Source organism: Clostridium sp. CM74B_53, from assembly GCF_036318045.1.
Taxonomy (GTDB): Bacteria; Bacillota; Clostridia; order Lachnospirales; family Lachnospiraceae; genus Pilosibacter.
Genome location: NZ_JAWQDE010000009.1, coordinates 1 through 57,671, shown reverse-complemented (window position 1 = coordinate 57,671; position 57,671 = coordinate 1). Strand labels below are relative to the sequence as shown.

Annotated in this window: 49 protein-coding genes, 4 tRNA genes and 1 riboswitch; of the genes, 9 read left to right on the top strand and 44 right to left on the bottom strand. The window is 48.7% G+C overall.

The features are described from left to right. Positions 1 to 124: 124 nt before the first annotated feature. Positions 125 to 228: riboswitch (glycine riboswitch) on the bottom strand. Between the two features lie 86 nt (positions 229 to 314). Then, on the top strand, positions 315 to 638 hold the full coding sequence (locus V2546_RS09310; protein ID WP_329752143.1) for a hypothetical protein: 324 nt from the start codon (positions 315 to 317) through the stop codon (positions 636 to 638). Between the two features lie 60 nt (positions 639 to 698). Here the strand turns inward: V2546_RS09310 and V2546_RS09305 are convergent, their stop codons facing one another. The 7 genes from V2546_RS09305 to V2546_RS09275 form a co-directional block, all read right to left on the bottom strand. After that, positions 699 to 2,090 carry an ATP-binding protein gene (locus V2546_RS09305; protein ID WP_329752142.1) on the bottom strand — a complete coding sequence of 464 codons (1,392 nt, stop codon included), beginning with the start codon at positions 2,088 to 2,090 and terminating at the stop codon, positions 699 to 701. Further along, on the bottom strand, positions 2,087 to 2,752 hold the full coding sequence (locus tag V2546_RS09300) for a response regulator transcription factor (protein ID WP_118298298.1): 666 nt from the start codon (positions 2,750 to 2,752) through the stop codon (positions 2,087 to 2,089). The genes V2546_RS09305 and V2546_RS09300 overlap by 4 nt, the downstream gene beginning before the upstream one ends. 148 nt (positions 2,753 to 2,900) lie before the next feature. Further along, positions 2,901 to 4,679, bottom strand: coding sequence for a Na/Pi cotransporter family protein (locus V2546_RS09295; protein ID WP_329752141.1), 1,779 nt, complete (start codon positions 4,677 to 4,679; stop codon positions 2,901 to 2,903). Positions 4,680 to 5,190: 511 nt separating this feature from the next. Beyond that, positions 5,191 to 6,084, bottom strand: a complete 894-nt coding sequence (locus V2546_RS09290; protein WP_118298300.1) for a S8 family peptidase — start codon at positions 6,082 to 6,084, stop codon at positions 5,191 to 5,193. A gap of 592 nt (positions 6,085 to 6,676) precedes the next feature. Continuing rightward, the gene (locus V2546_RS09285) at positions 6,677 to 7,951 is read right to left on the bottom strand and encodes a diaminopimelate decarboxylase (protein WP_215702170.1); all 1,275 of its coding nucleotides are present in this window, start codon (positions 7,949 to 7,951) and stop codon (positions 6,677 to 6,679) included. A gap of 123 nt (positions 7,952 to 8,074) precedes the next feature. Further along, positions 8,075 to 9,511, bottom strand: a complete 1,437-nt coding sequence (pyk, locus tag V2546_RS09280; RefSeq protein WP_118530262.1) for a pyruvate kinase — start codon at positions 9,509 to 9,511, stop codon at positions 8,075 to 8,077. Position 9,512: 1 nt separating this feature from the next. Further along, positions 9,513 to 10,376, bottom strand: a complete 864-nt coding sequence (locus V2546_RS09275) for a rhomboid family protein (RefSeq protein ID WP_015552362.1) — start codon at positions 10,374 to 10,376, stop codon at positions 9,513 to 9,515. A 397-nt stretch (positions 10,377 to 10,773) separates the two neighbouring features. Here V2546_RS09275 and V2546_RS09270 point away from each other — a divergent pair, with 397 nt between their 5' ends. After that, positions 10,774 to 15,096 (top strand): acyl-CoA dehydratase activase-related protein, encoded by a 4,323-nt coding sequence (locus V2546_RS09270; RefSeq protein ID WP_329752140.1) that lies wholly within the window; start codon positions 10,774 to 10,776, stop codon positions 15,094 to 15,096. A gap of 169 nt (positions 15,097 to 15,265) precedes the next feature. Here the strand turns inward: V2546_RS09270 and V2546_RS09265 are convergent, their stop codons facing one another. After that, positions 15,266 to 15,472, bottom strand: coding sequence for a hypothetical protein (locus tag V2546_RS09265; protein WP_117470847.1), 207 nt, complete (start codon positions 15,470 to 15,472; stop codon positions 15,266 to 15,268). A gap of 189 nt (positions 15,473 to 15,661) precedes the next feature. Continuing rightward, complete coding sequence (locus V2546_RS09260) at positions 15,662 to 17,134, bottom strand: 4Fe-4S dicluster domain-containing protein (protein ID WP_329752139.1); 1,473 nt, start codon at positions 17,132 to 17,134, stop codon at positions 15,662 to 15,664. 610 nt (positions 17,135 to 17,744) lie between these two features. Here V2546_RS09260 and V2546_RS09255 point away from each other — a divergent pair. From V2546_RS09255 to V2546_RS09245, 3 genes are all read left to right on the top strand, one after another. Beyond that, positions 17,745 to 18,824: an ABC transporter substrate-binding protein gene (locus V2546_RS09255; RefSeq protein ID WP_329752138.1), complete on the top strand. Its 1,080-nt coding sequence runs from the start codon at positions 17,745 to 17,747 to the stop codon at positions 18,822 to 18,824. Between the two features lie 397 nt (positions 18,825 to 19,221). Continuing rightward, positions 19,222 to 19,995 (top strand): ABC transporter permease subunit, encoded by a 774-nt coding sequence (locus V2546_RS09250; protein ID WP_329752137.1) that lies wholly within the window; start codon positions 19,222 to 19,224, stop codon positions 19,993 to 19,995. Next, the gene (locus V2546_RS09245) at positions 19,979 to 20,662 is read left to right on the top strand and encodes an ATP-binding cassette domain-containing protein (protein ID WP_329752136.1); all 684 of its coding nucleotides are present in this window, start codon (positions 19,979 to 19,981) and stop codon (positions 20,660 to 20,662) included. Before V2546_RS09250 ends, V2546_RS09245 begins: the two co-directional genes overlap by 17 nt. A gap of 170 nt (positions 20,663 to 20,832) precedes the next feature. On the opposite strand, the gene V2546_RS09240 is transcribed toward V2546_RS09245, so the two are convergent. Then, complete coding sequence (locus V2546_RS09240) at positions 20,833 to 22,197, bottom strand: MATE family efflux transporter (RefSeq protein WP_329752135.1); 1,365 nt, start codon at positions 22,195 to 22,197, stop codon at positions 20,833 to 20,835. A gap of 131 nt (positions 22,198 to 22,328) precedes the next feature. Here V2546_RS09240 and V2546_RS09235 point away from each other — a divergent pair. Continuing rightward, a tRNA-Gly gene (locus V2546_RS09235) sits at positions 22,329 to 22,400 on the top strand. 165 nt (positions 22,401 to 22,565) lie between these two features. On the opposite strand, the gene V2546_RS09230 is transcribed toward V2546_RS09235, so the two are convergent. The 18 genes from V2546_RS09230 to V2546_RS09145 form a co-directional block, all read right to left on the bottom strand. Next, complete coding sequence (locus V2546_RS09230) at positions 22,566 to 24,401, bottom strand: VanW family protein (RefSeq protein WP_329752134.1); 1,836 nt, start codon at positions 24,399 to 24,401, stop codon at positions 22,566 to 22,568. Positions 24,402 to 24,759: 358 nt separating this feature from the next. Beyond that, on the bottom strand, positions 24,760 to 25,323 hold the full coding sequence (locus V2546_RS09225; protein ID WP_118298318.1) for a manganese efflux pump MntP: 564 nt from the start codon (positions 25,321 to 25,323) through the stop codon (positions 24,760 to 24,762). 360 nt (positions 25,324 to 25,683) lie between these two features. Beyond that, positions 25,684 to 25,763 (bottom strand) — tRNA-Leu (locus V2546_RS09220). A gap of 45 nt (positions 25,764 to 25,808) precedes the next feature. Continuing rightward, positions 25,809 to 27,065, bottom strand: coding sequence for a PP-loop family protein (locus V2546_RS09215; RefSeq protein WP_118298406.1), 1,257 nt, complete (start codon positions 27,063 to 27,065; stop codon positions 25,809 to 25,811). A gap of 197 nt (positions 27,066 to 27,262) precedes the next feature. Beyond that, on the bottom strand, positions 27,263 to 29,083 hold the full coding sequence (locus V2546_RS09210; protein WP_329752133.1) for a bifunctional homocysteine S-methyltransferase/methylenetetrahydrofolate reductase: 1,821 nt from the start codon (positions 29,081 to 29,083) through the stop codon (positions 27,263 to 27,265). A 208-nt stretch (positions 29,084 to 29,291) separates the two neighbouring features. Further along, positions 29,292 to 29,362: transfer RNA gene (locus tag V2546_RS09205), tRNA-Gly, on the bottom strand. 200 nt (positions 29,363 to 29,562) lie between these two features. Next, positions 29,563 to 29,644 (bottom strand) — tRNA-Tyr (locus V2546_RS09200). Positions 29,645 to 29,766: 122 nt separating this feature from the next. Then, positions 29,767 to 31,827: an alpha-glycosidase gene (locus V2546_RS09195; protein WP_329752132.1), complete on the bottom strand. Its 2,061-nt coding sequence runs from the start codon at positions 31,825 to 31,827 to the stop codon at positions 29,767 to 29,769. 700 nt (positions 31,828 to 32,527) lie between these two features. Next, positions 32,528 to 34,369 carry an ATP-dependent zinc metalloprotease FtsH gene (gene ftsH, locus V2546_RS09190; RefSeq protein WP_329752131.1) on the bottom strand — a complete coding sequence of 614 codons (1,842 nt, stop codon included), beginning with the start codon at positions 34,367 to 34,369 and terminating at the stop codon, positions 32,528 to 32,530. 14 nt (positions 34,370 to 34,383) lie between these two features. Further along, complete coding sequence (gene hpt, locus V2546_RS09185; protein WP_118298322.1) at positions 34,384 to 34,911, bottom strand: hypoxanthine phosphoribosyltransferase; 528 nt, start codon at positions 34,909 to 34,911, stop codon at positions 34,384 to 34,386. Beyond that, positions 34,904 to 36,520, bottom strand: a complete 1,617-nt coding sequence (tilS, locus tag V2546_RS09180; protein ID WP_329752130.1) for a tRNA lysidine(34) synthetase TilS — start codon at positions 36,518 to 36,520, stop codon at positions 34,904 to 34,906. The genes hpt and tilS overlap by 8 nt, the downstream gene beginning before the upstream one ends. A gap of 198 nt (positions 36,521 to 36,718) precedes the next feature. Continuing rightward, positions 36,719 to 38,143, bottom strand: a complete 1,425-nt coding sequence (locus V2546_RS09175) for a SpoIIE family protein phosphatase (RefSeq protein WP_329752129.1) — start codon at positions 38,141 to 38,143, stop codon at positions 36,719 to 36,721. 243 nt (positions 38,144 to 38,386) lie between these two features. Continuing rightward, the gene (locus V2546_RS09170) at positions 38,387 to 38,716 is read right to left on the bottom strand and encodes a septum formation initiator family protein (RefSeq protein ID WP_118298325.1); all 330 of its coding nucleotides are present in this window, start codon (positions 38,714 to 38,716) and stop codon (positions 38,387 to 38,389) included. Between the two features lie 151 nt (positions 38,717 to 38,867). Further along, complete coding sequence (yabQ, locus tag V2546_RS09165; protein WP_243106524.1) at positions 38,868 to 39,236, bottom strand: spore cortex biosynthesis protein YabQ; 369 nt, start codon at positions 39,234 to 39,236, stop codon at positions 38,868 to 38,870. Positions 39,237 to 39,360: 124 nt separating this feature from the next. Further along, a complete protein-coding gene (gene yabP, locus V2546_RS09160) occupies positions 39,361 to 39,639 on the bottom strand; it encodes a sporulation protein YabP (RefSeq protein ID WP_118298327.1) in 279 nt (92 codons plus the stop codon). Positions 39,640 to 39,824: 185 nt separating this feature from the next. Continuing rightward, on the bottom strand, positions 39,825 to 40,064 hold the full coding sequence (locus tag V2546_RS09155; RefSeq protein WP_118298407.1) for an RNA-binding S4 domain-containing protein: 240 nt from the start codon (positions 40,062 to 40,064) through the stop codon (positions 39,825 to 39,827). Between the two features lie 175 nt (positions 40,065 to 40,239). Continuing rightward, complete coding sequence (locus V2546_RS09150; RefSeq protein ID WP_015552342.1) at positions 40,240 to 40,515, bottom strand: HU family DNA-binding protein; 276 nt, start codon at positions 40,513 to 40,515, stop codon at positions 40,240 to 40,242. A 197-nt stretch (positions 40,516 to 40,712) separates the two neighbouring features. Continuing rightward, positions 40,713 to 41,105, bottom strand: coding sequence for a MazG nucleotide pyrophosphohydrolase domain-containing protein (locus V2546_RS09145; protein WP_118298328.1), 393 nt, complete (start codon positions 41,103 to 41,105; stop codon positions 40,713 to 40,715). Between the two features lie 121 nt (positions 41,106 to 41,226). Between V2546_RS09145 and spoVT the strand changes: the two genes are divergently transcribed. Next, a complete protein-coding gene (gene spoVT, locus V2546_RS09140) occupies positions 41,227 to 41,775 on the top strand; it encodes a stage V sporulation protein T (protein ID WP_118322305.1) in 549 nt (182 codons plus the stop codon). Here the strand turns inward: spoVT and V2546_RS09135 are convergent. The 4 genes from V2546_RS09135 to V2546_RS09120 all read right to left on the bottom strand — a co-directional run bounded on the left by V2546_RS09135 (position 41,772) and on the right by V2546_RS09120 (position 44,740). Continuing rightward, the gene (locus V2546_RS09135; RefSeq protein ID WP_329752128.1) at positions 41,772 to 42,590 is read right to left on the bottom strand and encodes a GntR family transcriptional regulator; all 819 of its coding nucleotides are present in this window, start codon (positions 42,588 to 42,590) and stop codon (positions 41,772 to 41,774) included. The genes spoVT and V2546_RS09135 overlap by 4 nt on opposite strands. Beyond that, a complete protein-coding gene (locus V2546_RS09130) occupies positions 42,591 to 43,460 on the bottom strand; it encodes a DMT family transporter (RefSeq protein WP_215702186.1) in 870 nt (289 codons plus the stop codon). It abuts the gene before it with no gap. Between the two features lie 284 nt (positions 43,461 to 43,744). Then, positions 43,745 to 44,185: an FKBP-type peptidyl-prolyl cis-trans isomerase gene (locus tag V2546_RS09125; protein WP_243016271.1), complete on the bottom strand. Its 441-nt coding sequence runs from the start codon at positions 44,183 to 44,185 to the stop codon at positions 43,745 to 43,747. Positions 44,186 to 44,452: 267 nt separating this feature from the next. Then, complete coding sequence (locus V2546_RS09120) at positions 44,453 to 44,740, bottom strand: helix-turn-helix domain-containing protein (RefSeq protein WP_118530296.1); 288 nt, start codon at positions 44,738 to 44,740, stop codon at positions 44,453 to 44,455. A 169-nt stretch (positions 44,741 to 44,909) separates the two neighbouring features. Here V2546_RS09120 and V2546_RS09115 point away from each other — a divergent pair, with 169 nt between their 5' ends. After that, complete coding sequence (locus V2546_RS09115; protein WP_118298333.1) at positions 44,910 to 45,107, top strand: helix-turn-helix domain-containing protein; 198 nt, start codon at positions 44,910 to 44,912, stop codon at positions 45,105 to 45,107. 61 nt (positions 45,108 to 45,168) lie between these two features. On the opposite strand, the gene V2546_RS09110 is transcribed toward V2546_RS09115, so the two are convergent. The 10 genes from V2546_RS09110 to V2546_RS09065 form a co-directional block, all read right to left on the bottom strand. Then, entirely contained in the window at positions 45,169 to 45,402 is a 234-nt protein-coding gene (locus V2546_RS09110) for a helix-turn-helix domain-containing protein (protein WP_118530298.1), read from the bottom strand. Between the two features lie 263 nt (positions 45,403 to 45,665). Beyond that, positions 45,666 to 46,088 carry a DUF6431 domain-containing protein gene (locus V2546_RS09105; protein WP_215702187.1) on the bottom strand — a complete coding sequence of 141 codons (423 nt, stop codon included), beginning with the start codon at positions 46,086 to 46,088 and terminating at the stop codon, positions 45,666 to 45,668. Positions 46,089 to 46,531: 443 nt separating this feature from the next. Then, positions 46,532 to 48,370 carry a glutamine--fructose-6-phosphate transaminase (isomerizing) gene (gene glmS, locus V2546_RS09100; protein WP_329752127.1) on the bottom strand — a complete coding sequence of 613 codons (1,839 nt, stop codon included), beginning with the start codon at positions 48,368 to 48,370 and terminating at the stop codon, positions 46,532 to 46,534. A 215-nt stretch (positions 48,371 to 48,585) separates the two neighbouring features. After that, entirely contained in the window at positions 48,586 to 49,698 is a 1,113-nt protein-coding gene (gene glf / locus V2546_RS09095) for a UDP-galactopyranose mutase (protein ID WP_329752126.1), read from the bottom strand. A gap of 66 nt (positions 49,699 to 49,764) precedes the next feature. Beyond that, positions 49,765 to 50,361 (bottom strand): DUF6661 family protein, encoded by a 597-nt coding sequence (locus tag V2546_RS09090; RefSeq protein WP_329752125.1) that lies wholly within the window; start codon positions 50,359 to 50,361, stop codon positions 49,765 to 49,767. Further along, entirely contained in the window at positions 50,351 to 50,968 is a 618-nt protein-coding gene (locus tag V2546_RS09085; protein WP_329752124.1) for an AAA family ATPase, read from the bottom strand. The genes V2546_RS09090 and V2546_RS09085 overlap by 11 nt, the downstream gene beginning before the upstream one ends. 102 nt (positions 50,969 to 51,070) lie before the next feature. After that, positions 51,071 to 51,415, bottom strand: coding sequence for an AAA family ATPase (locus tag V2546_RS09080; protein ID WP_329752123.1), 345 nt, complete (start codon positions 51,413 to 51,415; stop codon positions 51,071 to 51,073). A 195-nt stretch (positions 51,416 to 51,610) separates the two neighbouring features. Further along, entirely contained in the window at positions 51,611 to 53,014 is a 1,404-nt protein-coding gene (locus V2546_RS09075) for a hypothetical protein (protein WP_329752122.1), read from the bottom strand. Positions 53,015 to 53,018: 4 nt separating this feature from the next. After that, complete coding sequence (locus V2546_RS09070; protein WP_329752121.1) at positions 53,019 to 53,576, bottom strand: uracil-DNA glycosylase family protein; 558 nt, start codon at positions 53,574 to 53,576, stop codon at positions 53,019 to 53,021. Between the two features lie 6 nt (positions 53,577 to 53,582). Next, positions 53,583 to 54,908, bottom strand: a complete 1,326-nt coding sequence (locus V2546_RS09065; RefSeq protein WP_329752120.1) for a radical SAM protein — start codon at positions 54,906 to 54,908, stop codon at positions 53,583 to 53,585. 219 nt (positions 54,909 to 55,127) lie between these two features. Between V2546_RS09065 and V2546_RS09060 the strand changes: the two genes are divergently transcribed. After that, entirely contained in the window at positions 55,128 to 55,304 is a 177-nt protein-coding gene (locus V2546_RS09060) for a hypothetical protein (RefSeq protein WP_329752119.1), read from the top strand. 83 nt (positions 55,305 to 55,387) lie between these two features. On the opposite strand, the gene V2546_RS09055 is transcribed toward V2546_RS09060, so the two are convergent. Together V2546_RS09055 and V2546_RS09050 are read right to left on the bottom strand one after the other, a co-directional pair. Next, on the bottom strand, positions 55,388 to 56,047 hold the full coding sequence (locus V2546_RS09055) for a hypothetical protein (protein WP_329752118.1): 660 nt from the start codon (positions 56,045 to 56,047) through the stop codon (positions 55,388 to 55,390). Then, positions 56,047 to 57,306, bottom strand: coding sequence for an AAA family ATPase (locus V2546_RS09050; RefSeq protein ID WP_329752117.1), 1,260 nt, complete (start codon positions 57,304 to 57,306; stop codon positions 56,047 to 56,049). Before V2546_RS09050 ends, V2546_RS09055 begins: the two co-directional genes overlap by 1 nt. Positions 57,307 to 57,671 lie beyond the last annotated feature (365 nt).

Here is a 57,671-nt window from a genome sequence, read left to right as displayed (position 1 = left end):
TCATAGCCGCGGCCCCTGCAATCAATTCCCCGGGCTCACGCGCAAAAAATAAGAGCTGATAAGATATCAGCTCTCCAAAGAGTAGAACATTTGCATACAACGGGGATTTTCCCCATTGTGGTTATTTGTATGCCCTGTCCTTTTGCCTGAGAGATCAACCGGTACCATGGACATGAACCGGTCTTACACCTTCGGCGCTCCATTCGGAGACTCTCCAGAGTGTCCATGCGGACGTTTGTCCGTCTGGACTGCACTTATGCATAACATCCTATCACAATTTCTTCTATACATCAACGTATTTTTAAGCTAAACTAATGAATTTTGTAATTTTTGTAAAAAGTGATGCAATGATGGCAGAAATCAAAAGTGATTTCCTGCAATCTGACGAATGTGGATTTCGCTTCGCCTCCTCATCTCCTGTGCAGCCCGGATTCAACATCTCTCAGCTGCACGATCCCGGATCAGCTGCGTTTCCTTCAGCCGGAGAACGGGATTCCAATCACTCTCACCCGGCCTGCACACTGATCACAGACATCGTCCGGGAACAAGTGAAAACACGTTTCTCGAGTTTCCCCTTGTTATCGCGGCAGTCGCCAGGTTCTCGCGCAAGCGCGGACTTTGGCTCGTTGTTCGCGTAAATCATAAAAAGTTGCCGTACGCGGACACTCACTGCACGCGCACGGCAACTGATCAAGTTCTCACTCTTCCGTATTTTCCTTCTGTTCTTCCTGCTGCCTTTCTTTCTCAAGCTCCTGCTGCTTCAAAGTCTCCGAAAAATCCACCCGGATCTCCGTTCCTTTTCCTGCCTCGCTCTCCAGGGAAAGCTTCGCACCGTGCTGTGCCACGATATGTTTGACGATCGCAAGGCCAAGTCCCGTACCGCCGGTCGCTTTCGAGCGGCTCTTATCGACACGGTAGAAACGCTCAAAAATCCGCTCCTGATGCTCCGGCGAGATCCCGATCCCGGTATCCTTTACAGAGAGGAAGGTATGTCCGTTCTCCGTTCCCGTCGTCACCGTCACCGATCCGTCCTTCTTGTTATAACGGATCGCATTGTCGCACAGGTTGTAGATCAGTTCCTCCATGAGCTGCCGGTCCGCAAAGACAGGGGCAGCCCCGCCGCGGACGCTGATCGTCACATTCTGCTTCTTCGCGTTCATCTGGAGCATGTCCACACATTCCTTTGCAAGCGGGAACAGATCCAGATCTTTATACTCCACATCCTTTTTCCCGCCATCGAGCTGGGAAAGCTGGATGATATCGTTGATCAGTGAGAGCAGTCTCGATGCATTCTTGTGGATCTCCGCGGCGAACCGCTCTGCGTTGTCCCCGGCCATCCCATGTTCGATGAGCTCCGCGTATCCGGAGATTGCCGTGAGCGGCGTCTTTAACTCGTGAGAAACATTTGCCGTGAATTCCTGGCGCACCTGGGAACTTTTTAAGATGTCCTCATGCTGCTGCCGGATCTTGTTCATAAACGGGACCAGCTCCTTGTAGGCAGCCTGCGTCCCGGGTTCCGAGAGATTCTCCGCCATCTTCTCGATCGGTGCCACCAGATTCTTCGTAAAGTAATTGGACATCAGGATACAGAAGAAGAACAGGAGCACAAACACGCCGACAACTGTCAGCATCATGTTCTGGGTCAGAGCAAAAATATTGTCGCCTTCCCTTGCGATCCGCAGGATCCGGCCATTGTCCAGACGGATCGCGTAATAGAACATGTTTTTATCCAGTGTGGTCGAGCGGCGGGTATCGCTTCCTTCCCCGTTTTCCAGCGCCATATGGATCTCCGGACGGTCCTCATGGTTCTCCATCGCGGTAGAGTCCGCATTGCTGTCAAAGATCACATTCCCGCTGGCGTTGATCACCGTGATGCGCAGCGTATCAGGATTCAGATCATAGGCATCCGGGTGCAGATCCGAGATACTGTCAAAGATATGCATATTTTTCATGACAAGCGCATCCGCCTTCAGATCCCCGATCACCTGTTTCTGATAGACCCCGTAAAAAACGAATAAAACACACAGCAGTGTCAACAAGATTGAAAACACTGCCGTGGCAAGAAGTTCTATATGGATTTTTCTTTTCATTCGATCATGTACCCCACATTTCTCACTGTACGGATCATGGAACCCGCCTCGCCGAGTTTCTGTCTGAGCGTCCGGATATGCATATCCAGAGTTCTCGACTCTCCTTCAAAATCGATGCCCCAGACACGCTCCAGGATGATCTCACGCGTCACAACGATCCCGGCATTGTGGAGCAGCAGCTTTAAGAGTTCATATTCCTTGAAGGTCAGGCTGCATGGGACATCCTTCACATACACCATGTGCTTCTCATCATCCAGGAAGATATCCCCCAGGGTCAGGAACTTGTCCTCCTCCATCGTTCTTCTGAGTACCGCCTTCACTCTCGCGATAAGCTCCATCACACCGAACGGCTTTGTCAGATAATCATCCGCGCCGACATCGAGTCCCTTCACCTTGTCGATCTCGGTGCTCTTTGCCGTCACCATGATCACCGGAAGTTTCTTCGTCTCCGGGCGGCGGCGGAGCTTCGCTACGATCTCCAGTCCGTCCTCATCCGGCAGCATGATGTCCAGGAGGACAAGATCCGGCTGCTTCTCTTCCAGCTTTTTATAAAAATCATGAGCGCACTCAAAGCCCTCTACCTGATATCCGCTGTTTTTCAGTGCGAACATCTCAATTTCCAGAATATTTTTATCATCTTCCACTGCATAGATCAGAGCCATGTTCTTCTCCTCCTGTCTTAATTTCTGTCATTTTCCGTCATTGGCCTGATTCAGATCATGATTTTTATTTCACGATCCATAGTGCCGGGCAGCTATGCGTTCCCACGGCATACCGCCCTTTTCTCCTACTATCTTACTACACATTTTCCTAGACTGGAAGCGCGTATTTATCACGATACTGTTCCACCATCGCCGCAAACTGCGGATCTCCGTCTCTCTTTAAATTTTCCAGATATCCGTGGGCATCAAAACCATCGCGCTCGATCTCGATCACGCTGATCGCGATATTGGAACAGTGATCGGAAACACGCTCCAGATTCATAGAAATGTCAGAGAGGACAAAGCCCTGCTCGATCGTACATTTTCCCTTCTGGAGTCTCTTGATGTGATTTGCCTTCACCACGGTATTGATATCGTCGATGACTTCCTCTAACGGCTCCACCTTTGACGCCTCATCCGTATTATTCGTCTCGAACGCATCAATGGACATGTCCAGGATCTCCTTGACGGCATCTAAAAAGATTTCCAGCTCTTTGTCTGCCTTGCTTGAAAAATGCATCTCTTTCTCTTGCATCTCCTTCGCGGAATCCTTTAAATTCATGCCATGATCGGAAATACGCTCAAAATCGCCGATGCAGTGAAGGAGCAGGGATACCGTATGGCTGTCGTTTCTGGACAGATTTTTTCCGCCGAGCTTTACCATATAGGTTCCGAGTTCATCCTCATAACGGTCTACAAGGTTCTCCAGCGCCTCCACGCGCTCTGCCTTTTCTTCTGAAAATTCCTTTAAAAGTTCTACTGATGTAAAGAAGCATTCCTTCGCCAGCTTTGCCATCTGGATCGTTGTCTGACGGCACTGCTCTACTGCAAAACCAGGAGTGTCGAGGAAACGCGGGTCGAGAAGACGGAACGCACTCTTTTCCTGCTCTGAGACAGGAACTTCCTTCTTCTGCTCATCCGGGATCGTGAGACATGCCAGTTTTACAAGTCCGTTGCCAAACGGAAGGAGCAGGATTGTCGCCGCAATGTTGAAGCTGCTGTGGATCACTGCGATCCCCATCGCATTTGCCGCTGTATCGAGGAACGAAAAATGAACGACCGCATTGATCGTGTAAAAGACGATCATAAAGATCACGGTGCCGATAATATTAAAGTACAGGTGAACAAGCGCTGCACGTCTCGCATTTTTGGAGGCGCCGATACCGGAAAGCATTGCAGTCACACATGTTCCGATATTCTGTCCCATGATGATCGGAAGAGCCGTGCCGAAGTTGACTGCTCCCGTTGCACATAACGCCTGAAGAATTCCGACCGATGCGGAAGAGCTCTGGATGATCGCAGTGAGGACAGCTCCGGCGATCATTCCAAGGACCGGATTCGAGAACATGGTCAGGATCCCTGTGAATTCCGGTACATTCGCAAGCGGTTTTACAGCACCGCTCATGGTCTCCATTCCGGTCATCAGGATCGCGAAGCCGATCATGATCGTTCCAGCATCTTTCTTCTTCTCCTTTTTGGAGAACATGATAAGGCAGACACCGATGAGTGCAAGGGCCGGTGAGAACGATGTCGGTTTTAAAAGACGTACAAAAAAGTTTCCGCTCTCAATTCCTGTAAGGCTCAGGAGCCAGGAAGTAGCAGTCGTTCCGATGTTGGCGCCCATGATGATGCCGACCGCCTGCGTCAGCTTCATGATGCCCGAGTTTACAAAACCTACGACCATGACGGTAGTCGCGGAAGATGACTGGATCACCGCTGTGACTCCGGCACCTAAAAGGACCGCCTTGATCGGATTTGATGTCAGTTTTTCAAGAATTCTTTCCAGTCTGCCGCCGGAAAGCTTTTCGAGACCATTTCCCATGGTCTCCATTCCGTAAAGGAACAGCGCGAGCCCGCCAAGCATCGTCAATACTCCAAAAAAGTCCATAAAATTCCCCTCTTCAAAATTTTGATCATTCATTAACTTTTTACATTTCTTTCTTACCATGTATCAGAATATCAAGGAAATGTAAAATGCTTGACAGGGATTATGTAAAATCTGTGTAAAATTGTGTGTTTAAAAAATGAGATGTTTTTATACTGGAGTCGATTGATAGAATCTGTAGATTATGGTAGAATTTTCTCATGGTGTCACCATAACGGTAGGCGGTTGGTCCCCGAATTACATAGAACCTGTAAAGGAATCTTATGGAAAGGAGGGGATGCCATGAGCATTATTGATTTCATTGCGGTCGTGAGCTTCGGTCTTGCTTGTTTCGGACTGGGGTATACGCTTGGAAAAGATACTGTAAATGCAAAAAAATAACCGCCCCGACCTAGCAAATCGAACGGTTATTTTTTTACTTAATGTCTAGGATCACCCGTCTATCGGTGACACCTCTTTATAAACAATATAACATACTCGCAACAACATTTCAATATGTTTTCGTTTGCTATCTTTATCTCTCAAGCATTTTCCCCACATCCAACAGTCCCCATCCCTGCTGGTTTCTCGGCAATCCGATATCCACCGAACTTTCCCGCAGTCTCAGTTTCACATCCTTATTTGACATGTCCGGAAAGCGTTCCAATAAAAGAGCGACAGCTCCGGAGACGATCGGTGTGCTCATGGAAGTGCCGCTCTTGATCGTATACTTGTCGGCTCTGCTGGAGCAGCTCACAACGCTGCAGCCCGGTGCAACGAGATCCGGTTTGCAGATGCAGGCCGCCGTGGGGCCGCGGCCGGAATAATCCACCATCCGGTTTCCACCGACCAGTACCTCCCGGTCATCGTCCGAACAGCCGACCGTGATCACCTTCCGGCTGATCCCCGGCGTCGTGATGCTCATGGTCCGCGGCCCATTGTTTCCGGCCGCCACCACGACCACAAGCCCGGCGTCCCATGCCCGGTTCACGCCTTTCACGAGGGCGGAATTCTCACTCATCCCGCGTTTCGAGCAGGCGCCCACCGATATATTTAAGATCCGGATGCCAAGCTGTTCCTTTCTCTCCAGAACCCAGGAGATCCCCGCCAGAACATCCGAAGAATAGCCATTTCCTTTTCGGTCCAGGACTTTCACCATGATAAGATTACACCCCGGTGCGATCCCGCTGTACCGCCCGCCGGACATTCGCCCGCTGCCGCCGATGATCCCGCAGATATGCGTCCCATGCCCGCAGTCATCATACGCAAAATTCCGCCGGTTCACCATATCCGCGAAACCGGTCACCCGGCTGTCAAAATCCCGGTGAAGAAAGATCCCGGTATCCAGAACGGCCACGCCGATCCCCTTCCCGGAAAGCCCCATCCGATATGCGCGCTCACAATGGATCTGATCTTTGATATGATTCACATGCAGGATTCCTCCATGCATTCTCTCTTACTTATAAAATATTCTGTCTGCCTGTTTTGTGCGCCCTGCCGCTTTCCGATCAGTCCGAATCCATCACCGGAACTTTCCGGTCTGTGCATATCTTCTGACAGCATTCCCTGTCTTTTCTTTGTTTTCCACATTCTTCAGAATTACGGTCAAATCTTAAAGAAATCTTAATAATTCATTCAAAGAATATACAATCATTTTCCGGCCCGGTGTGCTATACTTTAACCATAAGAAATGCACGAGATATTTTAAATCCTTTATCCTAAACCTTTTTGAAATTGAAATCCTAAATGATGAATCCCTGTACGAGATGTACAGGGTTTTTTCATATCTTTTTGTTCTGGCAGACCTGACACCCACAAGACAAAGCATGATTCTCTATTGCCCATGCGGTCACCTGAAATCGGTCCCAATTTCGCGTAAACAACAAGAGACGGTACCGTTCACCAGGAACCATACCGCCTCTTTTTTCTTTTAACTGACCGCCTGTCATTTTTCAGATCCTGCCCGCCGGCATGGATCCGGCCGCACACCATCTCATATGATCAGGCTTTTCTTTTTTCCCTTACACGTTTCTGACATTCTTAAGAATATCGCAGAAATCAAATGTAGCAAAGTAATCCTTCGGAGTCTCTGCACGGCGGATCATCTGAACGCTGCCGTCCTCCTTGAGGAGAAGCTCTGCGCTCTTTAACTTTCCGTTGTAGTTGTAACCCATCGCGAATCCATGTGCACCCGCATCGTGGATGAATAAAAGGTCACCCATATCAATCTTCGGGAGCATGCGGTCGATCGCGAATTTATCGTTGTTCTCGCAGAGGGAGCCTGTCACATCGTACTTGTGATCACACGGCTCGTTCTCCTTGCCCAGCACAGTGATGTGGTGGTAAGCGCCGTACATTGCCGGACGCATCAGGTTTACCGCGCAGGCATCCACACCGATATACTCTTTGTAAGTGTGCTTCTCATGGATCGCTCTTGTGACAAGCGCACCGTACGGAGCCAGCATGAAGCGGCCAAGCTCTGTGAAGAGCGCCACATCGCCCATTCCTGCCGGAACGAGAACTTCCTCGTAAACCTTTCTTACGCCCTCGCCGATGACCTTGATGTCGTTCGGCTCCTGATCCGGTCTGTACGGGATACCGATTCCGCCGGAGAGGTTGATGAACTTGATATCAGCGCCGGTCTCCTTCTTTAACTTCACTGCGAGCTCAAAGAGGATCTTCGCGAGAATCGGATAGTACTCGTTCGTCACGGTGTTGCTTGCAAGGAACGCGTGGATACCGAAGTTCTTCGCGCCCTTTGCCTTTAAGATCTTATAAGCCTCCGTGATCTGGGCCTCCGTCATGCCATACTTCGCATCTCCCGGGTTATCCATGATATCGGTCGCTACTTTGAATAATCCACCCGGATTGAAGCGGCAGCAGATCGTCTCCGGAATCGTTCCGATGGTCTTCTCGAGGCACTCGATATGAGTGAAATCGTCCAGATTGATGATCGCGCCGAGGTCGTAAGCCAGTTTGAACTCTTCCGGCGGGGTATCGTTGGAAGAGAACATGATGTCATGACCAGAAAAACCGCATGCATCGGACATCAGAAGCTCTGTCTTTGAGGAACAGTCCGTTCCGCATCCAAGCTCCTGCAATGTTTTTAAGATGAACGGGTTCGGGGTTGCCTTTACTGCAAAATACTCTCTGAAGCCTTTATTCCAGGAAAATGCTTCCTTTAATTTCATCGCATTCTCACGGATTCCCTTTTCATCATAAAGATAGAAAGGAGTCGGATAGGTCTTTGCGATCTCTTCCAGCTGTTCCTTCGTTACAAACGGTTTCTTCTCCATGTACGTTCTCTCCTTATCAGTCAATATATTCCGCACCCTGAGACGCTCGATCCTGTGCTGTATACACCATGCACTACAGACAGCCGCGCCCGGTGCAAAGCCCGGCAGGCCGGACTCTTTCTTTTAGTCGATATTTACTACCCGCATGATATTGGTGGAAGCCGCTGGCTCATGTCTTCTCGCATAATCCACAACTCCCGCAGTCACGACCGCGATATCGCCTGTTTTTACAATACCATTCTCTTTTAAAATGTCAATACTGTTCTCAATTAAAGTGTCAGTGGATTCCGCTCTTTTTGCCTGGAACGGGGTAACGCCCCAGTAGAGCATCATCTTGCGGACTGCGGAGATACTCGGGGACATTCCCACAAGTTTTGTGGACGGATGCCACTTGGAAAGCATTCTCGCCGTGTAGCCGCTGATGCTCGGCGCGATGATGACAGCCGCGTCAAGGGACTGTGCCGTTGCGACGGACGCATAGCTCACCGCATTGGAAATATTGTGGCGGTTATCGTCGGATACTGTTCTCTTCTCATAGAAGTCACCGCTCATGTGGGACTCGGTCTCCTCAACGATATGAGCCATCATCTTTAATGCCTCGACCGGGTACTTACCATTTGCAGTCTCACCGGATAACATAACAACGTCTGTTCCGTCATATACAGCGTTCGCAACGTCGGAAACCTCCGCGCGGGTCGGTCTCGGGTTGCGGATCATGGAATCCAGCATCTGGGTCGCTGTAATAACGACCTTACATGCGGCGCTGCACTTTTTGATCATCATTTTCTGAAGGTGCGGAAGCTTCTCCGGTGCAATCTCAACTCCCAGATCTCCGCGGGCTACCATGATTCCGTCGCTGGCCTCGATGATCTCGTCAAGGTTCTCAAGTCCCTCAGCGTTCTCGATCTTCGCGATGATTCCCATTGAGGAACCGCCCTCGTCTAACATCTGGCGGATCTCACGGATCGCATCTGCGGAACGGATGAAGGAAGCCGCGATATAGTCGAACCCAAGCTCGATACCGAAACGGATATCTTCCTTATCTTTATCTGTTAACGCCGGAAGCTTGATCTTTACGTTCGGAACGTTTACGCCCTTTCTCTCTCCAAGCTCGCCGCCGTTCATGATCCTGCAGTAGATCTCGGTTCCCTCAACACGCTCAACATGAAGCTCGATCAGGCCGTCATCGATCAGGATCACGTTGCCCTCTGTTACGTCCTCATTTAAGCCATTGTAATTGATGTGGACTCTCTTTGCGTCACCGACGATATCCTCTGTTGTAAGGATGATCTCCTCGCCTGCTGTCAGTGTTACCTTCTTTCCGTCCTTTAAAACACCGGTACGGATCTCCGGTCCCTTTGTATCAAGAAGAGCTGCTACCGGTTTTCCAACCTCTTCCGCAACCTCGCGGAGCTGTTTGTAGCGGGCTCTCTGCTCATCGTGTGTTCCGTGGGAGAAGTTGAAACGGGCAACATCCATTCCGTTTAAGAGCAGCTGTTTCATGACCTCTCTGTCATCGCTGTTTGGTCCCATGGTACAGATAATTTTTGTTTTCTTCATGTTATGCCTCCTGATTGCTGTTTGCCTGTCTTGGATCCATCCCGCCTTTTGTTACATGTTTGTGGGTATACAGGTGGTCCTGACAGTATTCATAGTCGCCTTCGCACTTGGAGCAGTAGCGGAATACAAGATTCGGGTCATCCTCCTCCGTACGTCCGCAAACAGCACAGCGGTGGCGTCCGATCTTTTCCGCTGTCTTCTGCGCCTCGCGCATCTGTGAGTGAAAGACCTGTTTTCTCCGAATTTCCTTTGGATTCAGACGGCTCCCCCTGGACATGAAGAGGTATACGATAAAATTAAGTAAAGACATAACGATCGCAATTCTCTGCGACATGCCGCCGAAAAGGAATCCATAGACGAAGTAAAGTCCATCAAAAAGTGCCAGATACTTCGCCTTGATCGGAAGTACAAAAAACAGGTAAAACTGCATTTCCGGGAATGTGGCCGCAAATGCAAAAAACAGGGAAAAGTTCAGATAATCTGTGGTGAGAATATAGACCTGCCCTGTAATGATGTAGATCAGCAGCGCCGCAAGGACATGACCGATCACACCCATAAAAAAGTACACATTAAACCGGAAGGTTCCCCAAACCCGCTCCAGAGTCATTCCCAGATTGTAGTAAAGGTAGATCGCTATCAGGTTGAAGAAAAGACTGCCAGACGGCGGCCAGATCATAAATGTAACGACTCGCCAGATCTGTCCGTGAAGGATCGCCCTCGCATCCAGCATCAGGTACTGGATGTAGAATGCCGGTGCCATCATCTGGACCAGTACGCCCACCGCATACAGGATCACGATATAATACATGAGATTCGGAATCGCGTACCGTCCGAATTTCCGCTCCATCTTGTTCATAAAATTCATTGAAGCTTTCCTTTCCTAATAGAAATATCTATTTCTCCTACGCCCCGTATTATAATTCCCAACCGTTTCTTTTGTCAAACGCTTTATGATATCGTTACTGGAATGTCTATCCATCCCCGCAACGCTTTCTTCTAAAATCTTTACACATTCTTTACAGAATTTTAACCGTTTTTAACCTCAAGATGCCAGTTCCGTCAATTGTATTTCCTTTTTTAATGTGTTATACTATGTGCGGAATTTTGACATAACAGTTCAGCTATGTGCCGATTCCGGCAAAAAATTGTATGGCTGAACGGTTCGGCATGTTGATGCCCGCATTCCGGCTGGCTGCCTGCTTTTTGCGGACGGCTCGTTTTTTTCTGTTGAAAAGGAGGTATGGGGAGAACTCCCCGCTCGTATGAATCAATGCTATCGTCTTGGAATCGATATCGGTTCCACTACAGTAAAAGTTGCCGTGATCGACGACAACAACAAAATTTTATTCGCGGATTATGAGCGGCATTACGCCAATATCCAGGAAACCCTGGCCTCGCTTCTGAAAAAGTGTAAGGGAGAACTCGGTGAACTCTCTTTACGGCCCAATATTACAGGTTCCGGCGGACTCACTCTGTCGGGTTACTTACATATTCCATTTGTCCAGGAAGTCGTAGCGGTTGCGACCGCACTTCAGGACTATGCTCCGCGGACGGATGTCGCCATCGAGCTTGGCGGCGAGGACGCGAAGATCATCTACTTTACAGGCGGAATCGACCAGCGTATGAACGGGATCTGCGCCGGCGGTACCGGTTCCTTTATCGACCAGATGGCTTCCTTATTACAGACGGATGCTGCCGGTCTGAATGAATATGCAAAGAATTATAAGGCGATCTACCCGATCGCTGCCCGCTGCGGCGTGTTCGCAAAGTCTGATATCCAGCCGCTGATCAACGACGGTGCGACCCGTGAGGATCTTGCAGCCTCTATTTTCCAGGCGGTTGTAAACCAGACCATCAGCGGTCTTGCCTGCGGAAAACCGATCCGCGGAAACGTAGCGTTCCTCGGCGGTCCGCTGCACTTTTTACCGGAGCTTCGAAACGCCTTTATCCGCACCTTAAATTTAACCGGTGACGCGATCATCGCCCCGGACCACTCCCATCTTTTCGCTGCCGTCGGCGCTGCCATGAATGCGAAGGATCACGCGGAGATCTTCTCTCTTGACAAGCTGATCGCAGATCTTTCCGGCGGCATCAAGATGAAATTTGAAGTAAAGAGAATGCAGCCTTTATTTAAGGATGAGGCAGATTATAAGGAATTCACCGACCGCCATGACCAGTACAAGGTCCGCCGCGGCGACCTCGCCACCTATGAGGGAAATGTATTCTTAGGAATCGATGCCGGTTCCACCACAACGAAGGTGGCACTCGTCGGCGAGGATGGTTCCCTGCTCTACAGCTTTTACAGCAGCAACAACGGTAGTCCGTTGGCGACCGCGATCTCTTCCATAAAGGAGATCAAGTCCCTGCTTCCGGACAGCGCAAAGATCGCCTACTCCTGCTCCACCGGCTACGGCGAGGCCCTCTTAAAGGCGGCCTTCATGCTGGATGAGGGCGAGGTCGAAACGATCTCCCACTACTACGCGGCGGCATTCTTTGATCCGTCCGTAGACTGCATCCTCGATATCGGTGGTCAGGATATGAAATGTATCCGCATCAAGGACGGCACCGTGGACAGTGTCCAGCTCAACGAGGCATGTTCCTCCGGCTGCGGTTCCTTCATCGAGACCTTCGCAAAATCCTTAAACTACAGCGTTCAGGATTTCGCAAAGGCGGCACTTTTTGCCCAGAATCCGGTGGATCTCGGAACGAGATGTACCGTATTCATGAACTCCAACGTAAAACAGGCGCAGAAAGAGGGCGCTTCCGTTGCGGATATCTCCGCCGGCCTCGCCTACTCTGTTATCAAGAATGCCCTGTTTAAGGTCATCAAAATCACTTCCGCCGGCGACCTCGGAAAGAACGTCGTTGTACAGGGCGGAACCTTCTACAATGACGCAGTCCTCCGAAGCTTCGAGCGGATCTCCGGCTGCAATGCCGTCCGCCCGGATATCGCAGGTATCATGGGTGCCTTCGGCGCGGCACTGATCGCCCGTGAGCGTTACATGCACCGTCCCCATGAGACGACGATGCTCTCTCTGGACGATATAATCAATTTGACCTACACGACAACCATGAGCCGCTGCCGCGGATGCGTAAACCACTGTGTCCTGACGATCAACCGTTTCGAGGGTGGACGTCAGTATATTTCCGGAAACCGCTGTGAGCGCGGTCTCGGCGTGGAAAAGGCAAAACGTGACATCCCGAACCTCTTTACATGGAAGTATCACAGACTCTTCGACTATGAGCCGTTGACAGCCGACAAGGCGACCCGCGGCGTTGTGGGAATCCCGCGGGTCCTCAACATGTACGAGAACTTCCCGTACTGGGCAACCTTCTTTAAGGAGCTCGGCTTCCGCGTGATGCTGTCCCCACAGTCCAGCCACCAGATCTACGAGCTGGGCATCGAGACGATCCCGAGTGAGTCTGAATGTTACCCGGCAAAGCTTGCCCACGGACACATTTCCTGGCTCATCAAACGCGATGTGCCGTTTATCTTCTATCCGTGTATTCCTTACGAGCGGAAAGAGGTTCCGGGAGCCGGAAACCACTACAACTGCCCAATGGTCACCTCCTATTCGGAGAACATCAAGAACAACATGGAGGAATTAAAGGAAAAGGATGTGAAGTTCTTAAATCCCTTCATGGCGTTCACAAGTGAGGAGATCCTTTCAAAGCAGCTTCAGGAAGTCTTTAAGAAGGAATTCGATATTCCGGAATCCGAGACGAAGAAGGCCGCTAAGAAGGCCTGGGATGAACTCGCGCAGGCGAGAACCGATGTGGAGAAGAAAGGCGAGGAAGTCTTACAGTACTTAAAAGATACCGGCAAACACGGCATCGTCCTTGCGGGACGTCCGTACCACATCGATCCGGAGATCAATCACGGCATCGCCGATATGATCACCTCCTACGGTTTCGCTGTCCTCACGGAGGACTCCGTATCCCATTTAGGAAAGGTGGAGCGCCCGCTCGTCGTTACCGACCAGTGGATGTACCACTCCCGCCTCTATGCGGCGGCGACCTTTGTAAAGACACAGGATAACCTGGATCTCGTCCAGCTAAATTCCTTCGGCTGCGGTCTCGACGCCGTGACCACCGATCAGGTCAGTGATATTCTCACCCGATCCGGTAAGATCTATACGGTCTTAAAGATCGATGAGGTCAACAACCTCGGAGCCGCAAGGATCCGTATCCGTTCCCTCATCTCCGCCCTGCGTGTCCGCGAGGAGCGCCGCTACACGAGAAATATCGTGTCCAGCTCCTACAACCGTGTGATCTTCACGAAGGAGATGAAAAAGAACTACACGCTGCTCTGCCCGCAGATGTCCCCGATCCACTTCGAGCTCATCGAACCGGCGATCCGCAGCTTCGGCTACAACCTCGTCGTTCTCCAGAACGATGACAAGACAGCCGTGGATACGGGATTAAAATATGTAAACAATGACGCCTGCTACCCGTCCCTGATCGTCATCGGACAGATCATGGATGCCCTGCTATCCGGAAAGTATGATCTCGACCACACGGCCGTCCTCATGAGCCAGACCGGAGGCGGCTGCCGTGCGTCGAACTACATCGGATTTATCCGCCGCGCACTCGAAAAAGCCGGAATGGCGCAGATCCCGGTCATCTCCATCAACGCGAATGGTATGGAGACGAATCCGGGCTTCACCTACACGCCGTCCATGCTTGTGAAGGCTCTTCAGGCTGTTGTATACGGTGATGTATTTATGCGTGTTCTCTACGCTACAAGACCTTACGAGGCCGTTCCAGGCTCCGCAAATGCGCTCCACGAGAAATGGAAGAAGATCTGTGTCAAAGCACTCTCCACAAAGAGCGCCGGAATGATGACCTTTGTGAAGAATATCCGCGGCATCATCCACGACTTCGATAACTTAGAGCGCACGAATGTCCACAAACCGAAGGTCGGAATCGTCGGAGAGATCCTCGTCAAATTCTCACCGACCGCCAACAACCATATCGTGGAGCTCTTAGAGTCCGAGGGCGCTGAGGCGGTAATGCCGGATCTCATGGATTTCCTGCTTTACTGCTTCTACAACAGCAACTTCAAGGCAGATAATCTGGGAATGAAGCGCTCCACGGCGCATCTCTGCAACATGGCGATCTCCCTTCTCGAGTACATGAGAAAGGCCGCAAGAATTGCTCTTGAAAAGAGCACTCACTTCACTCCGCCTTCAAGGATCAAGGAGCTGGCAGTGATGGCAAACGGCTTTGTCTCCCTTGGAAACCAGACCGGAGAGGGCTGGTTCCTGACCGGTGAGATGCTGGAGCTCATCAAGAGCGGCGTCAACAACATCGTCTGCGTCCAGCCTTTCGGCTGCCTGCCGAACCATATCGTCGGAAAAGGTGTCATCAAGGAGCTTCGCTACGCGAACCCCAAGGCAAACATCATCGCCGTCGACTATGATCCGGGGGCCAGTGAGGTAAACCAATTAAACCGTATCAAGCTGATGCTTTCCACAGCTCAGAAAAACCTTGAAAAAGAGGAATATGTGGATCCGAATCTGGCGAAGACGTTAAAGAAGGTGGAAGAGCTTTCTTCTAAGCGGGTCAATAAGTGCCGGTTGTAATCTACATACCATAAGCTTCTAAATACAAATTCGTCTCAGTCGAAAACTGACTTCCACTGAGACGAATTTGCTGTTACTACCACCTGAAAAAGGTGGGATTCTTATCGAACCTGGATAAAGCATAACAAAAACAGCGGCAGATATCATTTCAGATACCTGCCGCTGTCTGTTATCTTCCGATCAGCGCCCCGGATACTCCGACATGATAGCCATCCGGCGTCACAGCACTTACGTACATTGCGCCCTCCGGTATCGGATTTCCACCCGGATCAAGGACTCCTGCCATCGGATTCAGGTAATACCAGACTCCGTTCACAAGGATCCAGCCGATCGCCATATCTCCGTCCGCGTTCAGATAGTACCATCTTCCGTTCACCCAGGCATGAGCACTTGCTGCAGGTCACATTTTTCCGCTGTTAAACCGACACCCCCCCGGATCCATGACATCAAAACAGCATATACCTTCCAGAAATTCTCCAGAAAATACATGCTGTTTTTTTGTTCACAGATGTCCGCCAGTCTCAGGCGGACACCCTGCCATATTCATATGTTATGTAAACCTACATTAAGCCTCCGGCTTCTCGTAGCTGCGATGCATGGAGAAGGAATCCATATCGTAATTCTTTAAGTTCTCCCATACTCCGCGGCCGTCTGCTTTGGCGATCACAGCGTCGCGGTCTTTCTTGAATGTCATCTCCTGTTTCAGGTTGCTCGGTCCGCCTACGCAGCCGCCCTGGCACATCATACCCTCAATGAAGTCTTCCGGAAGTCTGCCGACTTTGAGAAGAAGAAGGGCTTTCTTAACCTCAGCCGCACCGCTGCAGCGCGCAACCTTAACATCTGCGCTCTCACCTTTTTCCTTGAAGCACTCGATCACTGCGTTTGTCACGCCTCCACCATTGCCGAAGCGTTTTCCGAAGACACTGCCTTCCTGCTTTGTCTCCTCAGCCGGCTCAAGCTCAACTTCTTTTCCGCGCAGCATTTCGATGGCCTCACCGAAGGTCAGAACATAATCCGCATTGTTCTCGATGGACTTGTCAGCCGCCTCAGACTTCTTTGCCATACACGGTCCGATAAATACGGTAACTGTCTCCGGATCGATCGCTTTTAACATTCTGGATACCGCACACATCGGGGATACCGTTGTGGACATATTATCGATCAGAGTCGGATAGTGTTTCTTGATCATATTTACGAATGCCGGACAGCAGGAGGTCGTCATCTTCTTGCCTTCCTTAAATGCCTCTGCCCATTCCATTGCCTCGTACGCTGCTGTCATATCAGCACCGGCGGCAACCTCTACCATATCGGCAAAGCCAACCTTCTTTAATGCAGTACGCCAGCTCTCCATTGTGATATCCTGGCCGAACTCACCTTCAGCAGCCGGAGCAACCATGGCAACGACCTTCTTGCCGGCCTTGATCGCCTCGATCACCTGTACAACATATACCTTGGAGGAAATTGCACCGAACGGGCAGCTTCTTACGCAGGCACCGCACTGGATACATTTCTTTTCATCGATCTGGCAGATTCCGGTCTCCGGATCCATTGTGATCGCATCTACCGGACATGCACGGCGGCACGGACGGATCAGCTCAGCGATCGCATTGTACGGACATGCCTGAGCACAGCGTCCGCACTCTTTACAGACACTCGGATCAATATGGGCACGGTCACGGCCGATCGAGATCGCACCAAAGTTACATGCGTTCTGGCAGGCTTTACCCATACATTTCTGACAGTTATCGGTTACAACGAATCTTGTGATCGGACACTCCTCACATGCAGAAGAGATGACCTGAATGATATTGTCACTCTGTTTGTCACTCGGACATTTTCCTTCCGCGAGACGGACTCTCTGACGGATGATCTCTCTCTCCTTATATACGCAGCAACGGAACTGTGCCTTCGGGCCCGGGATCAGTTTGAACGGGATATTGTCTCTCTCTTCCTCGAGTCTGCCCTCAAAAGCCAGCTTGGAAACTGTGCGCAGCACGTCATACTTGATCTTAAGCAGTGCCTCATCGTTGGTTTTCATACCATTTCCTCCTAAATTTTGAATCCTCTATCTTACCTTAATTTTTAATGTTTTCGCATCATATTATCGCATATCCCCCTTTGCAAAGCAAGTCGGAAATTGTATATAATCCAACGCATTCCGGAGAAAAACCTTATTTTCTTAAATTGTATACAATAAAGTACAGGCTGCGAAATCCCTTGTATTTTCCTATGTTTCTCTGTCTTTCTGTGTCGGATATTTGTTCGCAGTATGCGGCTGCCCAGCACCGCTTTCTTTGTCTCTTTTTTTCACAAAGTCAGGTTCCGGTTCCGCCTCTTTCCCGCCACTCCGTTTCTGATTATTTTCGGTTTGGCATATGCAGCCTTCGCCTTTAAAACATGTTTTTCCCCAGTCTCATGTTGGATTGACATTCCTAACTCCCCATGATATATTCTATTTAGTTCGGTCGTGCTAACCCCAAAGGTCAACTGTCCTGAGGGAAAAGACGAAAAGAATCTGATACGGGAATATCTGTCATATTCAGGATCCCCTGTATGCTCTTTTCGTGTGCATACCGGGGATTTATCATTCACGCAGACAGTGGGACAAGACCCGTGTCTGTCAGATTTTTTTCAGGAGGAACTAAGTTATGAGAAAAATGTTATCCGTCATGATGGCTGCCGCGATTGCGGGATCTCTCCTTGCAGGCTGCTCATCATCCACAACTGAAACAACAGCTGCCGCTTCTTCCGCGGAGGAGACAACGACTGCCGCTGAGGAGACCACAACGGAAGCCGCTTCCGAGTCTGCCGCTGAAAACACCGGTGATGAGACCGTTGTCCGTGTCGGCGGTTTAAAGGGTCCGACCACCATGGGACTTGTAAAGCTCATGGATGAGGCCGCAAACGGGGAGTCCGAGAACAGCTACGAATTCACAATGGTCACCGCAGCTGACGAGATGACTGCCATGGTCGCTGGCGGAAAAGTCGATATCGCCCTGCTTCCGGCGAACGTCGCAAGCGTTCTCTACAATAAAACAAACAAAAATATCTCCGTGATCGATATCAACACTCTCGGCGTTCTCTACTTCGTATCTGCCGACAGCTCCGTGACAACGATCGATCAGTTAAAGGGAAAGACCGTATATCTTCCGGGAAAGGGAACTACTCCGGAATACGCACTCCGCTATGTGCTCTCCGCCGCAGGACTCGGAGAGGATGATGTAACTCTTGAATTCAAGTCCGAGGCATCTGAGGTTGCTTCCGTCCTCGCTGAGGATCCGAACGCCATCGGTCTTCTTCCGCAGCCGTTCGTAACTGCCGCTCTCGCCCAGAACGAAAAGCTCTCCATCATCATGGACCTCACAAAAGAGTGGGATAATGTCCAGAGCGAAGGTTCCGGAAGCCGTCTTGTAACAGGTGTTACCATTGTAAACAATGATTTCTTAAAGGAGCACGAGGATCTCGTCGATACGTTCTTACAGGAACATGAGGCATCCATCGCCTTCACCGCGGAAGATCCGGATGCCGCAGCCGAGCTCATCGCAAAGGCTGAGATCGTCGCAAAGGCTCCGATCGCAAAAAAAGCGCTTCCTTACTGCAATATCACCTTCATCTCCGGTGATGAGATGAAAACAGCACTTTCCGGTTACCTTCAGGCTCTGCACGACCAGAACCCGGCCTCCGTCGGCGGTGAGCTGCCGGATGATAGCTTCTACTATGTAAAGTAATTGTGACTGCGAAAGTTCTCAACAGTTACAAGCATTCATGCCGACTGTGAAAAACGAGGTATGGCTGGCAAAACAGTCATACCTCATTTCTATATCGCCGTTTATTCTCACGGAATTTAGTTTACATAAGTCATTTTAATAGTTTGAGCCATGAGAAATATCTGTTATAATTTGTAACTGTTCAGTAGGTCTGCGCACTTGCTGCGCTGACCGTAAGAAAACATAGGCTGGAAGGCAAAAATCCCATCAGCGAAGCTGATCTGGAATGGATTTTTGCACGTAACTATGAAGGCACTGAATAGTTACTATAATTTTATTATTACGATTACATGTAGAAATTCAACCGCTGGAAAGCAGCTTTGATTTTTATTACACTTTGTGAAAGGAGACAGCCACCATGGATCATCGTTTTTCCGGATTTTTCCGCAGACTCTCGATCATCCTTTTCTGGATCGTTCTCTGGCAGGCCGCTGCCTCCCTGATCCGGAATCATATTTTCCTTGTGGGACCTGCCGATACGCTGCGGGCGCTCTGTGAGCAGATCGTTCTCCCGTACTTCTGGTCCGCCATCGCGTTTTCTTTCGGACGGATCAGCATCGGATTCTTTCTGGCGTTTTTTCTGGGACTTTTCACCGGATCTCTGGCGTACCGTTTTCCCATCGTGGACGAATTCTTAGAGCCGCCGGTGCAGCTCATGAAGACGGTTCCCGTCGCGTCCTTCGTGATCCTGGCGCTGATCTGGACCGGCTCGAAAAACCTCTCCGTCTTTATCTCGTTCCTCGTGGTCTATCCCATGATCCATGTGAACACGAAAGCCGGGCTGATATCTGCGGACCGGGAACTTTTAGAGATGGCGGAAGTCTTCCACGTCCCATTTATCCGCCGGGCGTTCTATATCTACCGCACAGCACTCTACCCGTACTTAAAAAGCGCCTGCCGCACTGCCCTCGGCATGGGATTTAAGTCAGGGATCGCCGCCGAAGTCATCGGTGTGCCGGACGGTTCCATCGGCGAGGGGCTGTATCTCGCGAAGATCTATCTGAGCACCGCGGAGCTCTTCGCGTGGACGGTTGTCATCATTCTTGTGAGCAGTCTGTTTGAGAAAGGTTTTCTGTGGATTCTGAAGAAATGTGCCGGAAAGGGGGCTGATGTGAATGAGTCCGATCAATAAAAAAAATGACACTGCCCTCACACTCCGCTCCGTCACCAAATCCTACGGCGGACAGCCGGTTCTCTCCGATCTCTCCCTGAAATTTTCCTCCGGAACTTTCTACTGTCTGATGGCACCATCCGGAAACGGAAAGACTACACTGTTCCGTCTGATCCTCGGACTTGAAAAGCCGGATTCCGGTGTGATCCTGTTCGGTACACCGGCAGAGAATCCCGGTAACAACGATATAAAAGCATCTTCCGGCACAGTATCAAAATCTGATCCCTGCAGGATCCGGGGAATGCGTCCCCTGATCTCCGCCGTTTTTCAGGAAAACCGTCTTCTGGAATGCTATACCGCCATTGAAAACCTCCGCTTCGCTCTTGGAAAGCGATATTCCAACGAAGCTCTGACCGCATACCTGCTCCGTCTTCTTCCGGAAGACGCCCTGAATAAGCCTGTCTGTGAATTTTCCGGCGGCATGAAGAGGCGTGTCGCGATCCTGCGCGCAATCCTCGCACCGACCGATATCATTCTCATGGATGAGCCGTTTACCGGCCTGGACGCAGATACCAGGCAGCTCACGATCGATCTTGTCAAAGAGCTCTGCGCTGGAAAGCTCCTGATCATCGCTACCCATGCGGAGGACGACGCAGAGCTTCTGGGTGCGAAGATCATTCACTTATAAGTCAGGAAACCGTTCCAACTGACTTATAACTTCTCAACCAGATCATCTGATCTGCAGGTCTTTAACTTTAAAAAGCGTTCTCCTGTCCGGGCATCTCATCAACTGATATACCGCAGGAAAACGCTTTTTTATTATTTACGAACGATGCAGACAGTAACAGTTTTTTCTCTCTATCTTGCCGCAAACAGCTTATCCATCTTCCTCATATGGAAGAAGTAGACCACGAACATTGAACATCCCGTAAACAGCCACGACGCCACATACACATTCATCAACATATCATAAGTCGTGAACATGCGGAATATCGTTGTGAGCCAGATCAGTCGGAATACGACCGTACCGAGGATCGTGATGACGGATGGCTCCAGGGACTTTCCAGTTCCTCGCAGGCAGGAACTTGCAACCTCATATGTCGCAGTTAAACCTTCCAAGGCACACACACGATCCATTCGTATGATCCCGTATGCCGCCACCGCAGCGCTCGTCGTATAGATGCTGACGAAAAAGTCTTCCCACACGATAAAAATCACGCTGAGGATCTCCGTAAATCCAAATCCAAAGAGCAGGCAGAGCCAGAAGATCTTTCTGCATCTCTTCATGTTGCCCGCACCAAAGTTCTGACTTGTAAATGTAACCGCCGCCTGGGCAAAAGCACCTGCAATATCATATGTAAAATACTCAAAATTCAGTGCCAGGGATGAACCTGCGATGGCCGCCTCACCGAACATGTTGATCCCGCTCTGGATAAACACGTTGGAAACAGAAAAGATCGCACCCTGAATTCCTGCCGGGATACCGATCGCCAGCACCTTTTTCAACTCATTTGTATCGATCCGCATCCTGTCAAACCGGAAGCTGAACTCATCATTCCTGCGGTACAGATGGGAGATAATGAGGAATGTGCTGACCACGTTGGAGATCACCGTGGCAATGGCAACTCCCGCAACTCCCAGATGGAATCCGATCACAAGGAGCAGGTTTAAAATTACATTCAGCACGCCGGACACGATAAGGTAGTACATCGGTCTCCTCGTATCACCGTAGCTTCTGACAATGGCAGCACCAAAGTTGTACGCCACCATAAACGGAATTCCCACAAAATAGATCCTGATATATAAGAGTGCCTGATCCAGCACTGTCTCCGGCGTTCCGGATGCCACAAGGACCATTCTTGCCACCAGCATTCCGATCACGAGAAGCGCAATTCCGAGAACCGCACCGAAGGTCAGGATCGTGTGGACCATGCTGTTGATCTTACCGCGGTTCTTCTGACCAATAAGGTTCGCCAGAGCTGCATTCGGTCCCACAGAAAGTCCTACGATCAGGTTCACGAAAATTCCAACCAGTGCCACACAGCTTCCCACGGCCGCCAGCGCCTGTTCCCCCGCGAATCTTCCCACAACGGCAACGTCCGCTGAATTAAACAGCTGCTGCAAAATACTGCTGAACGCTAACGGTATCGAAAACAGGATCAGTTTTCCTGCCAGTCCTCCGTTTAACATATCCATTTCCTTTGATCTTACTGATGTTTCCAATGGCTTTTCCTCTCTTTTACTTCCATGTGCTGACCTGACCAGTAAATTTTTTCATATCCTCCACAGTATACCACACTTTTCTTATCTTGACACTTCAAAAGATCCATGCTATCATGATGGTAACCTGATACGCACGAGTGGCTCAGTGGTGGAGTATCGCCTTGCCAAGGCGAGGGTCGCGGGTTCGAATCCCGTCTCGTGCTTTTACAAAAACGAAAGAAAAGAGGTATCCTTTGGGACACCTCTTTTCTTTCGTTTACGCTCCGCGACGTCTCGTTCTCTCACACTAAATCAAAACGCACATCTTCTTTCTCCCATATAATTAAGGTTCTTGAAAGCATGATGTGCGTTTTCTTTATTCTCTCTATTTAATTTCCCGGAAATCCTGCAATATTTCCAACCGCTTCCGTTGTAGCCGCTGCTGTTGTCTCATCGCCCGGGCCGTTTGGTGCGGCTGCCGTCGTTGCTTCTGTCGCCGGTGCAGCCGTCGTCGCAGCCTCAGTTGCTGCCGCTGTCGTCGATGCAGCCGTTGTCTCACTGTGTGTGCCCTTTGTCTCAGAGCCACCGGTGGACGCCGCTGTCGTCGATGTGCCGGAAGAACCGGCGGCTGTTGTCGCGGCGGCGGAACTCTCCGGCGCGACACTCTCGCCCGGAACATATCCGTCCGGCATTCCGTCTACAGCTGCTGCCGACGTGGACTCAATGGCCGTCGTCTCATCCGGTGAAACCTTCACGGTTCCCGTATTTCTGCGGATCACAGCCGCATGTCCCTTGTAGGTTTTCGCGTGATCTTCTGTCTTCTCGATAACGGTTCCGTTCTTTGAAACGATCTTATAGGTAACCCAGCGGCTTCCGTTCGTCGCTGCCTTCTGTGTCACCTCGGTACCCGGATCCAGCGTCGGGTCTTCCACATAGGTCGGCTCCGGCGGTGGAAGCTCATCCGTCTTCTCGGACTCCAGACTCCAGGTGATTCCATCCTCCAGCACCGGTACTCCGTAGAAGGAGACCGTCATCTTCCGGTTGCTGTAGTTCGCGCGGATACCGATCGCTGCCTTTGACGTATTGATAAACCGGAAATCCGGAATATCCCAGCTGATCGCCGCATCCTGTCCCGGAGTTACGTAGTTCGGCTCAAAGGTATGGGATCTTCGGAACGTGATCTGCATACCGGACTGGAATGCCACACGGTACATCGTCGAAGATACCTGGCATACACCACCGCCCGGTTCCTGTACGACCTCGCCTCCACTGTAGGCAGCCGCTTCCTGATATCCCTTTTCCGCCGTGCGCTGTCCTACAACCTTATTAAAGGAAAATTCCTCACCCGGCCGCACGATGGTTCCGTTGATAGCTCTGGCCGCAAGCTTTACGTTTGTATTTCTCTTCTCGTTGGCGGTCGTCTCCGTCGTAAACGTAGAAAGAGTCTTATACTGCTCCTTCGCGTTCGCTGCGGAAAGCTCCGGCTGGCTCTCATTGACCTCAGCCTGTATCACGGCGTCATAGTTTCCGCTTGTCGCAGCCTCCACGAGGTCCTTTATAAGCTTCTCCTGGTTCACAGCCTTGCCCGGAGCTCCGTCCGCAAACAGGAACTTATCCGTCGCAGCGTCATACTCGGAGATCGAGCCGTTCTTTGCCTTCACATCCCACTTCGCCGCCGCGTCCGCTGCTGCCTCTGCCGCTGCGGACTGCAGATCCTCGGAATCTTCCACCGAGAATGTATATTCTCCGCCATTCTTGTCAGCAGAAATCCCGTCCAAAAAGGCATCCAGCTCGGTGTCGATCATATTGTCCGCGTCCACGCTCTCCCCGTTGTAAGAGATCTTCACATTCCACGGAAACTTCGCCTCGATGGCAGCTTTCGCCTCGCTCTTTGTCATTCCCTTTAAAGAAATCCCGTTGACGCTGATATCGGATGCCTGGAATGTGGATTCCTCCGCGACCGTATCCGTTGTCTTCTCTTTTCCATGCCCGAACAAGCCGGAAATAAGCCGGATCACTCCGATGATCAGGACCAGGCAGATGATCGCTCCGCCGATCATGATCCGTCGTCTTAAGATCTGTTTTCTCTTCCGCCTCTGCGCCCGGATCCAGGCCGGGGAATGCTGCCTGTACTCGTCTCTCTGGTCTCTCTGGTCTCTCTGGGTTCTGGGATCTCTCTGGTCTCTCGGTCCCATTGATCCCCTCTGGTCTCTCTCTCTGTTCATGTCTGTATTTTCCTTATTTTACTTTATCAGAATTTATCAGGATGCAACGACAGGGTCCGCACCGAAATGGTGCCGAACCCTGATATGTATCGGTTATGATTATGTAATATCGTTCCAATTACGGTATTTTTACAAAATCTCATCTGTCTGTATCAGACAATTATTCATTATATCGGTACCGGAATGCCTTGTCAAGAACGCCGGACAACAAAAGTTCACGCTCTTAAAGTTAACACTCTTATCGTCAAAAATGGACCTCCGGAAGTTTTCTCTCCCAAAGATCTATTTTTCAACTTCTTTATCTGTTCCGGTCCTCTCCTGCTGCCGTTTTTTCGTGATCCGGCCGCGCTTTTCAGGCTCAGCCAAGGAATCCAAGATGCTCCAGCAAAATCTTGATCCCCATGAGGACCAGGATCAGTCCGCCGACAAACTCTGCCTTCGACTTGTACTTCATTCCGAATACATTACCGACCTTCACGCCGATCGCCGACAGGATAAATGTCGTACATCCGATGAAGGTCACTGCCCAGACGATGTTTACATGTAAAAACGCAAATGTCACGCCGACTGCCAGCGCATCGATACTGGTCGCCACCGCCAGGGCTAACATCGTCTTCACGTCAAAGCTGGCGTTCAGTTCTTCGTCCTCATCCTCTCTGGATTCCTTGATCATATTGATTCCGATGATCCCGAGAAGAACAAATGCGATCCAGTGGTCGATCTGTGTGATCATGGACTCAAACTGGCTTCCTAGAAGGTAGCCGATCGTCGGCATCAGAGCCTGGAATCCGCCAAAATATGCACCGCAGATCAGCGCGTGCTTCGGTTCCATCTTTTTTACCGACAGGCCCTTACAGACAGACACCGCGAACGCATCCATCGACAGTCCTACAGCAAGGATAAAAAGCTCTAAAAGTCCCATAAGTCATGTTCCTCCTAAAAATTGCTTATTTTTTCTGATAAAAAGGAATCCGCTTTCCGGTTTCCCGCGCCGAGCACGCTTTCCTGTGCGATCCTTCCGCCTTGCACATTGCGCATCTCAGGCACGCAGTGCCTCTTTGTTTAACAGAATGTTCCATCTGGATTTCCTCTTAAACAAAAAAAGAGACTCTCTCTGTCATTTTCGACAGATAAGTCTCATCATTTCAAGTAAAGCCAGGAACATTTCCAGTATGTTGACCTTACTGCGCTTTCCGGCGCCGACTACTCCCTTATTCTGGTAAGTCCGTAACTGTATTGTATCGTCACAGTTACATGAGTATCTTTTTGTTCTACAGAAGAGTGCGGATGAAGGGATTTGAACCCCCACGGTTGCCCGCCAGCTCCTAAGGCTGGTGCGTCTGCCAGTTCCGCCACATCCGCGCATTCTCCGATAGACTCTCATTATAGCGTGTTTGAAAAGAATTGTCAATTATGGATTTTCTTCGTCTCCTCATCGTAGTCATCCAGGAAATTGTAACTCCAGTCTCCCTTGTGATATCCGATGACCGTCTTCAGATTGATGTTGTGAACACTGTTGAAGATATTCATGTCGATCGTGTCACAGCGCTTTCTGAGCTCCGCGATCAGCTCCTTCATCTCGTCGCGCTTCGATCCCTTTTCGCCGCCGCATGTCGCGCAGCGCTCCGTGAAACGGCACGCACACTGGATAAAGTGGAGGTGATTGTAATCTCTCCACGCCTTGATATCCGCCTCGCGGACCATGTACATCGGGCGGATCAGCTCCATGCCCTCAAAGTTCTTGCTGTGGAGCTTCGGCATCATGGTCTCGACCTTTCCGCTATACAGCATTCCCATCAGCGTCGTCTCGATCACATCGTCAAAATGATGTCCAAGCGCGATCTTGTTGCAGCCGAGCTCTTTCGCGTGGGAATAAAGATATCCGCGGCGCATTCTCGCGCAGAGATAACACGGGCTCTTATCCACGTCGGCAACGATATTGAAGATATCGCTGTCAAACACCTGGATCGGGATTCCCAGAAGCTTCGCGTTATTTAAGATGATATTCCAGTTGTCCTCATTATATCCCGGATTCATCACGAGAAATACAAGGTCAAACTTCACTTTTCCATGAAGTTTCAGCTCCTGTAAGAGCTTTGCCATGAGCATCGAGTCTTTTCCGCCGGAGATGCAGACCGCAATCTTATCTCCTTCCTTGATCAGCTCGTAGTCATGGACTCCCTTTGTAAACCGTCTCCAGATCGATTTGCGGTATTTTGTGATGATGCTGCGCTCGATCGCCTTCGTGCGCTCCGCGACCTCCTCCTCGTTCATGACCATCATGGACAGGGACAGGCGCAGGAAGGAGCGGTATCCGCCTTCCACGCTTCCGGCGTCAAATCCGGCATCGTCCAGAAGTTCCGCCACATACAGGCTCTTGTTTCCCGTATGGCAGAGCACCCAGACCGGCTTGTCCTTCGGGATCGCCGCGAGAAGTTTTCCAACATTTACGCCCTCTTCCCAGGCCTTTCCCTCTCCGATCGTTCCGGACTCCATGTCCGCCTCCTCCGGATTCTCCAGGTATTCCACCAGCTTGTCCTCCGGGATATTTAACGCGGCATCCATGGACCCCTTTTTATATTCCTCCGCCGGGCGGATGTCGATGATCGTCCGGTCAAACGTTCTTCCATTAATCAGCTCTGCAGCTGTGATCGTCTTAATCATTCTCTTTCTATTCTCCATTTACGGCTGTCGCCCTGATCCGGGCGCCGTCTCCTGCTGTTTTTACTTTTCTAAAATATCCGTAACTGTTCAGTACCCTCACACCTACGGGAACCTCCCCCGGAGCTTCCCTTCGGATGCATGGCAAGTTACGAGCAAAAATCCATTCCAAATCGGCTTCGCCGATGGGATTTTTGCCTTCAAGCCTGTGTTTTATTACGATCAGCGCAGCAAGTGCGCAGACCTACTGAACAGTTACAAATATCCTTCAACATATAAACCCTGTTGAACGGGAATGAAAAATAATATCCGTCCACGAAGTCCTCCACCAGCTTCATGACTTCCTTCGCAAGCTGGATGCCCACGGCCTCGCCTTCCTTCCGGCTGGCTTTTTCAGGGTATCTCGCGACGATCTCATCCGTCACATTGACGCCCGCGATCTCATTTTTCATGAACATCGCGTTCTTTCTGCTGATGAGCGGCATGATCCCGCAGAGGATCCGCGCCCCGGTCTCATCCTTGATCCGGCGCAGTCTCGCCGCGTCCTCCTCCGTGAATACCGGCTGGGTCAGGAAAAACTCCGCTCCCTCTTCCATCTTCTTCTTTACACGTCCGATCTCCACGTCCAGGTTCTTTCTTCCCTGGTTGATCGCACCACCGTAGCAGAGCGGATTATTCGCGAAAACATCCTCGTTCATCTCCTTCGCGATCTTCATAAGCCCCGTGGAATCCGAGTTGAACACCGCTTTGACCGTCTGTCTCGCCGTCGACGGGATCGGATCTCCCGTGATGATCAGAAAGTTGTAAATATCATTGATGGCAGCTCCCAGAAACAGGGACCGCATCGCGATCGCATTCCTGTCACGACAGCAGATATGCGGCATCACATTTAATCCCGTCGCCTGGCGCACCTTGTTCGCCATGAGGACGGAATCGACTCTCGTTCTTCCGGACGGGGAATCCGGGAATGTGAGGACATCCACGCCTGCATTCTTTAAAAGATGGGCGGATTCCAGGAGTTTCTCATCATCCGCGTCAAACGGCGGCGCCAGCTCGACCGCGATAAGCTTCTTCTCTTTTCTGTTTCCGTTCTTATCATAGAGGAATCCCTGTCTTACCACATGTTCACTCTGTCCGCTGCTCTCCGCCTCTTTTTCCGGAGCGCTTTTCTTCAGGATTCCGTCCCGGGCGGACATTTCACGGATAAATTCCGGATCTGTTCCACAGCAGCCACCGAGAATGTCAGCACCGAGCTCCTGAAGCTCCTTCATCTTCTCCGCAAAATATACCGGAGTGTTGCCAAACTGAAGTTTATTTCTCGTCAAAGTCGGATATCCCGCATTCGGGATCGCCAGCAGGAATTTATCCCCCGGACGTCCCGCTTTTTCCAGGATCTGGCGCATATGAGCCGGTCCCACGCCGCAGTTTAAGCCCACCGCATCGATCTCCAGAACAGCCGCCGCGTCCGCCAAAAGGCGCTTCGCGCTGAGTCCTGCCGCGCTGTAGCCGAACTGGTTCACGGAAAAAGAGACTGCGATGAACATGTCATACTCGGCACGGATCTTTTTGATCGCCGGAAGGATCCCGTCGAGGTCTGCAAACGTCTCAAAGTCCAGGACTTTGACTCCTGTCTCCGCAAACGTCTTTGCGATCTGATAATACTCGTCCGCCGCTGCCGCTGCGTCCTCCGTCCCATTCACCGGGATCGGACCGATATCGCCTGCAATCCAGACGTTCTTCCCGTCCGCCGCGCTCCTTGCGATCTCCACCGCCGCGCGGATGTTCTTCTCAACTTCCGGAAAGCGCTCCTGCAGCGTCTCTGTGTTCGCCGCAAAAGTATTTGTCCGGATAAAATTTGCTCCGGCATTCAGATATTCCTCGTGGATCTTCTTTACTTTCTCCGGGTCCGAGAGATTCGCAAGCTCCGGGATCTCCTGCGTCTGGTATTTTGCTGCAAAGTAAGTGCCGAACGCGCCGTCGGTGATGAGGTTGGTTTCTTTCAGATATTCACGTAAATTCATGCTCGTCCTCCTGGGGGTACTGGGGGGTAAAAAAAGAATGGGCCTTGGCACATTCTCGCGCCGAGCGCGGTCGCTTACGACGATCTTCGTCTTCGCGCGAGTGCGCATCTTAGGCACGCAGGCCTTTTTGTTTAACAGGAAATTCCGACGGAGTTTCCTGTTAAACAAAAAATCGGACCTCTAAATCCAGAGGTCCGACGCTTCAAAAAGCGGGTGATGGGAATCGAACCCACGTATCCAGCTTGGAAGGCTGGTGTTCTACCATTGAACTACACCCGCGTATAAACAATGAGAGGCAGCTGCTGATATGAAAAAATTTTCGTTGGGAGCTCGCTCACATAAGAAAATTTTCTCATATCAGCAGCTATCGCCGTTGCAAACGGCAATTATGGAGCGCAGCTCCATAATACCTCGGAGCCACCCTAATCATCGTCCCATTCCCTTGACATTCTCATCTCTTCAGGTCTTTGCTACCAAAATGGGCGGAGGTGGATTCGAACCACCGAAGCAAGTTGCAGCAGATTTACAGTCTGTCCCCTTTGGCCACTCGGGAATCCGCCCATATCATTCTGACAAGTCAAAATGATACCATACATCGATTCAAAAATCAAGCATTTTTTATGACCAAATGCCCTTGAAAACACTGCGTATTACAGTCCCGGCACACGCACCATGATCGCCATCTACTCGCCTTTACTCCCAATAAAGATCATCGCCCCATTCGCCGCGATCTCCACTTCCATCACACCGTCCGTCACCGGATACCGCACAGTGCCCGCGTTGTACCGCTCCGCATCCGTCGCCATCACGCGGTCCATAAAATCGCCGTTCACTTCCGCTTCCCACACCGGAATCCGGATTCTCTGGGAATAATCCTCACTGTTCACAACGACAACTCCCTGGCCGTCCGCATCAAAACGTCCATACGCGATCACACCATTCTCCGCCAGCAGCGGCTTTAACGCCCCGCATCGGAACGCCGGAGTCCTGTTCCGGATCCCCGTGAGATACCGGTGAAATTCCGTGAGTTCCAGGTCTTCCTTTCCCCAGGGGAATGTTCTCCGGTTATCCGGGTCCGTCCAGCCAAAGACGCCAGCCTCATCACCGTAATAGATCGTCGGTGCCCCCGGCCATGTCATCTGGATCATCGCGCCGGAGCGGAAGGTTCCGTAATTCACGCCGATCTCCGCTTTCTCCGCATCCTCCGGCTTATAAAGCCGTCCCACGACGCGGTTCGTCCTCGTGAGGAATCGCGAATGGTCATGGTTTGAAAGTTCATTCATCGCCGCATAGAGAGATCCCGTCTGCATCCGGCTCATGTTGGAGAGCATGGAGCACATGAACGCCTGACTGTTGTGCAGAAGGTGGTCATCCTTCCGCTCGCTGTGCTTTTCCAGACCGGTCAGGAACCAGGATACCGGTTCCATGAACGCGTCATAATTCATCACCGTATCCCACTGGTCCCCGGAAAGCCATGTTGTGGCATCCCCGTAATGTTCCGCCAGGATCAGCGCGTCCGGATTCGCCTCCTTTACGACCTTCCGGAAATCTCTCCAGAACCGGTGGTTCATCTCCGGCGAATGACTGAGATCCGCCGCCACATCGAGACGCCAGCCATCGATCGAGTACGGCGGGGAAAGCCACCGTTTCGCGATATCGAGCACATACTGATACAGCTTTTCCGATCCCTCATAATTTAATTTCGGCAGCGTGTTATGTCCCCACCAGCCTTCGTAGGAGTCATTGTCCGGCCAGCCGTTCGCATCCTTAAACAGAAAGAAATCCCGGTACGGACTGTCCGCTGAGAGGTATGCACCCGGCTCATACCCGCCGTCCTTCTCATAGATCTTCTCACGGTCCATCCACTTGTTGAAAGACCCGCAGTGATTAAAAACTCCGTCCAAGATGATCCGCATGCCCCGCTTGTGGACTTCCTGCACAAAACGGGCAAAAAACGCATCACTCGCCGCCAGGTTCTCCCGGTCGGAGGTCCGCACGGAATACCGCTTCGCATTGCGGTTATCCGACGCATCCGCCGCCACAAGTTCCCCTTCATCCTTCACGATCACCCCGTAATGAGGATCGATATGTTCATAATCCTGGCAGTCATACTTGTGATTCGACGGGGACACAAACACCGGGCTCAGGTAGAGCACTTCCACCTTCAGGCTCTGCAAATAGTCGAGTTTGTCCCAGATTCCCTGGATGTCGCCGCCGTAAAACCGGTCCACATCAAGGACGGAAAGCTGCTCATTCCATTTTTCCACCTTCGTCACCGGAAATCCGATGTAGACATATTCGTCTCCCAGGACATCGTTCGTCGGATCCCCGTTATTAAACCGATCCACGAAGATCTGGTACATCAGGGCGCCTTTCGCCCACTCCGGTACATGGAATCCAGGTGTGATCACAAACGGAGCGTCCATCCCTCCCGGCTCCGACACACCGAGGCGGTTATAGTGACAGACTTCGTCTCCTTTTACAACCTCAAAATCATATATCAACGGGGTCTCCCCCAGTTGGATCGTTCTCTCATAAAAATCAAATCTTCCGGCCGTCTCCGCCTTCTCAAGCTCCAGCCGCCTGCACTCATTCCGGTTTCCGCCATCACGGATCACCGCGTATACATGGTCCACGTCCCCGGCCCCGGTCCGGAATCTTATCTTAACATTCTCCCCGCACTCCGGCTCTTCCGGGATGCGGTACTCTCTCGTTCCATCGCTGAAAAGTGCCGCCTTCAACATTTTGAATGGCCTCCTTGTTGGTCTGATGCAGCCTCTCTTGCGATATCCGGGCTGCATTTTCTGTATCTGTTCTCACTCATTTCTCACAAATGTTATTATACAGGATTATATCCCCATTTGCACGTTTTTTCTGAAAGTTCACTCCGGCGATCCTCAAAAACTGTTTTTGCAGATTAAAAAGAATGTGCCTCGGCACATTCGGGCGCCTCGCGCGGTCGCTTGCGACAACCTTCATCTTCGCGCGAGTGCGCATCTTAGGCACGCAGTGCCTTTTAGGTTAACCGGAAGTTCCATCGGAATTTCCGGTTAACCTAAAAATCTGAAGCTCCCGCACGGCACAGCAGGATCCTCAGATTTTTTCTTTAAAAATGGGCAGAAAGAAAGCCAGCGGGGGGAACCACTGGCTTTCTTCCGGAAAAGGTATTATGTCTCTTATGGGGTATAGCAAAAACTATATAATGTATTGGGGGGTTACGAGTAGTAATATAGCATAGGAGTCCGGATAAGTGTGCACAAACATTTAAAAACATGAAAATTTTTTTTGTTCATATTGCCACCGCCCCGGTTTTCTTTGTGCATTTTTGTTATTGTAAGTAAAAAATCGACGTTTGCCTGCATTTCTTTTGCACAAACGTCGATTTACTTAAGTTTCTAAAATTTTCTGTTGTGAGATCTTCTGTCGGGGTGCAAATCCGAAACCTTACTCTAACTCCGTCTTCTCCGTTCCCTCAACGAACAGGCTGTCAAACTCTTCCTGTCCGATCTTTTCCTTTTCGATCAGAAGAGCGGCACACTTATGAAGGATGTCCTCATGTGCCAGGATGATCTCCTTCGCCTTCGCATAGCACTCATCGATGATCCTCTTGACCTCGCTGTCGATATCGGAAGCAACACGCTCACCGTAAGATCTCGTATGCGCCAGATCTCTTCCGATGAAGACTTCGTCATCGTCGCTGCCGTAGTTGATCATTCCGAGCTTCTCAGACATTCCGTACTGGGTTACCATCGCGCGGGCGATCGCAGATGCCTGCTTGATATCCTGGGATGCCCCCGTCGTCACGTCTCCGAAGATGATCTCCTCCGCGATCCGGCCGCCGAGAGAAACCATAATGGTCTCCAGCATCTTATTCTTTGTGTTGAACATCTCGTCCTTCTCAGGAAGCGGCATCGTATATCCTGCCGCGCCCATTCCGGTCGGGATGATGGAGATCGTGTGGACCGGTCCGACATCCGGGAGTTCATGGAACAGGATTGCATGACCTGTCTCATGGTAAGCTGTGATCTTCTTTTCTTTCTCGGAGATCACCTTGCTCTTCTTCTCCGCGCCGATACCGACTTTGACGAACGCCTGCTCGATATCAGCCTGGAGAATATAGCGGCGCGCCTGCTTTGCCGCAAGGATCGCAGCCTCGTTTAAGAGGTTTTCCAGATCTGCTCCGGTAAATCCGGCCGTCGTCTGTGCTACTTTCTCTAAGTTCACATCGTCGCCCAGCGGTTTTTCCTTCGAGTGGACCTTTAAGATCTCCTCGCGTCCGCGGATATCCGGTTTTCCGACTCCGACTTTCCGGTCGAAACGGCCCGGACGCAGGATCGCCGGATCCAGGATGTCCACGCGGTTTGTCGCCGCCATCACGATAATTCCTTCATTGACTCCGAAACCATCCATCTCAACGAGGAGCTGGTTTAATGTCTGCTCACGCTCGTCATGTCCGCCGCCCATACCGGTACCGCGGCGTCTCGCAACGGCATCGATCTCATCGATAAAGACGATGCACGGAGCGTTTTTCTTCGCGTCCTCAAAAAGATCGCGTACACGGGAAGCGCCGACGCCGACGAACATCTCGACGAAATCTGATCCGGAGATCGAAAAGAACGGAACTCCTGCCTCACCGGCAACCGCCTTCGCGAGAAGTGTCTTACCGGTTCCCGGAGGTCCTACCAAGATCACGCCCTTCGGGATCCTGGCACCGACATCCGTATATTTCTTCGGATTTTTCAGGAAATCAACGATCTCTTCCAATTCTTCCTTCTCCTCCTCGAGTCCTGCGACCTTGGAGAAATTCACGGAATTCGTCCGGCTCATCTTCGCGCGGCTCTTTCCAAAATTCATCATCTTGGAGTTTCCGCCGCCGCCCCCGCCGACTCTCGCGTTCATGAACATAAACATGAACATGATCACGACGGCGCTCAAAGCGACCGGGATAATGACAGACATCAGGTAGTTCTCCTGTGGGACATTCTCAACGACGTAGTCGATGGAATTGTCCTGGAGAAGTTTTTCCGCGTCCTTGACATCGGATACTGCAACCGTTACCCGGTCCCCGCTCTTTAAGAGGATATCCAGGGTACCTGTCGGCGGCTGCTGGTTCTGATTGATCTCCACGGATTCGATCGTCTTATTCTCGACGGCCACCATAAATTCCTGGTGGGTCATCTCCTGGCTGAATAAGCTCCCCTGGCTCGTCAGGCTGGACGCGAACATGATGAGCGCGATCACAAGCAGGACAAGGCCAAGTCCGCGGAACTGCTGGTTCTGTTTCAACTTGGGGTGCCTCCTTACTGCTGCTCCACAACGCCGATGAACGGAAGGTTGCGGTATTTCTGGTCATAATCGAGGCCATAGCCTACAACGAACTCATCCGGGATCGTAAAGCAGGTGTAATCAACCTTCACCTGTTTCTTGACACGGCGCTCCGGTTTGTCGAGCAGTGTGCATAAGTGGATGGAATTCGGATTTCTCTTGTGTAAGATATCGATCAGGTATGCGAGAGTCCGTCCGGAATCGATAATATCTTCGACGATCAGGACATTCTTTCCCTCTAACGGCTGATCTAAGTCTTTTACGATCTTTACAACGCCGGAAGATTGGGTTCCGCTTCCGTAGCTGGATACGGACATAAAGTCAAGCGTTACCGGAACGGTCAGGCGTTTTGCGAGCTCGCAGGTAAAGAATACGCCGCCCTTTAAGATGCAGATCAGGTGAACTTCTTTTCCTTCATAATCCTTATTGATCTGGTCCGCGATCTCTTTGATCCGCTTGTCTACTTCTTCTTCACTTAATAATACACGAATTTTATCAGCCATGGTCTTCTCCTTTGCAATTCCAGATGCCTGCTCTCCCACCGCCGTCTTCCGACCGGTCTCCCCCGTCAGGCAGGATCATCTCCGCCTCCAGGACACGTTCAGTCTCATCTGTTATTTTATAATAATCACTGATCCGGTATCCGATCACCCATAATATATGGTCTCCGTCCGCCAGGACCGGAATTCGGTCCCGCTCTTTTTCCGGGATCTTTTCATCGATCATAAACCTTCCGAGCTTCTTTTTCCCTCCGCCGGAAAGTGTGAAATAATCCCCGTTTTTCCTGTATCGTATGGATAATCCATCTTTTATTTTATCATAGTCAAACCATTTCGTATACTGGTTTTTCGGAATTTCCAGTTCTTTTTTCCGTTGGGCGACATGAAGGCGAATCATGGTCGGACCGAGCTGCAGGATCTTTCTCTCTCCCGCTTCCGGATCGATCTTCTTTTTTTCTGTATCCAAAAGCGCTTCGCAGGATAAAGTTTTCAGACCTGCCATTTTCACCTCTGTGCATTCCAGGTCCTCTGCATTTTTCCTGAACTTATAGGCCGAAATGTCCCCAGTCTTCTCTCTTCTTTCTCCCACCTGGCACACTTTCCGGATCTCCAATGTCTCATACCCGCGGACCGCCTGCAGACCATACGGAAGGTCCGCAATACAGCCGCCGCCCGGACCGGAAAGATCCATGACCAGCCGGATGTGACGCTCCGTGATGTCTTTCGCCTTCCCGGCAGCATTTAAGATCATTCGGCGGATGATGTAGGTTTTTAAGATTTCGGGCTGGAGATCAAGGATTTCGGTGCGGATCTTTACAGAATTTCCGGTTTGGCTCTTTTCCTTCCGCTCACTTTCCCTTAAGACCCGCTCCGCTTCCGCCTCGAAATACGCATCCGCTTTGGCAGCAAACTCCGACACCGCCAGGATATGTTCCGCCGCCCGGCTGTTGATATTCTCCGTCACCCAGGGCAGGAGCTCGTTGCGGATCTTATTTCTTGTGTAATCATTCTCCTTATTTGTGGAATCTTCACACCAGGAATGTTCCCGTGATGTCAGGTATTCCTCGATCTCTTTCCGGGAGACGCATAATAATGGGCGGATGATCTCCTCTCTCACCGGCCGGATTCCCGAGAGCCCGGGAAGTCCGCTCCCGCGGAAGAGATTTAAGAGCACCGTCTCCGCATCATCGTCCTCATGATGGGCGACGGCGATCTTCGCACAGCCGTATTTTTCCGCCGTCTCCTTCAGATGGCGGTAGCGCAGGATCCGCCCGGCTTCCTCCGTCGACAACCCGTGATCCGCGGCATATGATCCTACTTTCTCATGCACCACGGTAAGCGGAACCCCCATCCGCCCGCAGAGTTTCTCCACAAACCGCTCATCCCGGTCCGCCTCCGCGCCGCGGATCCCGTGGTTCATATGAAACGCAAAGACATGGATCCCAAGTTCTGCTGCCAGTTCACACAAAAGCAGTAACAGGCAGACGGAATCCGCGCCGCCCGATACCGCCGCCAGGGCCCTGTCTCCCCGGTCTGTCATATGATTTTTTCTCATAAAGGCAAGAACCTTCTGCCGGAACCGACCGATTCCTGCATTCATTTTTTCGTTCATTTTTTTCTCCGTTTTTCTTTTATCGCATTGATCCTATCTCTTCATCCTCAGCTTTCCCGGATTTTCACCATTCATCATACGACGGATCCATCCTGTTCCAACCTGGTCTATGAAGTTTTTCACCTGCGCTTTTACGCTCAGATCAGTAAACCCGCCTTCTGAGGGCAGCTTCCATTTCCAAATTCTTCCCGCCGCGTATCACCCGTAGATCCCGCCGACCAGCACCGTCATGTCATCACGCGGCTCTCCCTCAAACGACAGCGCAAACGTCAGGATCATCTCCGCCGTCTCCTGCACACCGGCGTCGGGCAGCCCGTCGAGGAAATCCCGGAAAGTCTGCTCCTTTTCCGCCCCCGGCATCGCATCGAGAACACCGTCGCTCACCAGGATGATCTTGTCCCCGTCCCAGAGTTTCCGCGATATCATCACCGGCTCCACGGGATTCAATACTCCTGCTGGAACCGTCTCCGACTCCAGGATCTCCGCCTCCCCGCCGGATCTCCGGTCCGGCAGGAGAAAGGACGCCGCCGCCCCGAGTTTCATCATCTCCAGAACGCCCGTGTAAAGATTTACAAGTCCCAGATCCAGCGTCGCCGGCCGGTCGCCCATCCCGCTCAGCAAAAGCACCGTATTGATCAGCTTCAGCGTCGATCTCGCGGAGAATCCCGTGTCGAGAAGCTGTTCCGCGAGCTCCATGACCCGCCCGCTGTCCGCTCCCGCCGCCGGTCCGCTCCCCATTCCGTCTGAGAGGCTCAAAGCAACCTGCCCTGGGAGTGTGTTCCGGAACATATAGTTGTCGCCGGAGACCTCTTCTCCCTCTTTCGGGGTCCTCGCAGCTCCAAACAACAGCCGGTAATTTCCTTTCTCGATCAGGCGCACCGTGGAAGTTTTTCTTGTGACCAGCGTCTTTCCGTTCCGCGATGGGACAAACTCCGCTCCGGCAGCCTGTCCGAACAGCGCCGCCATGTCCTTCACAGTTACACAGCGCCCGTTTGCTGTCCGCACCGTAAGGAATGCTTCCCGTCTTCCGTCCCCATACTTCAGGACCAGCATGTCCTCCAATGCAATCCTGCGTTTCCGGAATGCAGACCGGACCGCTGGGATCAGCGTCTCCGTCACGTCCGCCGCCTGCTCCATCTGTCCGGAAAACTCCCCGAGGATCCCCGCCATCTCCTCAAACTGCAGCATGACTGCGTCCCGGCTCTCGAGGAACCGGTTCTTCCAGGCGAGATTCATCGTGGAGCGTCCGAGACTCCGGTTCAATTCTCTGAGATAATCCGTCTTTTTCCGACACCTGTCCAGAAACTCCCTGGGCATGTCCGGGTACTCCAGCGCACCTTTTTTCTCGAATGCGCGGAGCAGATAATATAGGAAATAATGTTCCCCGTCCTGTTCATCCAGGCCCTCCTGCTTCATGCCGCACCTGTCGCAGCTCCCACAGACCATTGATGCCGCCGATTCCAGCGCCGCGATCCCGTCCTCTCTGGAAAGTCCCGGATCTTCACCGGAATTTTTCATGATCTTTGCGAGCTGCCCCAGTGAATCCGAGATCTCCGCGAGTCTTTCCGCCGCATATCCCCCGGCTCCGGACAACTTTCTATGTATCTCCCGATCTCCAAACACAAAAATTCCCTCCTAACCTGCGTACCCTGTCACGAAAGACCATCCAGGTCTCCATGACCAGCCAAACGACGCGGAATACGCCATTTTATTATATGCAGGCAGGCGGGAAATATTTGTCGGATTCCCGTATTCAGTTTTTAAAAATTTACGACATCATCTGCGCTGATTTGAGCCAGACATTCATCCACTGTCATTTTACAGATGATGCGGCATACAAGTCTTTCAGATGATCCGCCATGAACATCAGTTGGATTCATCCGCTTTAAAAAGGATCTCATCCTTATTTACAAGTCCCAGTTTTTCTTTTGCGACTTTCTCGATATACTGTTTCGTCTGGACATACACACGGTACTCTTCGAGTTCGGCGGCTCGCGCCTCCTCCTTCGCCAACGTCTTCTCGAGTGCCTGTTCCCGCGCCTGGTATTCCAGATCACGTTCTCTCAGGGAAGTTCCGCCGATATGGACAACCACAGCAAGGCTTCCTACGACCACCGTGATCCCGATCAGCGCCATCCGGTTACCCAGACTGTTTCTCGATCTTCTTTTGTTCCGTCTGTTCCGGTTTTCTCCCATGACTCCTCGCTTCCTTCTTGATCTTGCCTTCTATCCTGATCAACCGGTCCATTCCGTTTCCCGTGCATGAACGCTCACATTCATGACAGGCAATCCATTTTCCTGTGGATTTTCCACACTCCCACATGTTTCCGGGAATGACCTTTTATTTCTACATTTCAGACTGCCTGTTTCTTCTCTTTTCTGAGGCAGTCTTTCTTTTAATTTTATACCATTTTTTCAGCTTTTTCAATAGGTGGAACACATTCCTGCTGATGATTTTATCATAAAAGATCATGCCGAAAAACACGCAGGCGATCACATAGGCACGGACGATCCCGCTGTTCTCATAAAACAGCAGAAGAAAGGTCATGACAGCTGCGCAGATCCAGTAAAAAAAGTCCTCGATCCCCGTCCAGACCAGCCCGTGCGGAACAAAAAAGCGGAACCATCTTAACAGATCATAGCTTGCCATCAGAATGCATCCCAGCACGAAACTCATCCAGACAAGTCTCACTTCCATGGCAAGATATGTGCTCACTCTGCGATTCCTCCACAATTAAAAATCCATTCCGCATCGGCTTCGCCGATGGGATTTTTGCCTTCCACCCCATGTTTTATTACGGTCAGCGCAGTAAATCTGCAGACCTACTGAATCGTTACCATTATTTAAACAGTTTCGCCCAGAAGCTTCCCCCGCTCTTCGTGCCGCCGCCCGCCGAGTACACAAGGCTGTCCGTCCTGCCCTCAATGTCGATCTCGCCCTTTTCCAGGCTCAGCCTGTTCACATGGAGGTCTTTCCCCTTGATGGTCAGAAGTCCCATGTCCGTGTCCAGCACGATGGTATTCTCATCGAACGAGATCACATCCAGGATCCCCGTGAGATTTCCCTGATCCCGGTTATTCAAAACGATCTTATGTGCCATTCCCGGATTCTCTTCCATAAAGCACCTCCCGCATGTAAATCTGCCGCAAGCGACCACGCCCGACGCAAAAATGCGCCGGCGTACATTCTCTTTTATATATATGATGGGAATAAAAATTTATGCCCACAGGCAGCGATCTCCGGGATGCCTTTTTCCCGGGGCATAAAGAAAACCTCACAGACTTATCGCCGTGAGGTTCCTTATTAAATATATTCGAACATTTCCTTCGTATCTTCCTTGCGGATCGTCTCCTGCACACTCGTCACACGCACCTTCACGGCCTTTGTTCCGAATGCGACCTCGATCACATCCCCGACCTTCACTTCCGCGCTGGCTCTCGCGACCTTGTCATTTAACATGACACGACCGCTGTCGCACGCCTCGTTTGCCACGGTTCTCCGCTTGATGATACGGGATACTTTCAGATATTTGTCTAACCGCATAACTGCTCCTTTTCGCGGCGATACCGCCGCCAGAATTCCTGCTGCCCGCCCCGGGCGGACACGTTTTCCCGGAAACAATAACCCCTCCGCAACGCACGTTCGCATCACAGAGGGGATTCACATGACCCGTCGCGATCAGGTCAAATTTATAAGTCAGTTCATTCCGAAAACAGAATTAAGCGTTTACCATATCCTTTAAAGCCTTACCAGCTTTGAATTTCGGGTTCTTGGAAGCTGCGATTGTGATCTTCTCACCTGTAAGCGGGTTTCTTCCCTCTCTTGCTTCTCTCTCGGATACTTCGAATGTACCGAAACCAACTAACTGTACTTTCTCACCTTTAACTAACTCTGCTGCAATAACATCTGTGAAAGCCTTCAGTGCCTTCTCAGCATCTTTCTTGGAAAGTTCTGCCTGCTCAGCAACTGCTGCGATTAATTCTGTCTTGTTCATTTGTTTTATTTCCTCCTAAAATTCATTTCAAAACCCGCGGACAAAGCCTGCCCGAAGGACCTTTGCATTGCACTCTTACATTTATATATGTTTCTGCATTCTTTGTCAAGGAGTTTTGCCCGATTTTACCGTGTTTTTCAGCGTTTTTCCCTTCCCGTACACACGTCTTCCCGGACATGCACAGGAACCGCATTTTGTCAATGCTTTCCGGCTTTTTTCTTCATTTCCCGTTCCTGTTTTTTGATCGCTTCCCAGAGATCTTTCTCATCCTCGACCTCCGGAATTTCACCTCCGAAGATCCTCGGATGACGGCGGATCATCTTCTCGCAGATCCCATTTACCACATCATCCACGGTGAAATTTCCGCGCTCCGCCTCGATCTCACTGTGGAACATGACCTGGAACAGGACATCCCCGAGCTCCTCACAGAGATTTTCCGTATCCCCGCTATCGATCGCCTCCAGCACCTCCGCACATTCCTCCACGAGATGCTTTTTTAGCGTCTCATGATCCTGCGCCCGGTCCCAGGGACAGCCGTCCTCTGCACGCAGCGTCTTCATGATCTGCTTTAAATCTTCAAACGTATACATGATGATTTCCTCATTTCTTTTTCATTTTTGCGATGTATAAATTCACCCTGTTTCCACATACTACCCATAAGGCACACAATATGGGAAACATGGTATGTGATATGCAGGAGGAATAAACGTTATGAAAGCTACTGGAATTGTAAGAAGAATCGATGATCTCGGCCGTGTAGTCGTCCCAAAGGAAATCCGGCGGACTCTGCGTCTCCGGGAGGGAACTCCGCTTGAGATCTTTACCGACCGTGAGGGAGAGATCATTCTGAAAAAATACTCACCGATGATGGAACTGAACGCGTTCGCAGGTCAGTACGCGGACGCGATGGCCCAGTCGACCGGGCTTCTCGTATGCATCACGGACCGGGACCAGGTAGTCGCGGCGGCGGGCGGAGCGAAAAAGGATTTTTTCCAAAAACCGATCAGCCGGGCGCTGGAGCATGTGATCCAGGAACGCACCGTCATCCAGGCAGGAAAAGAGGACCGAAACTTCACGCCTGTAACCGACGATGACGGGGACAGCATCACAGCCCAGGTGATCACACCGATCATCTGCGAAGGCGACGCCATCGGAGCCGTCATTATCATGAGCCGGGAGCCGCGCGCAAAATTTTCAGATCCGGAACTGCGCCTGGCGGCAACAGCTGCCGGTTTCCTCGGGCGGCAGATGGAAAGCTAAGGAAGCGCCGGGATCTCAAACGTCAGGAATTTCATCCCCTGATAAAGCTTTGAAGCGGTTGTCGTGACTGCGAGAACCTTTTTTCCTCTGCGGACGACCGTATCCCAGAAAAAAAGCGGCATTCCGGCAGGACCATCCCCTTCTCCGGTCATCATGGAGACATCAATATCTCCCGTGAGCTCCGGCTGAAGATAGATGTCCACGCCCGTCGGCTTCTCCGGGAAATTCCGGCTGATATAATCATGGATCAGGCTGGTCGATAATTCCGCACAGTCGAAGGTGTGTCCGCCGCATACAGACAGCGGGATATAAGTAAAATCCATCTCCGAAGTCTTCCCGCCATCCTTGATACAGCGGACGATCTGGTAGACATAGCTTCCCGCGTCAAGACCGAGCTTCCGGCATAGAACGGGATCCGCAGAGATGATCCTGTTCTCCAGGAGCGTGTGCGGTTTCTGTTCCGCTTTTTCCGGTGAAGCAAGCCGTATCCCGCCGCCGAAAGCAATCGTTCTCGATGCGGAAGCGGCGGAGCCAGCCTGCGCGGCCGAAAAACCATCCGTCTCTTCCGAAATTTCCGGGTCGTCCCTCCTTACAAAGGTCCCCTTTCCCTGTCTGCGGACGAGGATCCCGCGGGCGGTAAGCTCTTTGATCGCGGTCGTGACCGTGATCCGGCTCACCCCGAACATCCGGACAAGCTCCGCTTCCGATGGGATCCGGTCACCTGTCTTCAGACGGCCATTCCGGATCTCGCTTATAATATGATCTTCGATCTGTACATATTTCGGGGTGTAGAGTTTCTTGTCATCCGACTCCACTTACTTCGCCTCTTTCTTTTTCGAGTTTCCATAAATATACACCATAATGGAAGCGATCGCAACCAGGGCGCCGCCAAGGATCGAGGTATGTTTTACAGGCTCTCCGAGAACCACTGCTCCGAGAAGAATGCTGAACAGGATTCCGGAATAATTGTAGATACTGATCTCGGATGCCGGAGCAAAACGGTATGCGTATGTGATAAATACCTGTCCGAAAGAGCCGAAGAGACTGATCAGCATCAGGAGCAGGAACTGGCGCAGATCCGGCATGACAAAGTTTCCGATCACGAACGGCAGGGAGCCAAACACGCTGAATGTAGAAAAGTGCATGATGACGGTAATTCCATCGACTTTTCCTTTAAAATACCCTAAAAACGTGTACGCAATTCCCGATGTGATCGCGGAAAGGAGCGCAACGATCAGCGGAAACGGATCAGACTGGAAGCTCGGACGGAATACGATGAATGCGCCGAGCACAGACAGGACCAGCGCCGGGATCTGGATCGAGGAAAGCTTCTCCTTCATGAACACAGCTGCAAGCAGAGTCACGAAGATCGGAGAGAGCTTATTTAACACTGTGACATCGCCCTGCGCCGCATGGCTGGATGCGTAGAACAGGGTAATCAGCCCAAGGAATCCGAAGAACGAACGGCCAAAGAGATACGGCTGATACTTTTTCGGACCATAATAAGAACCATGTTTCTTCCGGATAATGAAGAAAGAAACGATCAGGATGAAGAGATTGCGGACGCAGATCTGCTCCATCGTCGGAATTTCCCGGCTCATGCGGACAACCACCTGCATGGACGCAAAGGAAAGTGCGGACAGGATCATAAAGAGGATGCCCTTTTGTTTTTGTGTGATATTCATGATGTCCTCCTGAAAATTTAATAAAGAAGTTCGTTCCCTGACACATGAAAATTTTTCTCAATTATCATGTTGACATGTCAAGTTGTGTGGCATATGCAAGTATACACCTGTCTGTGTCTTTCGTCAATTCCTGTCTCCTCGTGACCACCTGCAGCCGGTTCACGCTTCTTGGGAATCTGCTTTCGGCTGCCGGTTTCATCGAAATTCCCTTCTGATCTGGAATGGGGATACAAAATGAGCTGCCGCACGTTAATGCGACAGCCCTTTCACACGATCTTACTTTTTTATTTTACTTCCACCAGCTCGATCTTAAAGTTCAGCTCTTTTCCTGCCATCTCATGGTTCGCGTCGAGAGTGATCATCTTCTCATCTTTTGCGGTAACCGTTACCGGGAACGGCTGGCCGCTCTGGTTTGTAAGGTATACCTTCTGGCCGACTTCCAGGTCCTCAGAACCCGGGAGATTTGCGATCTCAAGTGTGAGGATCGCGTTCGGATTCGGCATTCCGTAAGCTTCCTCCGGCATCAGATGGATCTCTTTGATCTCGCCGACTTCCATATCTGCGACAGCCGCATCAAATCCTTTGATCATCTGGCCTGCACCGCATACGAACTCCAGCGGCTCTCCACGATCGTAGGAAGAGTCAAACTGTGTACCGTCGTTAAAAGTTCCTCTGTAATGGGTCCGGCATGTCTTTCCGACATTGCGTCCTGTCATCGTATCCATTTTAAGTTCCTCCAATATTCTCTGTGAGTAACTTTCCAGCGCCTTCACGATTTCCCGGCAAAACTATCTTCCGGATTCGCTGCATAGGTCTGCTGAATCATTATCTCCATGATCTTTAATCTCATTCAGTATACCCGGTAAAGAGAATATTAGCAACCGATTTTCCGCGTCTTCTCACATCCTGAAAATTCCGTTCTCACAAAATCCATGGCTTTGATCCAGGCTGTCGGATCTTCCAGCCGCAGATTACCGCCCATCAAGATCCGTTCAGCCCTGTCTGTTCTTTTTCCTTTCCAGTTCTTTCTCCTTCTGCCGCTCCTCTTCCAGTCCCGGAGACCACAGCGGCTCCTCATTCTCATCGAACACGATCTCCATCACATCCTCAACGCGGCAGTCCAGTATCCTGCACAAAGTTTCTACGGTATGAGTTGAAATATATAAATTTTTCCGCAGTCTGTTCAACTGACCGTTGCTGATCCCGTATGTCTTGATCAGGCGGTACTGGCTGATCCCTTTTCTCTGCATTGTCTCCCATAATCTCGTATATTTAACCATACTGTTTCCTCCTTTGTATCATTGAGCACCGTCGTTGTCTGCAATTCCTGTCAACATCCGAAAGAATCCGGCTTTTTTCCTTATATTTTCACAAATTTCCGACAATATCTTCTATTCTCTACTATGGCGGCTCTTTCGCCGCATTATATAAGGAAAGGAGGCATTCCTCATGATCGATTACAGTCCACTCTGGAACACCTTAAGATCAAAGCACATCAGCCAGTATCGCCTGGTCCGCAGCTATCATTTCAGCTCCGGCCAGCTTCAGCGTATCCGGAAGAATGAGCATATCTCCACTCATACTCTGGAAACTCTGTGCAGGATCTTAAACTGCAGTGTCGCAGACATCGTACGCATCTCATTTTGAGCCCGGCGAGAAAGAGGTTTAAAAACGGCTGGTCTTTATCGGAATCATTTTCCGGTAAAGATCAGCGTCCGTGAACCTGTTTTTCGCTCTTTTCGTCCTCGAAGGAAACTTCCATTACATCCTCGATCCTGCAGTCTAAGATCCTGCAGAGCGTCTCCAGCGTATGTGTAGAGACATATGTATTCTTTTTCAGACGGCTCATCTGACCGGAGCTTAAGCCAAACTCCTTGATCAGCCGGTACTGACTGATCTTTCTCTTTTCCATGGTCTCCCACAGGCGATTGTAACTTACCATTTTCTCCTCCGCACACGGCAATCCGGCACACGTTTCAGCCGAACAGATACAGGCCGAACAAACACTTTTCCTGATATCATCTATATACCATACATTGACACTATTTGTATATTGTCCATAATTGGACTATATATTTACCACACTTGGACAAGGCGACATTATCAAAACGGCCGGCCAGCCATTCCTGACTGACCGGCAACCATACTCACTGATCACACAATTGCAGGCACCGCACCTGCCGCTTTTTCATTTTCCCTGTTATCTTAATTGCCCGCGCACCGGCAGCCAGGCTCACCTTCCGTCCGGCTCTCCTTTTCGGCTTCCTTCTCCATCTGAAGCACCTGACATTCCAGCTGCAGTTTCTCCCGGTTCCAGCGGTAGATCGTCGACTGCTCCGCCGAACAGTTCCGCTCTCCTCTCACCGTCTCGATGATCGCCTCCCGCGCATAGTGCTTATGCGGGAGCATAATATCAGGAAGATGCAGGTGGATGCGTCCGCATATCTTGCATTTGTACCGGCGCAGAACAAACATCTGTACCGTCCCGTCGGACAGGATCAGCTTTCTTCTTTTACTGTCCCGGACCGTCATAGCTCCACCACAATGCGGGCATTCCGGAGCGCTCGATGGAATAATATAATACATTCCATTACGCTCAATTTTCGTGTACTTGTTTGATACGATCATATGTATTCCTCCTCCATTCGTTGTCTGTCAGGACCCCCATCGCCTTTCGATTTGATCAAAAACCCGTATCCCGGTCTCATGGGGTGTTGAGCCCGGAACAGCGCCCGCAAACTTATTGATCATGTCATAAGATCCCGTTATCCCGCCTCACGAAAAGCCGCTGCCCGACGCCGTTTTCCGCATATATCCGACGCCGGCTCCCGCCCTTCCCGACAGGATCCGTTTTCCCTTAACATGTTCTATTAATATAAACGTAAGAAAATCGAAAATGTGACAGGAAAAATGAAAAAAGTTGAATTTTTTTGACCAGAAAGAGATTCTTGCTTACGGGGTTGCATTTTGCAAGAAACGGTGTAATGTAATTGTTGAGAAGCTGAACAGATAAACTAAAAAAAGTGCCAAGTCAAAAGTTATCCTTTACGACTCGACACTTTTTATTTTCCTTACTCCACCGTCACACTCTTCGCCAGATTCCTAGGCTTATCCACATCCAGACCCTTTGCGACAGATACATAATATCCAAGCAGCTGCAGCGGGATCACCGCCAGACTCGCCGCAAATAACGGCTCTGTCTTCGGAATGTAGATCACGAAATCAGCGCTGTCCTCGATGCTGTAGTTTCCATACGTCGTGAGCGCCATCAGGTACGCCCCGCGGCTCTTGCACTCGACCATGTTGCTGACTGTCTTCTCATAGAGATTCTGCTGCGTCAGAACGCCGATCACAAGCGTTCCCGGCTCAATCAGGCTGATCGTCCCGTGTTTCAGCTCCCCGGCCGCATACGCCTCAGAGTGGATGTAACTGATCTCCTTCATCTTTAAGCTGCCTTCCATGCTGACCGCATAGTCAAGCCCGCGCCCGATAAAGAACATATCCTGCGCATTCATCTGCTTTGCGGCAAACCACTGGATCCGCTCCTTGTCCTCGAGAAGCTTTTCGATCTTCTCCGGGATTGTCTGCAGCTCCGCAAGAAGCTCCGCCGTCCGGTCCTCATCGATCACACCGCGGACACGCGCAAACTCTGTTGCAAGAAGATACGAGGCGATCAGCTGTGTGCTGTACGCCTTCGTCGTCGCAACCGCGATCTCCGGACCTGCAAGTGTATAGAAGACATGATCCGCCTCACGCGCGATCGTGGAACCGACCACGTTGACGATCGCCAACGTCTTCACACCATGTGCCTTCGCCTCACGCAGCGCCGCAAGACTGTCCGCCGTCTCCCCGGACTGGCTCACGATGATCACCAGGGAATTCGGTGCAAACAAGAGTCTCCGATACCGGAATTCCGAAGCGAGCTCCACACGGACCGGGATCTGCGCCAGTTCCTCGATCACATACTGTGCCGCAACGCCGACATGGTAAGCCGATCCGCACGCCACGATATAGATCTGTCCAAGCTTTGCGATCTCTTCCTCTGAAAGCCCGACTCCGCTCAAGTCGATCTTTCCGTCCTTCACGACAGAATTGATCGTATCACGGATCGCCTTCGGCTGCTCATGGATCTCCTTGATCATAAAGTGCTCATAGCCGGCTTTCTCTGCCGCCTCGGCATCCCACTGGATCTCCACCAGATCTTTTTCGATCTCGTCCCCGTCAAGGTTATAGAAGGTCACTTTCCCCTTCTGAAGACGGCACATCTCCATATTTCCGATATAATAAACACTTCTCGTATACTTTAAGATTGCCGGAACATCCGAAGCGACAAACGACTCGCCATCCGCCACGCCGATGATCATCGGGCTGTCCTTTCTCGCCGCGTAGATCTCCTCCGGATAATCCTTGAACATGACTGCAAGCGCGTAGGAACCGCGGATCCGCACCATCGCGTGGTTGATCGCATCCACCGGAGTATGCTCATATTTCTTATAATAGTAGTCGATCAGCTTGATCGCAACCTCTGTATCCGTATCGGAATAAAACGTATATCCCTTATTCTGAAGCTTTTCCCGGAGTTCCTGGTAATTCTCGATAATTCCATTATGAACGCCGACGACGTTCCGGTCATCGCTGCAATGCGGATGTGCATTCAGCTCACTCGGCTCCCCGTGCGTCGCCCAGCGCGTATGACCGATCCCGCAGGTTCCATGCATCGCCATTCCATCATTTGTCTTCTCTGCGAGAACGCGGAGACGGCCTTTCGCCTTGACGATCTCCACATCCTTCTCCCCGTCGCGGACCGCAATTCCCGCCGAGTCATATCCGCGATACTCTAATTTCGCAAGTCCCTCAAGCAGGATCGGGGCCGCCTGTCTATGTCCTGTAAATCCAACAATTCCACACATATATAAATCTTCCTGTCTTTCAAATTTTTATTCCCTGTCCGACGACAGTTATCCCGATTATATCATTTTCCGACGGTCAGCACAATAGCGTCTTCGATGCAAAAGCCCGCAATGAAGAAAAGGAAGCTCCTAAACAACAGAGCCGGTCCCTCACCCGGAACCGGCTCTGTATTGCAAACTTTTCTACATGCTCTGGCAGGAGATTCCCCTTCCATTTACAGCATTTTCTCACACATCTCCAACGCCGATGCGATCACCGCATCCATATCATAATACTTATACTCACCTAAACGGCCACCGAATACGACCTTCTGCTCGCCCTCTGCGAGCTTTTTGTACTCCGCATAGAGATTTCCATTCTTCTCATCATTGACCGGGTAATACGGCTCATCTCCGGGCTTCCATTCGGAGCTGTACTCACGGCTGATCACCGTCTTCGGGATCTCGTTTCCTTCATCATCTTTTCCAAACTCAAACCACTTGTGCTCAATGATACGCGTCCACGGAGTATCCGCATCCGTATAGTTCACAGCCGCATTGCCCTGGAAATTCGGTTTATCAAGAAGCTCAGTCTCAAAGCGGACGGAACGGTATTCCAATGCGCCAAGCTTAAAGTCAAAATACGCATCGATCGCGCCCGTGTAGATCACCTTCTCTGCCATCGCGTCATACGCTTCCTTCTCTGCCAGATAATCCACACCAAGCTTTACCTCAATCCCGTCAAGCATGTTCGCGACCATCTTCGTATATCCGCCCATCGGGATTCCCTGATATAACGCATTAAAATAGTTATTATCAAACGTCAGACGCACCGGAAGTCGCTTAATGATAAACGACGGAAGCTCCGAACACGGTCTTCCCCACTGCTTCTCGGTATAGCCCTTTACAAGCTTTTCATAAATATCAGTTCCAACAAGGCTGATCGCCTGCTCCTCGAGATTCTTCGGCTCCGTGATCCCGGCCGCTTTCTTCTGCTCCTCGATCTTTGCAGCCGCTTCCTCCGGCGTTACAACGCCCCACATCTTATTAAACGTGTACATGTTAAACGGCAGCGAATACAGCTCCCCATGATAATTTGCTACCGGAGAATTTGTAAAACGATTGAATTCTGCAAACTGATTCACATACTCCCAGACCTTGCGGTTATTGGTATGGAAAATATGTGCGCCATATTTATGTACATGGATCTTCTCGATATCCTCCGTATAAACATTTCCCGCAATATTCGGACGCTTATCGATCACTAAAACAGATTTTCCATGTTTCTTCGCCTCATGCGCAAATACTGCGCCGTAAAGTCCTGCTCCTACTACTAAATAATCGTACATTGTATTTTTCTCCTTCCAAAATATTTGATTCGTGTATACATACTTCATAACCTAAGCCTTATCGTCTCAGCTCGTAATATGAAACACCCTAGGATCATAGGAATCAGAATCAACAACAGATACTCTGCAATTGAACCATCTCAGCTTCCGGTTCATACTGTCCTGTAATGACTGCATGATCATCTTTTTGCTGCGCGTTTTGCTTCCAAAATCTCCTTCCAGAAACAAGATTACATATTTCTTTTTTGAGTCATCCGAAAACGATTCAGATGACAAAAACTGGATAAACTTGTCAAATTCACTCAGACAATCTTTTTTATCCCCGAATGACTTTGCTCCGATTATGGAAGCTATTGTCATAGCTACTTTCTGTGTTACTTCAATATCCAGGCTATCTCTTCCTGTAAGATCAAGAGTTGTACTGGCTGTTTCCTTTTTCTTGTTATCCGGTGCAATTCTCCATCTGCAATTACCCTCATCGCCTCTGCAGTTTTTCGCCTCTATAAATGCAATCTGATTCGGACTTACAGAAACAAAATCGATACCCTTTGATCCTGGAAATCTATTGAAATAATCTCGATAAAATAACGTATCATCAAACTTGATCACTATGCTTTTTTCGGGAAAACCAAATTTCAATCCGCTTTCTTCTTTAATTACCATAAATAATCCTCTGTTCTCTGTCGTACATCGCATCAAACTCCTGCATAATCGCATTATGCGCAAGGTCTGAAGCCGAATGAGTCATCTCATAGTGGACATCATGTGTCTTTTCATCCCTGTATAAAGATAAAAAGCGCACATCCAGCTTCGATGGATTCAGTTCTGGATAAGATGCAACCATATTAAATTCCTGCTGAATAAAATAATCGTGTGTTGATACAAAAACCTGTACCCCCATCTGAGCCAGAGCAACCAATGCCTGTACGATCGGGCGGATCATTTTCGGATTCATATTTGTCTCCGGCTCGTCCCAGAATAAGATCGTATTCCTGTTCAGACTCCCCGACAGAATCATATAGATGATCATCGATAATTTTCTGTACCCATCAGAAAGCAATCCCATCTCAAATTCGCCTTCACCTTTTATTTTAAAATAAAACTTTTTATCTCTCTGCACGATATTACCTTTCATAATATCTTCCAGACTGCTTAAAATCTGATTCTGCTCGTTTGTATTTGGTCCCTTGGAAAGAGGACGATCCAAAAGTTTTGCAAGATCGTAATACATTTCCTCAAAGTCAATATGATACTCCTCATATAGTGTCACGAAATGTTCCACCGTAGAGATCATTTCTTTTGTTGGAATGTAAATCGCTTCATATTTCTCCGCAGATTTGCTTTTTATAATATTGATATCTGCATGATTCGCCTATCCACGGCTAAATCCAGCCGAGACTTTCTGTTTTTTATCAAGATCCACCGAAAAATCTGTTCTCTTGTTTCCTCTTTTTCGACTCACCAAACGCCCCAGTTTCATTTCATCCGGTCGAAAAACTCCCTGCAGTTTTTTCACAAAATACTGCTCTTCCATCTCTTTTGTCAAATTTTCACGATTTACTTCATTTAAAGGCTTAATAAGAGAATACATCGCCTTCAGTAATGTTGTCTTTCCGGTACTGTTCTCTCCGCAGATAACATTAATATTATCCGACCAATCCAATTGTAAGTTTTCAAAAGCCATGAAATTACTCAGGGTCAGCTTTTTTATTTTCATACGTGTTCTTCACCTCCTGCAGCTTTCTTAATATCTATTATTATTTGCAAAACCGATTATCAGTTAGCAGATTCAATGACCTTCTCCCTGTAATCACCTATCTGGTTCTTAGGTAAATTCCTGCCAAATACATGTCGAAGGTTACGGTGTAATAAATACATAATTTTTCTAAAACGCTTAACATTTTTTATTAAATCAATTCAAACTAAAACTCTGTGGAAGAATGCCTTTTTCCTTTAATTTAAATATCAAATCCGTAACTTTATCAACTCGGGTTATGTATTTGATATATTCCCAATTATGTTCTCGCGCCTTCGATATATTTTTCTCTTGATCGTCAATCAATAATATTTGAAATGGGTAGTTTATTTTGAATTTTTTCTTTACATAATCAAAGTATTGTTCAAATGCATCATTAGATGGCTTAGAACAATTTTGTTCATATGAGAAAAAATGCTCTGTACAACATGAGGGGAGATAATGTTCTCGTAAATATTTATTTCCATTATCAATATCCAGATTCGAAAATGGTACAATATAGATTCCCTCTTCACCAATATACTCAAAAATCTTCTTCATTTGTTCGTTTGGTTTCCAAATATTTCCCCACTTATGTAGGATATTTTCCCAGTCTTCTTCCGTAAGATTATTGCATTTATACTTAGAACTTGTTTTTTCTTTAATAAATTCTTTTATAGATATTTCTCCAAGCATTAGTTTATTGTCTATGTTCAATTTGTCATCTTTATTTTTGTGTATTGCGAGACCATAATCTTTTTTTATATACTCATAAAAATCGTCTATATCTCCATCAAAATATACTCCTCCCAAATCCAATGCTATACATTTTATAACCGGATTCAAGGATTCTGAAAACACATGATCAAATTCTTTACTTATAGTCTGTAATAGATATCCACTGTCAATGGTGGTTAGTTCAAATTGTCTTTTATTAGTGTATGAATAGTCTATACGCGTAGCAAACAAACCAATGTTTCTAGTTCGTGTGTCCATTTTAATTTGTGCTTTTAGGTTTGCAATTCCTTCTTTTATTGTGTAATATCGAATCTGATTACCACTTTCCATAAACGTATGATAAAGCTTAATTAAAGAATCGACATCTGTCTGTTCACATAATAGTCTGGCTTTATCTCCTAGTTTTCGAATATTTTCACTCTGCTGATTATAGTTTTCATCTCCAAGAAAATTCAAATCTTTTCCAATAATTTTTAGTTCTGATGCATCACTTGTAAAATCATCAAAACGTTTTTTTACTTCTTTCTCACTTATCATTTGAGATTTTTCCCAGGAATTTCCAATATAAATACCAATGATCGCTAATATTATATTTGATATGATCGAGTAAAATATTCCTAATTTTTCAGCCATAGAAAATAAATACTTTAACCACGAATATTTTATTTCGGATCCATCAACAATCTCAAAAAAATTAGGCATATTTAGAGCAAAAAGAGCCATACTCCATGCTGTATACAATATTGTTCGTTTAATATTCCCCGAGCCCCTAAACCAGCTCACAAAGACAATGATCAACATTATAATAAATGGCAATAAATATAAATATTCTGCAATTTTCATCTGATTATTCCCCGAAAATTTCTGATATGATTGTTCTAAAAAGATCTATATGCAATTGGCTTCTATTTTTCGATCTCATTAAATATGATGGATGATACATAGAAACTATCCATTTATTCTCGTACCTCAATATCGGGATTTTCTCTTCTTCTGGTTTTTTTAATTGTATATTCCATTTTATCGCAAATGTTTCTCTCACCCTGTCACCTAATAAAACTATAGCGCGTGGAGATATCTCTTCAATTTCTCTTATTACACGGGAAAAACATTCTTCAATTTCCTCTTGATTTGGATAACGTAATTTACCATACATGTCAATTGGTGCACATTTTACAAGATTGGTCCTGTAAACTGTCAAACCTAATCTGGCACATAGTTTTTCCAATTCATCTATAAGTTTTCCGCTTCGTGTCCTTGAATCTAAAGGGACTTCATTTTCAAATTTCCGTATTTTTGCTGAAAGACCTATTACCATTATATCTGCCTTCTTATCATTAGATAACAAAGGGGGTTGCAATCCAAATAAGGGACATTTATGACATTCTTCCATTTTAAAAGACATTTCCATTCACTCCACTATATTATTAATACATTTTTTTATATACGCATCTTCAACTTCCGAAAAGTTTCCGGCTACAAAACTATATTGTTTCTTCGAAGAGGTATTATTTCCAATTTCAAAATCTCCCATTTTTATTTCTTCTTTTATAAGTTTATCATAAATTTCTGTTCCATGATAAGGTCTAAATTGAAAAGCAGTTGCTCGGAATTTTCCTCTTTTATTATATGACATCTGTTTAAGTCGATGCGCTAGATATACAGTCTCATCCATTTGATTCTTCGTTTCGTGTGGGAAACCACATATGAAATATCCTTTTATATCAATACCCGCACTTAAAATCTCTTCACATATAGATAAAATTTCTTCAACCGATCCCAATTTATGAATTCGTTCTCTAATTACCTGACTTCCTGATTCTATTCCTATAAATATCTCATCACACCCACACTGTTTTAAAGGAATGAGCAAATCCTTTGTATTTTTGAATGTATTTATATGTGCCATACATCTCCAATGTATATTGGGGAATTTTTTGAATATGGCAACTGCCTTTAGAATACTTTTTCTATCTTTCAAAAACAAGTCATCCAGAATACGTATTGAATTAATTTCTGGATCTATCACAAGTAGATTATTTATTTCTCTTATAATACTCGCTTCAGAACTTGTCCTAACTGTCAATTCTGGATTTGCATATCTGGATCCACCACAAAATGCACAATTATACCAGCAACCTCTCGATGTAATAATGCATCCTTCAAATCGCCCATAATGATTCTGGATGTATCTGTTCTTAAATAGGCTTCTATCTAAAATACATTTGTTTAGATCATTTGGGTAATACACAGATTTTGGAGTTACAAGATAGGCTTTTTGATTATTGCACGAATATATTGGTGCTTCCTTACTTTTTCCCTGCAAAATATCATAATATATCCAATCACATTCCCCTATCATGTAAACAACTCTTTTTTCTCCCCAATTCCATGTGCTCATCTCTCTCCAAATATATTCGACTGCTTTACCACCTATATAAAAGTTCACTTTTCTTTTAACTTTCTCCACTATAGAATTCAGTAAATCCATATTGATTGAAAAGACATTGAAAGCAACATTTAAAACTTTAGAGTTATTTATCAAATCACTTATTTCTTCTATCCCCAGCCGATCTTGCACACAATCTATAATGCATGCTCTAATCCCTTGACGTAATAAATTAGAAACTATATATCCCTGTCCCAACGGAGGCAGGTAATCTTCTCCATCGTCCGTACTTACCCGGTAAATAGGAGAATTAAAAAATACAATATCGTATTTGTTAATATTATACATTTTTCCTCTTTTACTGTGAACTCTGCAAAAAAGTTACACTAAAAATCATCATGGGCTCAAAAACGTCATAATCTCATCAAAATTTTTACTGCTTTTCAGGGCATCGCATATTTGCTTGCTTTTTATGAAGCAACACCTTGAATTATCGGTTTTAGTGGAACTCAAATGCAGAGTTCACATTATAGTGATCTTATCAAAAACAGATATGATGGACCGAGGATGATCCAGTTATCCGATAAACAGTTAAACGGCCTTGGCAAAAAACCTCTTGTTGTGATCGTTTCTTCTTTACAGGATCAACTTCGTTCCCTCCAGTCCCAGCTCAACCAGGCCAATGCGCAACTCTCTGACAACAACCGGCAGATCGAACTGATCACGGAACAGATCCGTATGTGAACTTCCTCGATAATTAACTCTCGTCTCTGAACAGCGAGAGTTAATTATCGAGGAAGTTCACACCAAAATGAAAGTTAAATCTGTTATTTTAACCACTTTTCCGATTCCGGATAATATCCTTTATTATCACGTATATAATTTCTTTTAAATGCTGCAAACCTAGATTCCCTGCGTAGTAATGCCTGCACTTTTCTGGATAAAAATGCTGATTTCGGAGACTTTTTCAATTCTTCCAAAGCATCATACAATATGTTCATTTCAAGGTTTAGCTCTTTGTATCTATGTTCACTTTTATAGACCCTCATACCTGTATTTTTAAGATTAAATACTTCCATGATAAGCTCTGCTGTCAAAATTGCCTTCTTATCCTCTTTGTCGATTGCCTCAACTTTTACTTCTTCATTCTCCAGTTCAAATGACAGCCTTTCTTCTGGATCCTCCTTACAGCAATCAATAATGCCATCCTGATATTTCTTCTGATTTTTTACATTATTGCAATGTCCGCAAGCCCAGAAAAGATTGTTCCAGTCAAACTTCCGTTGTACGTATTTTCCATTCATATGCGGTAACAAATGTTCAATCTGGGGATCCTGCAACTGATCTATTTCGCAAATATAGCACTTGTTATGAAAATCATCCTTTAATCTTTCTACAACATCATCGCATGAATAGCTTCCATTTGGCTTCTGAGCTTCAATTTCAAGTGATTCCGGTGCTGGATAGCTTCGTTGTACTTTTACCATTAGATATCCTCTCTATTCCTCAGCTGTGCCTTCAAGCGTTGATATTCTGTCGTAATCCCCAGTGCAAGATAATCCGGAATCTCATCCAGATACATTTCCAGTCTTGATATTTGTTCAAGATCATCATCAGTAAGGGGCTTCTTTGTTGCCAGATATTTGTACTGTTCAAATTTTTCCTTTAAACTATCAGACATACAATCTGACTCAAAATATCCTTCTACAATTCCCTCATATGGAATATTGGCCAATCCATTTTCTACCAACAGATGTTTTTCCAGATCATAAATCACTGCATTTTCCAGACTGTTTAAAATAAACGGCGAGTGCGTCGACACAATGAACTGTACATTCGGGAAGATTGTCGTCAGCATCCCTAATATCTTTTTCTGTAATTCCAGATGCAAATGTGTCTCTATCTCGTCAATTAAAACAATGCCTGGGACAGTGAAATCAAATACTCTGTTCCCCTGGCTTTCCATGCGAATGATCAAATCTACCACAATATCAAGAACCGCTGCATATCCACTTGACAATGTGTTAAAGTCAAACGGTTCCCGACCATCCATTTCAATGGAAAAACGGAATGTATCTTCATCAAATATCAGTCGCACCGTATCATTCTCAAATATATCTCTTAGAAGCTGCTGAAATTTGTCAAACCATTCCTTTATTCTTTCTGCTTTTTCAGGCTTATTATTGCTTGCGGCCAATGCCTGAGTCATTTTTAGATCCAGCAAATATTTTAAGAAATCATGTCTCGGATTCTCCGAAATTCTGTATCCCTTTTTCAAGTTGACTTTTTCAACATATTCAGGGATCTGGGCAGAAAAAATACGGTCCGCCTTATAATACGAAACTACGAATTTTCCATCGGAAAATAACGGTTTTATATCATATAATGACGTATTCATCTTTAACATAAGACCACCCGTGGATTTTTTTATTAATTCTTTGCAATATGCTAAAGTATTTTTCTGTTTTCTAATATCATGTTCTTCTGCCCCTGAGTTTAATGCATATTTCAGATTGCTTTCCGCTAATTTTTCAGTTTTGATTACATCCATCGGTTGATCCGATGTTGTCACCGAATTTAAAAAAACCGAGATCGCATCCAGTAGACTTGTTTTTCCAGACCCATTCTTTCCGGTAAGAATCAAATGTTTTTTTTCATTTGAAGACAATGAAATTTCTAAATTTTGTAAATGTCTTACTTTATTAACTTTAATCTTTGTAACATAAATTTCTTTCTGCTCCGGCATACTTCTCCTTTTCCTTGCAGGTTCCTGTTCATTTATATATACATCATTTCTAATTAAAAAAAGCAGCCTCTGGACATGATGCCCAATAGGCTGCCAGATTTTTTCATTTGTCTTTCTGTGCTTCTGCACATGCCATATTCTCTATCCAAATCATAGCATATTTTACGTTTCACCACAAGTTAATACTTCATAAACGCAGTGGACCCTAAAATGAAAATTTAAATTCCACTTCTCCAAAGGGCATGCGGACGAAAAGTTGGACTGTGTAATGCCTGACATGTTATGAGGTACACACAAGAACAAATATCGACAGCACTTGTATTACTAAAAGCGACAGGATCCCCAGACAAAGTTGTCCAAACCTT

What these genes read in the sequence shown, in the direction of transcription:
- V2546_RS09310 (WP_329752143.1), top strand. Translation starts at nt 315, where the DNA reads ATGAATTTTGTAATTTTTGTAAAAAGTGATGCAATGATGGCAGAAATC.
- V2546_RS09305 (WP_329752142.1), bottom strand. Translation starts at nt 2,090, where the DNA reads ATGAAAAGAAAAATCCATATAGAACTTCTTGCCACGGCAGTGTTTTCA.
- V2546_RS09300 (WP_118298298.1), bottom strand. Translation starts at nt 2,752, where the DNA reads ATGGCTCTGATCTATGCAGTGGAAGATGATAAAAATATTCTGGAAATT.
- V2546_RS09295 (WP_329752141.1), bottom strand. Translation starts at nt 4,679, where the DNA reads ATGGACTTTTTTGGAGTATTGACGATGCTTGGCGGGCTCGCGCTGTTC.
- V2546_RS09285 (WP_215702170.1), bottom strand. Translation starts at nt 7,951, where the DNA reads ATGGAGAAGAAACCGTTTGTAACGAAGGAACAGCTGGAAGAGATCGCA.
- pyk (WP_118530262.1), bottom strand. Translation starts at nt 9,511, where the DNA reads ATGAAGAAAACAAAAATTATCTGTACCATGGGACCAAACAGCGATGAC.
- V2546_RS09275 (WP_015552362.1), bottom strand. Translation starts at nt 10,376, where the DNA reads ATGAATTTTATGAACAAGATGGAGCGGAAATTCGGACGGTACGCGATT.
- V2546_RS09270 (WP_329752140.1), top strand. Translation starts at nt 10,774, where the DNA reads ATGAATCAATGCTATCGTCTTGGAATCGATATCGGTTCCACTACAGTA.
- V2546_RS09260 (WP_329752139.1), bottom strand. Translation starts at nt 17,134, where the DNA reads ATGAAAACCAACGATGAGGCACTGCTTAAGATCAAGTATGACGTGCTG.
- V2546_RS09255 (WP_329752138.1), top strand. Translation starts at nt 17,745, where the DNA reads ATGAGAAAAATGTTATCCGTCATGATGGCTGCCGCGATTGCGGGATCT.
- V2546_RS09250 (WP_329752137.1), top strand. Translation starts at nt 19,222, where the DNA reads ATGGATCATCGTTTTTCCGGATTTTTCCGCAGACTCTCGATCATCCTT.
- V2546_RS09245 (WP_329752136.1), top strand. Translation starts at nt 19,979, where the DNA reads ATGAGTCCGATCAATAAAAAAAATGACACTGCCCTCACACTCCGCTCC.
- V2546_RS09230 (WP_329752134.1), bottom strand. Translation starts at nt 24,401, where the DNA reads ATGAACAGAGAGAGAGACCAGAGGGGATCAATGGGACCGAGAGACCAG.
- V2546_RS09225 (WP_118298318.1), bottom strand. Translation starts at nt 25,323, where the DNA reads ATGGGACTTTTAGAGCTTTTTATCCTTGCTGTAGGACTGTCGATGGAT.
- V2546_RS09215 (WP_118298406.1), bottom strand. Translation starts at nt 27,065, where the DNA reads ATGATTAAGACGATCACAGCTGCAGAGCTGATTAATGGAAGAACGTTT.
- V2546_RS09210 (WP_329752133.1), bottom strand. Translation starts at nt 29,083, where the DNA reads ATGAATTTACGTGAATATCTGAAAGAAACCAACCTCATCACCGACGGC.
- V2546_RS09195 (WP_329752132.1), bottom strand. Translation starts at nt 31,827, where the DNA reads ATGTTGAAGGCGGCACTTTTCAGCGATGGAACGAGAGAGTACCGCATC.
- hpt (WP_118298322.1), bottom strand. Translation starts at nt 34,911, where the DNA reads ATGGCTGATAAAATTCGTGTATTATTAAGTGAAGAAGAAGTAGACAAG.
- tilS (WP_329752130.1), bottom strand. Translation starts at nt 36,520, where the DNA reads ATGAACGAAAAAATGAATGCAGGAATCGGTCGGTTCCGGCAGAAGGTT.
- V2546_RS09170 (WP_118298325.1), bottom strand. Translation starts at nt 38,716, where the DNA reads ATGGGAGAAAACCGGAACAGACGGAACAAAAGAAGATCGAGAAACAGT.
- yabP (WP_118298327.1), bottom strand. Translation starts at nt 39,639, where the DNA reads ATGGAAGAGAATCCGGGAATGGCACATAAGATCGTTTTGAATAACCGG.
- V2546_RS09155 (WP_118298407.1), bottom strand. Translation starts at nt 40,064, where the DNA reads ATGCGGTTAGACAAATATCTGAAAGTATCCCGTATCATCAAGCGGAGA.
- V2546_RS09150 (WP_015552342.1), bottom strand. Translation starts at nt 40,515, where the DNA reads ATGAACAAGACAGAATTAATCGCAGCAGTTGCTGAGCAGGCAGAACTT.
- V2546_RS09145 (WP_118298328.1), bottom strand. Translation starts at nt 41,105, where the DNA reads ATGTATACGTTTGAAGATTTAAAGCAGATCATGAAGACGCTGCGTGCA.
- spoVT (WP_118322305.1), top strand. Translation starts at nt 41,227, where the DNA reads ATGAAAGCTACTGGAATTGTAAGAAGAATCGATGATCTCGGCCGTGTA.
- V2546_RS09130 (WP_215702186.1), bottom strand. Translation starts at nt 43,460, where the DNA reads ATGAATATCACACAAAAACAAAAGGGCATCCTCTTTATGATCCTGTCC.
- V2546_RS09125 (WP_243016271.1), bottom strand. Translation starts at nt 44,185, where the DNA reads ATGGATACGATGACAGGACGCAATGTCGGAAAGACATGCCGGACCCAT.
- V2546_RS09120 (WP_118530296.1), bottom strand. Translation starts at nt 44,740, where the DNA reads ATGGTTAAATATACGAGATTATGGGAGACAATGCAGAGAAAAGGGATC.
- V2546_RS09115 (WP_118298333.1), top strand. Translation starts at nt 44,910, where the DNA reads ATGATCGATTACAGTCCACTCTGGAACACCTTAAGATCAAAGCACATC.
- V2546_RS09110 (WP_118530298.1), bottom strand. Translation starts at nt 45,402, where the DNA reads ATGGTAAGTTACAATCGCCTGTGGGAGACCATGGAAAAGAGAAAGATC.
- V2546_RS09105 (WP_215702187.1), bottom strand. Translation starts at nt 46,088, where the DNA reads ATGATCGTATCAAACAAGTACACGAAAATTGAGCGTAATGGAATGTAT.
- glmS (WP_329752127.1), bottom strand. Translation starts at nt 48,370, where the DNA reads ATGTGTGGAATTGTTGGATTTACAGGACATAGACAGGCGGCCCCGATC.
- glf (WP_329752126.1), bottom strand. Translation starts at nt 49,698, where the DNA reads ATGTACGATTATTTAGTAGTAGGAGCAGGACTTTACGGCGCAGTATTT.
- V2546_RS09090 (WP_329752125.1), bottom strand. Translation starts at nt 50,361, where the DNA reads ATGGTAATTAAAGAAGAAAGCGGATTGAAATTTGGTTTTCCCGAAAAA.
- V2546_RS09080 (WP_329752123.1), bottom strand. Translation starts at nt 51,415, where the DNA reads ATGAAAATAAAAAAGCTGACCCTGAGTAATTTCATGGCTTTTGAAAAC.
- V2546_RS09075 (WP_329752122.1), bottom strand. Translation starts at nt 53,014, where the DNA reads ATGAAAATTGCAGAATATTTATATTTATTGCCATTTATTATAATGTTG.
- V2546_RS09070 (WP_329752121.1), bottom strand. Translation starts at nt 53,576, where the DNA reads ATGTCTTTTAAAATGGAAGAATGTCATAAATGTCCCTTATTTGGATTG.
- V2546_RS09065 (WP_329752120.1), bottom strand. Translation starts at nt 54,908, where the DNA reads ATGTATAATATTAACAAATACGATATTGTATTTTTTAATTCTCCTATT.
- V2546_RS09060 (WP_329752119.1), top strand. Translation starts at nt 55,128, where the DNA reads ATGATCCAGTTATCCGATAAACAGTTAAACGGCCTTGGCAAAAAACCT.
- V2546_RS09055 (WP_329752118.1), bottom strand. Translation starts at nt 56,047, where the DNA reads ATGGTAAAAGTACAACGAAGCTATCCAGCACCGGAATCACTTGAAATT.
- V2546_RS09050 (WP_329752117.1), bottom strand. Translation starts at nt 57,306, where the DNA reads ATGCCGGAGCAGAAAGAAATTTATGTTACAAAGATTAAAGTTAATAAA.